Here is a 57281-nt window from a genome sequence, read left to right as displayed (position 1 = left end):
CGGTCACGCCCAAAAGGGCCTGCTCTTTATATCCCGCGAGCACGCCCTGCGTCAGTTTTTCGATTGCCTGCGGCTGGTCTCCGGTCGGCTTATAGGGTGCATTCAGTATAAATTCATTTGACATTATTTGTTCATCCTCGACAATCGGATCTATTCGTTAATCTATTACCTGCATTTAATTGAACGCTGATATTTCAACGTTTTTATCATATCATAAATAAAGCGCAACTTCACTATGCATATTGTAACAGAAAACGGATATTTAGAGCCAATTTATTTATCTCCCAAAAACCCCTTAAATTTGTGTAAAACACCGAATTTTTTATGTAAATACTGAAAATAGAGCAAAATTGTTTAAATTCTCTAGCCTCATAATCCGATTTTAGATACAGAACATTTGTTCACCTTGTACATGGTGTTCAAAACAAATCTTCTGGTGAGCAGTATCTATTTTTTCCAGAATGATTTATACTATAAGGTTGCGTACCAAATGAGATCTCATTATAGGTGAGCTGGAAGAATAGGGATATCGTTTCTTTCGGATCGCAACCTATAGCCCGAGAAAGCGCGGCGGCAAAACGAAAGTTTTGCCGCCGCGCTTTCTCAAGTGATTCGACTATTTTAAGAAAAACCCCTCAATTCTCAATCCTGCGCGCCATATTCATGGGTGCGCATATATTCTTCGACCTGTACGAGATTTGGCATCGCTTCCGAACAGCTCTGTCCGGAAATGGTGATCGAAGAGGAAGCCGCCGCGTATTTGAGTGCTTCCGGAACCGAAATCCCGTGGATCATGCAATAGTTGAAGGCCCCGGAATAAGAATCGCCCGCGCCAAAGGTGTTTTCGATTTTGGCGGGATAGGTGCTTCCTTCATATACCTGTCCATCCGACGTATAAACGTCCGAACCTTTTTTCCCTTTCTTAATCGAGACGATCGAAACGCCCGCTTTCAGCAGACGGTTGGCCGAAGCACGGTTGTCATGGCTGTCCGGCATATAACAGTATTCCATCACGTCGAATTCCTCTCGGGTGCCAAGCACCATATCGGCCTTTTCACAGGCCATCATATAATAGATGCTCGCCTCCTGCACACTATCCCAGGTTCCCTCACGGTAGTCAAGGTCGAGTGCAATTTTTGTACCGTTCCTGCGCGCGAACTCCATGGCGAGGAAAACTGCTTCACGTACCGGAGAATGAGAAAGCGAGGTGCCGGAAATCAGGATCATTTTGTGGGAAGCAATGTACTTCTCGTCAAGCTGCGCGCAGTCGATCTGCAAATCCGCGCAGTCGTTGCGGTAAACATAATAGTTGCTTTTACGCGGTGCGATAAATTCCCCGATCGTCAGTCCGGAACGCACACCTGGCGCGGCGAACGCGATGTGGGAAATGTCAATTCCCTTGCCTTCTAGATATCGGATGACAAACCGGCCGAGGCCATCGTCCGAAACCTTGCCGATATAACCGGTCCTGAGGCCGAGATTTGCCATTGCGACCGCCGTGTTTGCAGGAGATCCGCCGACAAATTTGGAGAAGGTCGCGATCTCTTCAATTGGCCCAAAGCCGTTTGCGTATAAATCCACCGTCGCGCGTCCAAAGGCAACGACATCGCGCGGTTTTGTGCTGTCAAACTGGATCATGCGGTTCCTCCTTATTTGCTTTCCAGCTCTGCGAGATATTCTTTGGCCTGCCTGACCGAATAGCCCTCATGCACAATCTTGCGCAGGGTTTTCACCAGCGCGGTCGGATTCTGATACTGGAATACAAACCGCCCGTAGGTAACTCCCTTTCCGCCCGCGTCGATCACGTCACGGGTCATCTGCAGATAGCTGTCGATCGTACCGCCCGGAGCGCCGCCCGCGACCAGGACCCGGGTAGGCGTCCCGCGCACCACTTTTTCAAAGTCTTCCGGACTGCCCGGATAGTTGGTCTTGATGAGATCCACGCCGAGCTCTGCCGCGACGCGGGCTGCATAGAGCACATTCTGCCACGCCATACGGTCCTCTTGGGCAATCAGGTTGCCGCGCGGATAAATATGGGTGACCAGCGGCATACCGGCCGAAGCTGCCGCCTTGCTGAACTCGCTGAGCGTGCGAATCTGTTCGGGCTGGTTGTCACCGCCAACGATACAGCCAACCGACACAGCGTCCGCGCCCATGCGCACCGCTTCTTCTATATCCGCAACGATCACATCGGCGCCCGGCTGATAAGGCGAGAATGTGCTGCATTTGAGCACCAGCGGAACTCTGCCGGCATATTGCTCAAAACAGTGTTCGGCAATCCCTTTGTGCATCGTGATCGCATTGGGGTCTCCCGCCAGGAGCTTCTCAAGGGTATCTGCAATCGTATCAAGCCCGGGCAGCACGCCGCGCGCCATCGCATGGTCCACAGTGAGCCCGAGATAGAGTCCGTCTCCCTGTGGCATCAGGCGGTTGAGCCGCACGCTTTTTCCTAGAAAGGCCATAGTATGTTACTCCTTTATCATATGATATCGCTAAATAATCTTTTTACGCGCCGCATCATTCGGAGATGATCTTTTCGATGTTGTTGGTGAATTCATAACCGATCAGCGCCTGGTATTCCCTCTGCGGCATAAAGCGGCCATTTTTCAAGTATTCGTCAGTCGAACCGCACTCCTTATAGCAGCGGTAAAGCGCGCCGAGCGCAGCCGCCTCATGCAGTATCGACATCATTGGGTGGACCACCACCTTGACCCCCAGGGTTTCGAGTTCCCTGTCGCTGAAATTGTGCATCTCCTGGGAGAACTCGTTGACATCAATAAAGAACGGCGTATCTGGAATCGCTTGCGTAAAGGCGCGCATATCCTCCGCAGAAGCTACACAGGTCGGCATCAAAAGATCAGCGCCCGCTTCTGCAAAGAGTCTGCAGCGGCGGATGGCTTCCTCGAGCCCCACCTGCAGGTAGCTGTCGGTGCGTGCGATAATCACAAAATTGGGATCACGGCGCGCTTTGACGGCTGTTTTGATCTTTTTGCACATCTCTTCCGCGGGGATGAGTTCGACACCGTCCATGGCGCCGCATTTTTTAGGCGTGACCTGATCCTCGATATGGATGCCGCTGACGCCGGCAGCCTCATAATCACGTACCGTGCGCCAGACATTATTCAGCCCACCATATCCGGTATCCGAATCGCAGATGAGCGGCAAATCGATGCATTCCGCGATCAAATGCGCCCGGCCAATCATCTCACTGGCTGTCGCCAGCCCAATATCCGGCATTCCGAGCAGGCTGGCCATCGAACCGTTCCCACCCATGTAGCAGGCCGAAAAACCCGTCTGCTGGATCAACCTCGCGCCGAGCGCATCGTGGCACCCCGGAATCACAAGGATTCCGGGCTTTTTAAGAAGTTCGCGCAGCCGCGCGTTCTTTTTTATATCCACAGAATCATCCCCCCATCAGGTGAACAGGTGAACGAAGAAGTCGACAAAGCCCGGACAAGCTGTGGTCACAATGATTGCGACCAGACCGACGGCCATAAAAGGCAAGGCTTCCCGCACTGTGCCGCCAAAACTCGCATTTGCAATTTTTGAGGAAACAAAGATCCCAACCGCAAAGGGAGGTGTCAGGAACCCGACGCACATGTTGACAATCAGGATGGTGCCGAAATGCACCGGTGTGATGCCATAGGTCTGCGCAACCGGGAGAAGCAGAGGGGTCATGATCAGGATGGTGGCATTGATATCCATAAAGGTTCCCATAAAGAGGAACAGGATATTGATCATGATGAGAAACCAGAGCTTGGAGGTGATATTGCTGGTAATCGCATCGGAAAGGAAGTTTGAGATGCCGGTCAAGGTCATCGCTTTTCCTGCGACAGTTGAGAAGGCGTTCAGCAGCCCGATTGTGGCGGTGGACACCCCCGCCACCGCACAGCATTTCCAGAGCGAAATCGGGATCTGATTTTTCTTCATCCGCTTGATCATCACAAAATAGACGATGCCGTAAACCGCGCTGAGCGCACCAGCTTCGGTGACTGTGCAGATGCCGCCGTAGATGCAGCCGTAAATGATGATCGGCATGAGCAGGGCCGGAAAGGCGTAAACGGTGTTTTTGCCGATATCGATGAGTTTCTGTCCCATTGCGGTCTTTTCGGACGCCTGTTTAACTTCAAACTTACCGACACGGAAATAGTTGATGATGATATAGCCGATCGCAAAGATAAACGCGGGTCCGATGGTCGCCATCCAGACCTCGGAAATCTTCGTGCCGGAAACCAGCGCGTACATGATCCCCGGGACACTCGGCGGAATCAGGATGCCGAGGAAGCAGGTCGCCGCCAGGAGCGCCGAGGTATATGCGGCTGGATAGTGATCCTTTTCGAGCTCAGGCACCATGATCTTGCCGATCGCGCTGATGGTTGCCATCGCCGAGCCGGTGAGCACGCCGAATGCCATGCAGGCCACAATCGTAATGATGCCCGTCGCGCCGCGGATGCGTCCTACAAAAGATTTGATCCAGTCGATCAGCATTTTGGAGATGCCGCTGTATTCCATCAGAACACCCGCGAAAATGTAAAACGGAATCGCAAGCAGGGCGAAACTGTCGAGCCCCGAGAATGCATACTGCGCAATGGTCACGGTATTTTTGCCGCTAAACGCCAGTACAAGCAGGGACGAAAAACCCAGCGCGTAGGAAACCGGCATTTTAAACAGCATTGCGACGACCATAAACGAAACAATGAACAGCACAAGCGCTGTCAACGCTGACATATAATCACTCCATTTCTATCGGATACGGGCGTCGCGGTTCAGCGGGCCGCGGGGATTTTGCGTGCATGGCGGTAGAGATGATACAGGCAGTGGTAAATCCCCATAACAGTTCCGATGAATACCGGCAGATAGACGTAGCCCATCGGGATGCGCATGGTCGGGGAGGTCTGTGTGGTCGTCCAGATTTTCATCATATATGCCCAAAAGATCTTTCCAAAGACGATCAAAAAGGCGCAGGTCGTCAGCAGGGCTGCAACCTCAAGCGCGGACAGCGCTTTTTCCCGGAATTTTTTATTCTGAAGCTTTTCGAGCACCTGCTTGCAGACATCGATCTCGATATGTCCGCCTTCATCAATCGCATATGCCGATCCGATATAGGTCAGCCAGATAAACAGGTAACGGGAAAGCTCCTCCGCCCAGGCGGTTGATATAAAGAGCACATATCGGCACACCACCTCGATAAAGATGACCGCCACGAGCGTCAAGGTACAGGAGGCCATCAGAAACGTTTCAGCCCGTTTCATCAGGTCGTTTGTCCCTGTGAGCGCCGCAAAAAATTTCTGGTTTGATTTCATAATCGTTATCCCCTCCAAATCAGTCTGCCTTCCGTGTCCGGCCGGCGTGCGGAAAGAAGGAGACCAAGGACGGACGATCCGTCCGCCCCCGGTCTTTTTCATTCGCATCACTTTTATTCCCAACCGGATAAAACAGCTTCAGCAGGCTTAAGAAAGCGTCTTATATTCGCCGCTGATAATGGGGTCCATGATGTCCGCGCCGTATTTATCGTAAGATTCGTCCCAGATTTCCTGGTAGATCTTCTCGAGCTCGGCTTGCATCTCGGCGGAAGGCTCGGTAATTTCCCACTGGCCGCCCTCAACACCCTTGTTCTGGATGTTTTCGGTTTCAGCACGGAAGTACTCTGTGAATTCATCCGATGCGATCTGGGCGCACTCCCTGAAGATTTCCTTGTCCTCGTCGCTCAGTTTGTTCCAGAAGTCCGGTCCCGCGATGAAACAGCCGCCGGAATAGCAGTAATTGATGGTGCAGATCTGGGTGATTACGTCGGTGATACCCTGGTTGACGTAGTTAAACACCGCGTTATCCAGACCGTCGACAGTGCCGGTCTGCAATGCGGAAAGCACCTCGGAACCCGCGATCATAACCGGCAGAGCGCCGCATTTCTCGTAGAACGAGACGATCGATTCAACCGATGGTGTGCGGATTTTCAAGCCTTTGAGGTCGTTCATCTCAGTAATCGGGCGTTTGATGTTTCCAACCTGGCGGAATCCATTGCAGTAGGAGGAGATACGGATCAGGTTATTCTGTTCCATAATCTCAGCCAGTTTGTCCGCAATCCAGCCGTTGTTATAATATTTATCAGCCTCTTCATAGTCCTTCACCAGGCCAGGCAGCCAGGCAAAGCCGAGCGCGCCGTCGAGTACGCCGTCCATCGACATATCGTCGCTCATCAGCACGTCGAGCGTTCCCATCTGGAGCATTTGCGCCATATCGGACGCATTGCCCAGCGAAGCAGCCGCAATCACGTCGGCCTTATAACGGCCTTCGGTTTTTTCTGCAATCAGTTCTGCAAAACGGTCGACATACGGCGCGCGCGCACCTGTGACGTCAGCGGTAACGGTGAAGGTCACCGCATCAGCCGGTGCAGGGTCGGACTGTGCCGGCGCGGCGTCCCCAGCCGAAGCGGCTGGGGCGGGAGCTGCGGAGGATGCGCTTTCCGAACCTCCACAGGCAGCCAGAGAACCAACCAGCATGGTCATTGAAAGTAACACCGCGAGTATTTTCTTACTGTTCATCAAATTTTTCTCCTTTTCTTTTTTATGTCAGACGGCGGGATTTTCCGCCGCCACATATACAGACTTTTACAGACTTTAATTACGGCGGGCAGCCTCCACCCAAAGCGCGATTTTTGACGTGTCCTCCAAGAGCTCCAGCAGACAAAAACATTCTTCCGCTTCCCTGCCCAGAACCAGTACGCCATGCGATTTCATCAAAAAGGCAAAGGTGTCCGGATTTTCGCGAACCGCTTTTTCGACGTTTGCAGCCAGCTCCGGGGTCCCTGGCCAGGCTTCCGGAATGGTCGGAACCCGCACAAGCTTCATCTGTGACGAATCGGTGAGCATCGGCAGTTCCTTATTGAGCAGGGTAAATGCGACACTGCTGCTTGGATGGGCATGGATAATAAAGTTGACCTCCGGTCGATAACGGTAGACACTTTTGTGAAACGGGGTCTCTTTTGAGGGCCGCAGCCCTTCCCGACCCGCGAGTGGGCTGCCGTCCGGCCCACAAAACACCACCCCTTCCCGATCGGCCGACCGAAGCGCGACATTGGTGCCGGTGATCAAAAAGTTTTCGCCGCACCGGGCGCTGATATTGCCGCCTTCGGCAGAAACAAGTCCGCGCTCATAAACCAGCCTGGAATATTCGCACACTTCTTTCAATTGTCTGGGATAGTCCAATTCAAACTCCCACATAAGCAAACCTCTCCTATTCCTGCGGCTCCCAATTGCAAAGCATCTTTTCAAGTGAATCGATACTTCCGACGCTGCCGCCCTTTATTGCAAATTCTTTCCCTGCGAGTGTCCCATCAAGGATTTCCCCCTCGGCAACGCCCGGTTCCAGCTTTCCAGTCAGCCGCATCCGGCCGACCTTGAGACGCGCAAAGATCGACTGCGCGGTTTCGCCGCCGATGACCGCGACGCGGTCAAACACAGCGTTCGCACAGATCCTTTCCGCGCATTCGCCCATGTATTCCATAATCTTTTTGCTGACGCCGGGTTTGTAGGAATACTGTTCCACACGCGGTATGAAGATGACGCTGCCCTGCCGGTTTTTTGCAAGACAATCGGCAACTGCCCGGTCCTTAGCCGTTTCGTCCCCGTCGAGCAGGGCATCTATGTTCAGTTCGGAAATAAGCAGCCCATTCTCGTGGGATTTGGTCACCTGTTTTTGGGCCATATCGTATGCCGAGGCACAAAAGCAGAGGCTTTTTACCCGCCGTTTTTGAAAAACATGCGGCTGGGGAGCGCCGTACAGATAGGTTGCAAGCCCATCCGCCAGCCCCAGTGAGCCGGTCCAGAACACCTGCGGATAAAGCGGCACCAGCGTTTGCAGGATATTTAAAGTATCCTCCCGGGTGACCGCGTCAAAAACAATGATGCGATGATCCGCCGCAACCTGTTCCGCGGTCTTTTGCGCGAGCATGCCTCCCTTGAGCGCGTCGATATCCACCAGCCCGACCGAAAAGCGCGTGTGCTCTTCGAGGATTTCGGGAATATAGGATTTGGTGGGCGGCATCACAGGATCTTTTGCGTAGAGGGATTTGTGCAGGATCTCGCCTTCGCAGTACTGGTTGCCGTACAGCGTGAATGTACCGAGATCCGGGGCATTGTCCACAATGAAGCAGCGGTAATCGGGCATCGCCTCCAAAAGCCCTTCCAGCTCGTAGGCATCGTTCCCGCGGAATCCGGTTCCAATCTTTTTCATGAACATCTGTGGACCAAGCCTCTGGATTTTCTCACAGACAGAATAGTGCCGTTCTTTGGCGACCGCGCCGTCTGTGTTTCGCGAAGAAAGGTTGACCGCGACGATTTCCCCACCCCTCCGCGCAATCTCTTCCTCTGCGTTTGTGAAGATCGTGAGCTCCTGACCGCGTTCCGTATAGTAACTGCCGGAGTCAGCAGCACCGCTCAGATCGTCGGTTATCATTGTCAGGTAAACCATATTCGTCTTTCCCCCAAGTGTCCTGAAAAATATGAAAAAATGTTCGAATAAACATATTTTTATAATCACTGTTCATTGTTTGATTTAATAATAACATTAACACTGCTTTTGGTCAATAAAAAAACGGCCGAATTGGCCGTTTTCACAATTATCAATCTTTAATTTTATTGCTTCCCTATATTTTCAACACGTTTATAGTTCGATCAAACATTTATATAAAGACAAATTACCGTGCGATATGCAATTCAATTCCTTTTTCTTCCAGCATTCGCCGCCATTCCTGTGGAATGCCTGCATCGGTGACAATTGCATCGATTTCATCAAGCGATGCAATGAACGACGCCTGCACCTTGCCGAACTTACTCGAATCCATCAGCAGGATGCACACCGCCGAAGATGCAATTGCGGCGCGCTTGTTGTCCACCTCGTGTGAATGGATACAGGTGACCCCCAGCGTTTCATGAAATCCGGATGCGGACAAAAACATCTTATTTGCGCGGATACTACGGATGAACTCGACATTTTCCTTGGAGGTAAACATCTGGTCCTCCGGATGGTAATACCCTCCCGCAAAGATCAAATTTATATCGCTGGCGCGGCGCAGCTCATTAAGAATATTAAAATTATAGCAAAGAACCGTGATCTTTTCCTTGTCGACCAGATGCTTTGCGAGCTGTGTGTTTGTTGTGCCGCTGTCCACAATCAGAATATCGTGCGGATCGACAAGCGATGCGGCATACCGCGCGATACTTTCCTTCTCCTTCAAGTTGCGGATCTGTTCATAAGCGATGTCGTAAAATCCGCCGCTTTCAATCTGAACCTTCTTATAGTTTTGCAGCGTCGCGCGGCCATAGCTGCGCTCAACCGCATTGTTTTTTCGAAGCTGTTCCAGATCGCGCCGAATCGTCATCTCCGAAACCTCAAAGGTCTCGGCCAGTTCTTTCACCGACATTGTTTTATTCTCGTCGAGCAGCTCGATGATCTTTTGCATCCGGATATTCTTGTTGTTCATTTTTGCGCCTTCATCCCACTATTTATTGTTTGATTGATATTATAACGGAAAATGAATACAGAAACAACATCTTTTTTGAATAACTTCTTTTGTTTTAAATGCTCATTTCTCACCGCCAAGCTTCGCAACTATTATACCCCATTATGTCCACATCCGCAAATGTGAAATCGGTTGGAAAAAGAGATGGAAAAAATCCTCCGCGTGTCAAACGCGGAGGACCTTCATCCTTCAAAGGAAAAATATCCGGAATCTCGCAGGGAAACATAATCCGAACCTGCAAAAATAAAGTGGTCGAGCAACCGGATTTTTGCCACTGCCAGCGCATCATATACCGCCTTGGTCGAGGCCATATCCGCATTTGACGGAACAGCAATCCCATTTGGATGGTTGTGCGCCAGAATCACCGAAACCGCCTGGGTACGCATCGCAATCTCCAGAATGTTGCGGGTATACATCGGCGCGGAATTGATGCTGCCCTCAATCACAAAGTCGGCATAAACCACGCTTCCCTTGCTATCGAGGCAAAGCAAAAAAATCTGCTCCTTCGTGCGGCCGACAAATTTTGGCTGTAAAAACGTCCCGATCGCTTCTATACTGGTGAGCACAAGACCTTTCTGATCGAAATCGTCAAGATATCTTCTGGAAAGATCCGGAATCAACTTGAGAAGCGTCGCGGTGTTGGCGCTGATCCCCTTCACTTTGCAAAGATCGCCAAAGTCCGCATTGAACACACCGGAAAGCGAACCGAATTCACGGATCAACCGGTGTGCCAGTTCATTTGTATCCCGCTGCGGGATCGCATAAAAAAGCAGAAGCTCCAGCACGTTATGCGGCTCAAAATTATCCAAACTGTCCCGCAGGAACCGGTCTTTTAGCCGTTGTCTGTGTCCGTCATGCAAGCCAGGCATCCGCTCACCACCGTTGTCCGTTCATTTTGTCAGGCTGTTTATTTCGCCCCCGGGGCTTTCCTGCTGCCGGGTTTCACAGCCGGAAGCTTTCCTTCCCTGCAAAGCGGGCATTCGTCCGCCTCCCAGGAAACGACTTCAGTCGGATAGACCGCTTTGAACGGTACGCCAAAATCGACCTGCCCGTTGCTGCGGTCCACGATTGAACCAACGCCAACCACAACGCCGCCCGCCGCCTTGACCAGCTCGATCACCTCTTTGACCGAACCGCCCGTGGTGACAACGTCCTCCACAATCAGGCAGCGCATGCCAGGCGTGATTGCAAAGCCGCGGCGCAGCTCCATTTTGCCGTCAACACGCTCGGTAAAGAAGTTTTCACAGCCAACGTGGCGGCTGACTTCATAAGCCATCTGGACGGCGCCCATTGCAGGCCCAATGACCACGTCGATCTTTTCATCTTTGTACAGTTCAGCCAGCGCCGCACAGAGTTCCTCACTGTATTTTGTGTGTCGGAAAATCTTCGCACACTGCATATATTTGTTGGAATGCCGTCCTGAGGTCAGCAAAAAATGTCCCTCCAAAAGTACGCCGGATTCCTTCAGAATTGCTTCTACCCGTTCCCGTGTGATCACGCTTTCAACTTCCTCTCTGTTGCAATAATCGATGGATTCCAAATTATTATACCAAAATCCGCCTTATTTGCAAATAGTCTCTATTGAAATATCCACTCCTGTGTTATAATTATTTTCAGCCAAGATGCCGATGGAGGATATTATGAAAGAATTTCTAATCAAGCAAAATGACGCTGGGCAGCGTTTGGACAAGTTTCTCACCAAGGCCGTCCCCCTGCTCCCGCAGGCGCTGCTCTATAAATACATCCGCCTGAAGCGAATCAAGCTCAATGGCAAACGCTGTGAAATCTCCACCCGTCTTGCCGCCGGGGATACATTGCAACTTTACATCAACGATGAGTTTTTCGTCCCACAGAAAGAGGATCGGCTCTTCCTGTTCGCACCCACTTCCTTGACGGTGATCTATGAGGACGAAAACATCCTGCTCGCAGACAAAAAGCCCGGTCTGATTGTCCATGAGGACGATCAGCACCAAATCGATACGCTGATCAACCGCATCCTGCATTATCTTTATGAGAAGGGCGAATACGATCCTGATCTGGAACAGAGCTTCGTTCCTTCCCTGTGCAATCGGATTGACCGTAATACCGGCGGGATTGTGATCGCGGCCAAAAACGCCGCCGCGCTTCGCATCTTGAATGAGAAGATCAAGGAGCGGGAGATTGAAAAGCAATATCTTTGCATTGTGCATGGGCAGATGCAAAAGCCGGCTGACACGCTCAAGGGCTTCCTGGTCAAGGACGAAAAGACCAACATGGTCACTGTCTACGACCACCCCATGCCGAACGGACGCACGATCCTGACACGTTACCGGGTGCTGGGGGTGAACGGCCGTTTCTCGCTGCTGGAGGTCGATTTACTGACCGGGCGCACCCATCAGATCCGGGCACATCTGGCGTCAATCGGACATCCGCTGCTGGGCGACACGAAATACGGCCACAGCCGCGACAACAAGGGCACCGGCTACCGGTTTCAGGCGCTCTATTCCTATAAGCTCACCTTCCGTTTCAAGACGGACGCGGGAATTCTCGCCTATCTGGACGGAAAAACCTTTGAAGCGCAGCAGGTCTGGTTCCGGGACGATTTTGACGCCGGAAAAATCCAATAATAGTTTTTCTTGATTTAAAAAGATTTATAATTGGATTTAAAGTTTTACTAGATTTTTTTCAAAAAATCGCAGGGGTCATGGGGGCGGCGCCCCCGTGGCTTGGGCCCGCAGGCCCTGCTCAAAGCGTTTTTTTGATTCTTTTTTCAAGAAAAAAAGAATGAGGCCGGATGCATTTGCATCCGGCCTTCATTTGATCTCCTGTTCCAACCCCTCAAAAAGCGGGCTGTCGAAAAAGTCGTTGATCGAAATTTCCAGGCCGTCGCAAACCTTCTTGATGGTTGAGACTGTCGTACTTTTGTTTCTCCCATTTACGATGTTGTTCAAGGTTGACTGTGTAACCCCACAAATGGTGCCCAGCTTATTTACGGTTATATTCCGCTCTTTGCAAAGCTCCAAAATCCTGTCCTTTACGGCTGTTCCAATATCCATCTTCATCACCAATTCAATTGAGTTAATTCAACCTTATCGTTTCCAAATGAAAAAGTTTAACTCTTTTAAGTTGACTTTCAAATTTCAATAATTTCCAGATCCTCGACCAACGGGCGCGCACCGCGCTGCTCGCCGGAATCCGGCTCGGCGGCCAGCTGCAAGCCTCCAATGCTGCCTTCTGGGAGGAATTCTGCGAGGATCAGTTGGCAGTGCGTGAAACCTGACCGAACACGCCAAAAAACGCCACGGCAAAATGCCGTGGCGTTTTTGATTCACGCTTTGGGAGTTATGCTTCCTTTGCGATCGCTTCACATCTGGAAACACAGGTGACGATCGCGCCGGTCGGACAGGCGGAAACACAGTTTCCGCAGTTGGTGCACTTTGCCGGATCAATCGACGCAAGATTGTCGGTGACGGTGATCGCGCCGCTTTCACAGGTCTTTTCGCACTTTTTGCAGCCAATGCAGCCTGTCTTGCAGACCTTGCGGGTGAAGGCGCCCTTGTCGTGGGAAGAGCAACCCACATACACCGTGCTGGTCGCCGGGATGATCGCAATCAGGTGGTTCGGGCAGGCTTTTGCGCACATACCGCAGCCCACGCAGACCGCTTTGTCAACCACCGCGATGCCGTCGACGATCGAGATCGCGCCGTATTTGCACGCTTCAATACAATCTCCGTAGCCCAGGCAACCGTGCGAGCAGCTTCCCTTGCCCTGGTAGAAGTAGTTGCAGGCCGCGCAGGACTGTTTTCCTTCATAGTCCATAATGCTGTCGGTTTTATAGCAGTTACCGGAGCAACGTACCACCGCGTACTGTGGAACAACCTCTTCGCAGGCAACGCCCATCGCGGCGCTGACCTTCTGCGCGCACTCTTCGCCGCCCACCGGGCAAAGATTCGTTTTCACGCCGTCATGGACAATCGCTTTCGCATAATCATCACAACCGGCATAGCCGCAGCCGCCGCAGTTTGCGCCAGGAAGTTCCGCACGGACCGCTTCAAACAATTCGTCGACGGGAACCGCCATGACTTTAGCCGCGATGACCAGAAGCACCGAAGCTGCCAGGCCGATTCCGCCCACAATAATAATTGGCATCATTCTCTCTCACCCCCATTATTTGAACAGGCCGTCAACGATTCCGCTGAAGCCCATGAAGCTGACCGATACGATTGAAGCCGCGACCAGCGTGACCGGAATTCCCTGGAATGCCTTCGGGATGCTCTTGGAAGCATCCACGCGGGAACGCACGCCGGAGAAGAGCACCATCGCCAGCATGAAGCCAAGACCGGAACCCACCGCGTTGACCAGCGACTGTGAGAAGTTGTAGCCTTCGTCCAGGTTCAGGATGGTAACGCCAAGCACGGCGCAGTTGGTGGTGATCAGCGGCAGATAGATGCCGAGCGCGCGATGCAGAGCCGGGATGTACTTTTTGAGCACGATCTCGATGAACTGAACCAGCGCCGCGATGATCAGGATAAAGACGATTGTCTGCAGATAATCGAGATTATTCGGGACCAGGACATAGGTGTAAATCGGCCAGGTGGCGGCGGTCGCCATCGCCATGACAAAGGTGACCGCGACGCTCATGCCGAATGCGGAATCCAGCTTTTTGCTGACGCCCAGGAACGGGCAGATTCCGAGGAACCGTGACAGAACATAGTTGTTCAGCAGGACTGCGCTGACAATGATGATAGCAAACTCTTTCACTTGTCACAGCCCCCTTTCTGAGCAGCACCGCATGCGGCGGCAGCCGGGCAGCCGGCACAGCCGAAGTCCTTCTTCTTGATCGCCTTGCCCTTGGTCGTGTAGTTGACCAGCGCAATCAGCGAACCAAAGACCAGGAAACCGCCAGGCGCAAGCAAAAATACGATGATCGGGTCGCTCCAGTTGAGGGTGATCCCGTTCTGGATGCCGAGCCACGCGGCGCCGGACATCCAGGTGCCACTGCCGAGGATCTCACGGACCGAACCCATGACGAACAGGGCCAGCGTGAAGCCAATGCCCATGCCGATACCGTCGCAGGCGGAGGCGAGCACGGTGTTTTTGTTCGCGAACATCTCGGCGCGGCCGAGGATGATGCAGTTTACCACAATCAATGGCAGGAATACGCCGAGCGCGCTGTCGAGCGCGGGCGCATAGGCCTTGACCAAAAACTGCACGATGGTGACGAAGGTCGCAATGACCACGATGTAGCACGGAATGCGGACCTTATCCGGGATGATGTTCTTGAGCAGCGAAATGACGATGTTCGAACCGACCAGCACCACGGTTGCCGCAACGCCCATGCCGATGCCGTTGATCGCCATCGTGGTGACCGCCAGCGTCGGGCAGGTTCCGAGAATCAGGACCAGAACCGGGTTTTCCTTGATGATGCCGTTTAAGAGAACGGCCAGATTGCTTTTCTTATTCATTATGCACCCTCCCCAACTGCCGCATAGGCTTCATAGGCGATGCCGACCGCGGAGATAAACGCCTTTGAGGAAATTGTGGCGCCGGTGATTGTCTCGACGCCGGAAAGCGAACTGTCTTTGCCGATAAATTGGCCGGTGAAGGACTCGTTCCCTGTTTTGGAACCGAGTCCCGGCGTTTCCGAGTTGCCTTCGAGCAGCTTTGCGCCGGTGATTTTGCCATCGGCGCCGATGCCGACCATGACCGGATACGCGCCGCCGAAGCCCTTCGATTCGACTTTAAAGACATATCCGGCGCCGCCGTCGTCCTTCGAGGCCTGCACCAGGCCCGTGACATCCGGCAGATCAGTGATCGCGGTGAAATTGGTCGCGCTCGGCATAACCTCACGCATCGCCGCGTTGGTTGCGTCGAGCTCCGCCTTGTCAATCAGCGGTTTTGTAACATTGTAGGTCGCGCCGAGCAGCCCTGCCGTTACAATGCAGATGACAGTCAGCACGATAATTGGTTTCAGTAAATCTTTCATGCTTTCACCCTCCCCTTACTTCGCCTTCGGCGCAAAGATCGCGCCGAACGGTTTGGTGATTGTGAGCCGGTCGATATGCGGGACCAGGATGTTCATGAGCAGGATCGCGAAGGACATGCCTTCCGGATACGAGCAGAAGGTCCGGATCACCATTGTGATGAAACCGATCCCAATGCCGAAAATGACCTTGCCCTTGGTGGTAACCGGGCTGGTGGAATAGTCGGTCGCCATGAAGAAGGCGCCGATCATCACGCCGCCCGAGAGGACCGCATAGACCGGGTCCGCGCCAAACAGCAGCGCAAAAACAAAGACGCTGGCGATGACCGAAACCGGAATCTCATAGCTGATGATGCCCTTATAGATGAGGAACACGCCGCCCAGGATGAGCGCGATTGCACAGGTCTCGCCAAGCGATCCGCCGCGCTGGCCAATGAGCATCTGCATGATACTCGGCAGTTTGTCGGTCTCACCACTTGCAATCAGGCCGAGCGGGGTCGCGGTTGCCATCGAATCCACGCCGCGCGGTGCGGTCCAATCGGTCATCCGCGTTGCAAAGGACACAAGCAAAAAGATACGAGCGGTCGCGGCCGGGTTTGCAAAGTTGCAGCCGATGCCGCCGAACAGGCATTTCACCACGACGATCGCGATGAACGACCCGAACATCGCCATCCAGAGCGGCAGGGTCACCGGGACATTGAACGCCAGGATCATGCCGGTGACGACCGCGCTGCAGTCCTCAATGGTGCTTTCCCGCTTGGTGATCATCGTAAAGAGCAGCTCAAACAGCATGCAGGAAAGCACACAAACCGCCGTCATAATGAGCGCCCGGAAACCGAAGAAATAGATTGCCGCGATGAGCGAGGGCACCAGAGCCGCCGCTACAGTCAGCATAATTTTACGGGTGTTGATTGAATCTTTGATATGAGGCGATGGGGTTACCATCAATTTGGAATTTTCCACCGTCTGGGTTTCTTTCTCCGTTACATTTGTTGTAGCCAACTGGTTTTCCTCCTATCCTACTTTTTTGCCGCAGCGCGCAGCTTCTGTTTTGCCATCTTGTTCGAGAAGGTAAGCCCTCTCTTCGCAGGGCAAACATAGGAGCAGCTTCCGCATTCCATGCAAAGCATGACCTTCAGCTTGTTCAGCATGTCAAGATCGTCCCGCTCATACGCAAGCTCGATCTGGCGCGGCATCAGATGATACGGGCAGGCCTGCACACATCTGCCGCAGCGGATGCACGGATGCTCGGGTTCGACGACCGTCTGGGATTCGTCGAAAACCAGCAGGGCATTGTTGTTTTTTAAGACGGGATAGGCGTCGTCAAAGATCGCGATGCCCATCATCGGGCCGCCCATCAGCATCTTCTTAGGCGTTCCTTTATAGCCACCGCAGAAGGCTACCACATCGGCGAAATGTGCGCCGATGGGAGCGATAACGTTCTTCGCTTCCATAATTGCGCCGCCGTCGACTGTCAGGCATTTGGTGACAAGCGGCATGCCGGTGCGCAGGTACTGGCCGATGAAAGCGGTGGAGGTGATGTTGTGGACGATGACGCCCGCGTCGCTCGGAAGCTGGCCTTCTTTGACCACACGGCCGGTCGTCTCAAAGATCGCAACCTTTTCAGCGCCCTTCGGATAGATCGACCGCAGGCTCGCCACTTCGATGCTGGGGTCGTCCGCGGTCATGCGGCGCAGCATCTCGATCGCCTGGGGCTTGTTGTTCTCCACCGCGATCTTCACCTGGGTGATGCCCACATATTTTTTGATAGCCGCGATTCCGGCCATCACATCATCCGCACGTTCCATGATCGTGCGGTAGTCGCTGGTTATGTACGGCTCGCACTCGGCGGCATTGACCACCAGCGTATCGACCTCGGACAGATTTTTCGGATTCAGCTTGATGTGCGACGGGAATCCCGCGCCGCCAAGCCCCACCAATCCGGAAGCCCGGATTGCCTTGACGAAATCCGCATGGTTCTCAATGACTGGGGGCTTTACATTTTCGTCGACGGTCTGTTCCCCATCGCTTTCGATGATGACAACCTGGGTACGCGCTCCCATATTTGTGACGATCTCCTCAATCGACTTGACGGTACCCGATACGCTCGAATGGACCGGCGCGCTCAAAAACGCGTCCGAATCCCCAATCAGCGTTCCCACCTTTACGGTATCGCCTTTTGCGACGACGGGCTTACACGGAGGGCCCATGTGCTGCGACATCGATATGCAGACTTCCTGCGGTATCGGCATCGCGGCGCTCGGGCAGTTTTCCGTATTCTTGAAGTGTCCGATTTTCGCACCCTTCATGGTCTTCTGCAAAAAACTCATTTCCCATTTCCTCCTCTGAGAATATTGACCTTCCAGGACACCCTAATTCCGACGCCCAAAACGGGAATCAGAAGAAGAATCTGTTTAAATGCGGCATCAGATACCGCAGCAGCATTCCGGTGATCACACCCATTGCAACCCCCGAAATCATCAGCACCGGCAGATAGTATACCACAGCCGTGCTCCCAAGGACAAGCATTGCCATCAAAATTTGCCCCACATTGTGGGATACACCTCCGCAGACGCTCAGGAAGGTATCGCTGAACTTTTTCTCCCCAAACAGCAGGAGAATCAGCATCACCGACACCGAAAGCAATCCGCCGGCAAGACTCATTGCGGCGCCGACCGCGCCGCGCGTCAAAAACACAAAAAACGACTTGAGCAGGGCGAGGGTGTAAGCCTCCCGCCTGCCAAGACAGAATAAGCAGTACATTGTCACGATGTTAGAAAGCCCAGGCTTAATGCCGGGGATCGGGATAAGCCCGGCAAAACCGGATTCCACAAAGCTCAGCACCATCGAAAGTGCGAAAAGCAAGCCGAGGAGCGCAACCCGTGAAGCCCGGTATTTCATGACGCCACCTCAAAGTGGTATCCGCCGGTACTGTCCGCGGGCTGAAATTGTGCCCGCAGACTTTCGGAAACATAGATGTTTTTATCCCGGTCAACCGCGATGATACCACATTCAAGCGTATCCAGGTTTTCCAATACGAAATCCCGTCCACTGATGAACAGGTATGTGGACATAAAGTCGGCGTAGGCGCCGTCCGGAGACACCACCGAAACCGACATGAGGTCGCTCTCAGCAGGATAACCGGTGCGCGGGTCGAGTATGTGGTGGTAACGAACGCCGTCCTGCTCGAAAAAACGCTCGTAGTCGCCAGAGGTTGCCATCGTGCTGTCAGGCAGGCTCACCACCGCGAGAAACTGGTTCTCCGGGCCGCGCGGATCGCGCACGCCAAACCGGAACGGTTCGCCGTCCGGCTTTTCCCCGATGACCATGAGGTTCCCGCCAATCGAGATGTAGCCGGAGGTAATCCCATAATCCTGCGCGACCCTGCGCGCTACGTCGCAGGCATAGCCTTTCGCAACGCCGCCCACGTCAACCGCCTGCCCTTCGCGGGAAAGCATCGCGGTGTAGCCGCCCTTTCCATCCGCGCCGAGCTGGATTTCACTGTAGCCGACCAGCTTCAGCAGTTCTTCAATCTTCCCGGCGGCGGGCACCTTCGGATGCAGGCCGGTGATGCCCCATTCGGCCGCAAGCGGGGCGACCGTCACATCAAAAAGGCCGCCCGAAAGCTCCCCGAAACCTTTACACCGCGCCAGCAGCGCATAGGTGTCCTCCGAGACCGCCACCGGTTCTTTCCCGGCATTTTCATTGAGACGGCTGATTTCGGAATCTTTTATGTACATCGACATGGTGTCCTCGATCCCCCGCAGCGCTGCTTCGATCGCGTCCTTTGCTTCCTGCGCCTTCTCGCCGTATAATTTATATTCCACAAAGGTATCCATCAAGAACGAGGTTCCGACCACCGGCGTATCCCGCCGGACGCGGTACCCGTTCCAGACCCCGGTCGCCGCAAGCAGAAGCAGCAAAGCAGCGGCAAGGATCACAAATGTTCTTTTTTGAGCCAACGAATTGTTCCTTTCCTACAGGGATTGACAGTATTTTTTGAACATTTTGACAAAATTCTAACGATACGGAAAACACCCCGCTTAGTGCGGGGTGTCCCAGAACTGATTCAGTTTTGAATCAATTACTCTTCGCATTTGTCGTTTCCCTCTTCGTCAGCATCTTCTTCGAGATCGAACTCCAGAAGCTCCCCGCAGTTCGGGCAGGTGGTCTGTCCTTCCTCAAGCATATCGGAATCGATGCAGACAATATCCCCGCAGGTCGGGCAGCAGACTTCATAGATGTCCCCGTCGAGGTAATCCCCGTCGTCCTCATCGTCACAGCTGCACTCGTCGCAGTCACACTCGTCATCCGAAAGCTCATAGAACTCCTCTTCCAGGGTTCCGAGATCCTCGTCGATGGTGTCGACCTGCTCCGAAAGTTCGTCAACTTCCGCTTCCAGGTCCGCGATGGTCAGCGCCATATCGTCGATCGCGCCGATCAGCGCGTTGATGATCTTGCCTTCCTTGGTGGAATCGTCGATTCCGAGGCCCTCTGCCAGTCCTTTGATATATGCTGCTCTTTCGGTAATGGTCATCCTGATAGCCTCCCTTATCTTTCCATTTCTATTCAATCCAATGTGGTTATGCGCGCTCCATGTATTCGCCGGTACGGGTGTCGACCTTGATGCGGTCGCCTTCCTCGATAAACAGCGGAACCTTGATCTCAGCGCCGGTTTCGAGGATCGCGGGCTTGGTTGCATTGGTCGCGGTGTCGCCCTTGAAGCCCGGATCGGTCTTGGTGACTTCCAGCTCCACAAAGAACGGCGGCTCAACGCCAAACACATTTCCCTTGTAGGAGAGAACCTTGCAGTCCATGTTCTCCTTGACAAACTTAAAGTTGTCCCCGAGCACGCTTGCATTGATGGGGATGTTCTCGTAGGTCTCGTTGTCCATGAAATAGTAAAGGTCGCCGTCCTGATAAAGGTACTGCATGTCCTTGCGCTCGACATAAGCGGTCGGGTATTTGTCGGTCGGGCTGAAGGTTTTCTCAGTCACCGCGCCGGAGATCACGTTGCGGATCTTGGTGCGCACGAATGCAGCGCCTTTGCCGGGTTTCACGTGCTGGAACTCAATAATCTGGACAACGTTGCCGTCCATCTCAAAAGTTACGCCATTTCTGAAATCCCCTGCTGAAATCATATATTTACCTCCAAAAGTTCTGATACATCTTTGCTTCCAACGTTATTACGCAGGTTAAAATTGTACCGTTCAGATTAACACTCTAATTCTATATTAAAACCACAAATATTGCAAGCCCTTTTCGTAGATAATTGGCAGTTTCCAGCCGTTTTTCCATTTTCAGAGAACCACCAGTTCGCTTCCGGACGCGGTCAGATCCATATAGCCATCCTCCGTGACCAGCACTATGTTCTCGGTGCGCACGCCGAACCGCCCTTCCAGATAGATGCCCGGTTCGACGGTGATCACCATACCAGGCGCGCAAAACGCCTGCGAACGCGGCGCAAAGGCAGGCTGCTCGTGGATTTCAAGCCCCAGCGAATGACCGGTGCTGTGTCCGAAGCATGCCCCATAGCCCGCCCCGGCAATCAGGTCGCGCGCAGCGGCATCCACAGCGGCGCAGGAGGCGCCCGGCTTCACCGCGGACATCGCGGCCTTCTGCGCAGCCCCAACGATCTCGTAAATCCTGCGCTGCTCATCGCTCACCTGTCCCACGGCCACCGTCCGGGTCATATCCGAGCAATAACCGTTCACCACGCACCCGAAGTCCATCGTGATAAAATCCCCCGGTTCCACCACCTTACCGGTCGGCACGCCGTGAGGCATCGAGGAATGCGCGCCTGACACAACTATGAAGTCAAAAGCAGGGCGTTCGGAACCATTCCGGTAGCAGAAATCGAGCAGCTCGCCCGCGATCTGCCGGTCGGTCATCCCGGGCTGGATGTATTCGCAGATGTGGGAAAACGCCGCGTCCGTGATCGCCTGCGCCGCCCTGATATGCTTGATTTCCTCCGGCGATTTGGTCATCCGCAGTTCGCGGATGATCCGGCTCAGGCTGTCATTCATAACAAAGCCGATATCCGGCAGCTTTTCATTATAACCGAGATAGTCGGATACCGTAAGGTATTCGCTTTCAATGCCGAGGCTTTTGACATTGTGCTTTTTGCAGAGTTCCAAAAGCTGCTCATAGAGCCGTTCCTGCAAAATCACTTCGCAGCCCTTCACGACCTGCCGCGCCTTCTCGACATACCGGAAATCGATCACCAGATAGGCCGCCTCCCGCGTCACAAGCAGCGTCCCCGCCGAGGACTGCATACCGGTGAAATAAAGCCGGTCGACGTCCGACGTGATGAGGACCGCGTCAAATTCTTCCGTCATCCGGGATACCAGCGACGCGATCCGTACGTTTTGTTCCATTCTCCCCGCCTCATTTCATCCGGGCAAGCGCGTCGAGCGCCACCAGGTAGCTGTGTTTCCCGAATCCGAAAATCCCGCCCGCGCAGACCGGCGCGATAACCGAAGTATGCCGGAATTCCTCCCGCGCGTGCACGTTCGAAAGGTGAACCTCGATCACCGGGATTTTGATCGCGGCGATCGCGTCACGGATAGCAATGCTGTAATGGGTGTAAGCGCCCGCGTTGAGCACCACCCCGTCAAAAGCGGTACGCGCCTCGTGGAGCTTATCGATGATCGCGCCCTCGTGGTTCGACTGGAAGATTTCGCAGTCGAGGCCAAGCTCCTCTGCGTGCACAAGGATTTCCGCATTGATGTCGGCGATGCCTTCGGTCCCGTAATGGTCCGGTTCACGGATTCCCACCAGATTGAGGTTTGGCCCATGGATGACCAGCACCTTTTTCATAATTTCCTGCCCCCTGCCAAAATATACATTTCCTTCATTTTTGCGGCATCCTCCGCCTGGGTCCCGGCCGACTCACAGATGATGGTCGGCGTGCAGTCTTTTTTAACCAACAGCTCCGCAAGCGGCTCAAAATCCGGCCCGAAAATCGTGTCCGCAAAAGTCAAGTGCATTTTCTCACCGCCCGGGTTGGTGTATTGGATTTTGCTGAAATGAGCATGAAAGGTCCGCATCCGGTCAGCTCCGATCGCGTTTTCCATCTTTTCAAAGACCGCAGAAAACGCCTCCGGGGAGTTCATCCCGCCGAAGGTGCGGGCGTTCAGGTGCCCGAAATCGATGCAGGGCAGCATCCGGTCGTCGAGCCGGCAGAGCGTGAGCACCTCTTCGAGCGTACCGAGCTGGTTTGCCTTGCCCATCGTCTCCGGGCACATATGGATGTGCGAAAGCCCCTCCGCGTCGAGCGCCGCGATACATTTGCGAAAGGTGTCAGAGGCGAGCACGAGCGCTTCCTCCCGGCTGATTTTGCCGCAGGAACCGGTGTGAATCACGATCCGGTCACCGCCCAGCGCGTTCACCGCGCGCGCCGACTGCAGGACGTAGTCGATACTCTTCTCCCGTTTTTCCGGCTCAACACTCGACATCGAAATATAATACGGCGCGTGCACCGAAAGCTGGATATCCTTTTCGGCCGCCACCACGCCAAACTCCCGCGCCGCCTCCTGCGAGATGCGCACACCGCGGCCGCACTGGTATTCGAACGCCGAAAGCCCCATACCCACGAGATAATCCGGCACCTGTATATTCTTTTTAAAGCCCTGCGCCGTAAAGCTGTCAGACGTCCCGGCCGGGCCGAACCTTATTTTTTTCATAAAACCTCCTGACGCGGGCCGCTTTTGCCCCTGCGTCATCACCATGATAATCTTTCAGCACGACCCGTTCCAACGCACGCTTTACTTTGAAAAATGGGAAGGATTCCAATTCCATCGGTTCCACCAGAACCGACCACACGCCCGCCAGATTCGCACAGAGCACGTCGGTGAAGATCTGGTCGCCAACGATGGCGATCTCCCCATTGGATACGCCGAGCGCTTCGCGCGTCCTACGCACGCCGTCCCCAAGCGGCTTTTTGGCGTTGGCGATGCAGCCGATCCCCAGCTTTTGGGCGAACGGCTCCACCCGTTCTTGATTGTTGTTTGAGAGGATCATCAGCCGGATTTTCGCGGCCCGCATCCTTTCAATCCAGCTGCGCACTTCATTCGGGACATCCGGGTTATCGTGCGTGGTCAGCGTATTGTCCACATCAAGCAGCAGCACCGAAATACCGTATTCCCGCAGCCACTCCGGCTGGATCTCATAAATCCTGTGAAACCTGAAAATGGGATGAAAAACAGACATACGTCCTCCCTTTTTCTCTACAAAACAGGCGGAGCATCGCTGCCCCGCCTGTTCCACATACGTCATTCAATTATTATTTGAATTTGCGTTTCCGAGCAGCCTCAGACTTCTTTTTGCGCTTGACAGAAGGCTTCTCATAGTGTTCTCTTTTGCGAACCTCAGCGAGAACGCCGGAGCGTGCGCAAGAACGTTTAAACCTACGCAGAGCGCTGTCCAAAGACTCGTTGTCCTTGATTCTGATTTCTGACATTTACCTATTCCCTCCCCACGCCGCTAGGCCGGAGTTATATCCAAAGTAAATGGATAACAGCATTCATTATACAATGCGGATCAGCAACTTGTCAAGCCATTTACTGGAAGGATACCGAAATGTAACTATTTCGCCACAATGTTAACTAATTTTCCCTTGACCACAATCTCTTTCACGATATTTTTTCCTTCGATTGCAGCCTGGATTTCCGGGCAGGCTTTCGCCGCCGCAAGAAGCGCGGATTCATCCGCGTCAGCGTCCACCATGATGCGCGCTTTGATCTTGCCGCAGACCTGCACCACGATCTCCACCTGCGCGTCCCTGCATTTTGCCGGGTCATAGGCCGGCCATCTCTGCCCGTTCAGCATGCCGCCAAAGCCCGCTTCTTCCCACATTTCCTCAGTGAGGTGCGGTGCGAACGGATTTAAGAGCAGCAGCAGCGTTTTCAGCTCCGCGTGATTGACCGAGCCATGATCGCAGATTTCGTTGAGCAGGCTCATCATCGCGGCGATTGCCGTGTTGAATTTGAGCGCTTCAATGTCCTCCGAGACCTTCTTGATCGTCTTATGGAAGCTGCTTTCGAGCTCCGGCGAATAGCTGTCGCCGCCCTTCAGGATCTCAAGCAGCCCGTAGATGCGCTCCAGGAAACGCTTGCAGCCCTTGATCGAATTCTGGGACCACGGCGCGCTTTTCTCAAAATCGCCGATGAACATCTCGTAAAGCCGCAGGGTGTCCGCGCCAAACTCCTTAATGATGTCGTCCGGGTTCACCACGTTGCCGCGGGATTTACTCATCTTCTCCCCGTTCTCACCAAGGATCATACCATGGCTGGTGCGCTTCTGATAGGGTTCCGGCGTGCTGACTACGCCGATATCATAGAGGAACTTGTGCCAGAAGCGGGAATACAGCAGGTGCAGGGTTGTATGCTCCATGCCGCCGTTATACCAATCAACGGGCATCCAGTAATCGAGCGCTTCCTTTGAAGCGATCGCCTTGTCGTTATGCGGGTCGCAGTAGCGCAGGAAATACCAGGAGGAACCCGCCCACTGGGGCATGGTATCGGTCTCGCGCTTGGCTGGAGCGCCGCACTTCGGGCATTTCACATTGACCCAGCTGTCCATCGCGGCAAGCGGAGAATCACCGTCGCCGGTCGGCTCGTAGCTTTCTACCTCCGGCAGCCGCAGCGGCAGCTCGCTCTCGTCGAGCGGGATATAGCCGCAGTGATCGCAGTGGATAATCGGGATCGGCTCGCCCCAGTAACGCTGACGGGAGAACACCCAGTCGCGCAGTTTGTAGTTGACCTTCGGTTCGCCTTTGCCGTTTTCCGCAAGCCATTCGGTAATTTTTTTCTTCGCGTCTTCCACGGAAAGGCCGTCCAGCATGCCGGAATTGACCATCACACCGGTTTCACAATCTGTAAAGGCTTCTTCCTGTACATTTCCGCCTTTGACGACTTCGATGATCGGCAGGTCAAATTTCTTGGCGAAATCCCAGTCGCGGGTGTCGTGCGCCGGGACCGCCATGATGGCTCCGGTGCCATAGCTCATCAGGACATAGTCCGAAATAAAGATCGGGATTTCAGTATTATTTACCGGATTGATCCCATTTACTCCCTCTAGCTTGACGCCGGTCTTGTCCTTTGCAAGCTCGGTGCGTTCAAAATCGGATTTGCGGGCGGCTTCCTGCTGGTAAGCGCGCACCGCGTCCATATTTTTGATCCTGTCCGCCCACTTTTCAATGTACGGGTGCTCCGGGGAGATGACCATGTAGGTCGCGCCGAACAAGGTATCCGGACGCGTGGTAAAGACGGTGAGCAGATCCCCAGCGGTGGTGCCGAAGTCGACCTGCGCGCCGGTTGACCGGCCGATCCAGTTTTTCTGGGAGATCTTGACACGGTCGATATAATCGACCGTGTCAAGATCGTCGATCAGCCGCTGGGCGTATTCGGTGATTTTGAGCATCCACTGGCTCTTTACTTTATGGACGACTTCGCTGCCGCAGCGTTCGCAGACGCCGCCGACCACCTCTTCGTTTGCGAGAACGACCTTGCAGCCGGTGCACCAGTTGACCGACATCTCCTTTTTATACGCAAGCCCATGTTTAAAAAGCTGCAGGAAGATCCACTGGGTCCACTTGTAGTAATTTGGGTCGGTGGTATTGATCTCCCGGTTCCAGTCGAACGAAAGACCCAGGCTTTTAAGCTGGCTTTTGAACCGCTGGACATTATCATGGGTGACCTTTTCCGGATGGATGTGGTTTTTGATGGCGTAGTTCTCGGTGGGCAGGCCAAACGCGTCCCAGCCCATTGGGTAAAGGACGTTGTAGCCTTCAAAACGGCGTTTACGCGCGACGATGTCCAGCGCCGTATAAGAACGGGGATGGCCGACATGCAGGCCCTGGCCCGACGGATACGGGAACTCGACAAGCGCGTAATACTTCGGCTTGGAGTAGTCGTCGGTGGCCGCAAAGGTATCGAGCTCGTCCCATTTGTCCTGCCATTTCTTTTCAATTGCTGCAAAATCGTACTTCAATTTGTACACTCCCTGATGCAAACGCCTCGCGGCGTGCAAAATTAGTCAGTCTTTCAGTTCGAGCGCGACTTTCGGCGCGTCCGCCCACAGGCGCTCCAGCGCATAGAACTCACGGGTCTTTTCATAGAATATATGAACAATCACGTCGTAGTAATCCAGTACGATCCACATCGCGGACTGGTAGCCTTCGATCTTGCGCGGCTCGAACCCAAGCGCGCTCAGCCCTTCCTCCACCGCGTCGGAAAGCGCCTTGACCTGGGCATTCGATCCGCCCGACGCAATGACAAAGTAGTCCCCGATCGTGGTAAGTTCCCTGATTTCTATCGCTGTGATATCCTTTGCCTTTTTGCTGTTCAGGATTTCTGCAATTTTTTCGACCATCCCGATCGATGTCATTCACTTCACCCCCATATTTTACAGGATTTCTCAATACCTGAGATAATAATTATACGCTTCAAAGCTGTCGCGGCTGATCCCCTGTTCCCGGATGACCAGATCACCCAGCGCATAGCACATCGCATATTTCATTGCCGGACCGGTGGCGGTGTCGGCAAGCTTGCGCATCGTGTCGATGTCAGGATAATCCCGTTCCGCGCTGGTGAGGTCGGCCAGATAGATCACCTCGTCGAAGACGGTCATTTCTCCGCATGCGGTCGTGTGGTAGCGCACGGCGTGAAGAATCTCCGGGTCGTCGATCCCAAGCTCCAGTTTCATATAGCCGCACGCAGCCATCCCGTGCCAGGTCTTTGGCTGTCCCAGCTGCACACTGTCTAGGATTATACCAAACTTTGTAAGCCATTGCAACTGCTCGCCGCGCGGGAGCTCCTTGCAGATATCGTGCAGCCAGCCCGCAACACGCGCTTTCCCAATGTCGCAGCCGTACCGCTCCGCAAGCTCTTCCGCCCGCCGGACGACGCACTGGGTATGATAAAACCGTTTCGCCGAGAGGTTCTTTCTTGCTAGGCTTTCCAACTTTTCCAAATCATATTCCAAAACTGCCACCCCATTTTGTCATATTTCTTTGTCCTGTTATTGCTCAGCCCTGGTACAGCCGGTTTTCCGCAATATAACCGGCGACAGCGGGCGGCACCACCGCATCGAGCGGCTCGCCGCGCTTTGCCATCGCGCGCACCTCGGTGGAGGAGATAGGCATCGGATCAAGATCGATGATCCGGCACCGCACGCCGTACCCGCAAAGCAGGCGCGACTGCCCCTCCAGCGCCGGACGCAGGTTCTTTTCCCGCGCGCCCACGCAGACAACCGCCAGTTCGGAAATCCGCTGCCAGCGCCGCCATTCGGTGAAGGTCAGAAACATATCGCTTCCCATAATGAGGTAAAATTCGTCGTTGGGGAAATCCCGGTGCAATTTTTCGAGCGTGTCGACCGTGTAGCTTTTGTCCGGCCGCCGCAGCTCGATATCGCTCACCTCGCAGACCGGGTTTTGCATAAAGGCAAGCCTGCACATTTCGAGCCGGTTTTCCCCGGGAATAAGGCTTTCGCCGGTTTTGTGCGGCGGGATGCGTGTTGGGATGACGAGCATCCGTTCAAGCGAAAGCGCGGCAATGTAGGTCTGCGCCAAAAGGACGTGCCCGCTGTGCACCGGGTTGAAGGTCCCGCCGAAGATCCCGGTGCGCATCAGTCAAGCTCGATGACCGGTTTCTTCTGGTTCCTGCGAAAGAGCACGAATTTTGTGCCGATCACCTGTACCACTTCGGAGCTGGTCGCCTCGGCAAGCCGTGTTGCAATCTCCCGCACCGGTTCGGGAGAAGTTTCGAGCACCCGCATCTTGATGAGTTCCCGCGCGGTGAGCGCGTCGTCCACCTGTTTTACGAGCGCGTCGGCCACGCCGCCTTTTCCCACCTGCAAGATGGTATCGATCGGGTTTGCGAGGCCGCGCAGCTTCGCGCGCTGTTTACTGCTTAACATAGATTCATTCTCCTAATATTGTCATTTGGTCATTTCAGATGTTCTTTCAGTCTTTCCGCCAGCTCCCGCAATGCTTTGCCGCGATGGGAAATCCGATCCTTTTCACTGTCGGAAAGTTCTGCGAAGCTACGGTCCCCCACCATAAAGATCGGGTCGAATCCGAAACCGTTCTCCCCTTTCGGTTCCGCGCCGATGTAGCCCGGGCAGATCCCCTCCACATCGATGCGGGTCCCGTCAGCATCGATAAAACAGATGTGCGCCACAAACTTCGCGGTGCGGTAATCGACCGGCAGGCAGCCGAGTTCTTCGACCAGTTTCTCCATTTTTTCAGGATAAGGCATCTCTTCGCCCCCATATCGCGCCGAATAAACGCCTGGGCGCCCGTCGAGTGCATCGACACAGAGTCCGGAATCATCCGCCACGGCTGCCTTCCCGGTGCGCTCATGCACCGCCTGCGCCTTAAGAAAGGCGTTTTCCGCAAAGGTTGTCCCGGTTTCCTCCACCTGAAGGCCCGGACAGACCTCCCCCTGTGCAACCACAGAAATCCCAAGCGGCGCGAAGATCCGCTCGAATTCACACAATTTGCCTTTGTTGCCGGTCGCAACGATCACCTGCATCAGCTTTCCTCCTCCGGTTCATCCTGTTCGCCCGAAAAGAGGGCGTCGACAAAATCCTTTGCGTCAAACGGGCGCAGATCGTCGATCTGTTCGCCCACGCCGATATATTTGATCGGAACCTGCAATTCCTGTTTAATGCCGATGACCACGCCTCCGCGCGCGGTACCGTCAAGCTTGGTGAGGATGATACCGGTGATCCCGGCAGCTTCCTTGAACTGGCGCGCCTGGTTGAGCGCGTTTTGCCCGGTGGTCGCATCGAGCACGAGCAGCACTTCGGTGTCGCAGCCGGGTGCTTCACGCTGGATCACGCGGGAGATTTTCGAGAGCTCATCCATGAGGTTTTTTTTGTTATGAAGCCTTCCGGCCGTGTCGCAGATAACCACGTCCGCGCCGCGCGCCTTGCCCGCCGTGATCGCGTCGAACACGACCGCCGCTGGGTCGGAGCCCTCCGCCTGTTTGACAAGATCAACGCCGGAACGTTCGGCCCAGATTTCAAGCTGTTCGATCGCCGCCGCGCGGAAGGTATCCGCCGCGCCGAGCAGCACCTTCTTTCCGTCCGCCTTGAGGTTCGCCGCGAGCTTTCCGATGGTGGTGGTCTTGCCCACGCCGTTCACGCCGATCACCAGGATGACCGACGGCCGGGTTGAGATCCGAAGCTCCTGCCCGCCTTCGAGCATGCCGGTCACAATCTCCTTGATAAGCCCCTTCACTTCGGAGGCGTCCGAAACGCCGCGCTTTTTCACCTCTTCACGCAGCTGCCCGACGATCGCCTGCGCGGTGCGGATTCCAACGTCCGACATGATCAGCGTTTCCTCCAGCTCCTCATAGAGCTCCTCATCGATCTTGCCAAACGAACTGAGCAGGTCGTCCATCGCTTTGGTCATCGAGTCCCGCGTTTTTTTTAAGCCTTCGGCCAGTTTCCCGAAAAATCCCATTGTGTTCCTCCAGTAGTATTGGTTTACTTGATGCCCAGTTTCTGCTCAACCTCGCTGACATTGAGTTCCAGAAGCTTCGAAACGCCCTCCTCCTGCATGGTCACGCCGTAAAGGACATCCGCTTCCTCCATGGTGCCGCGGCGGTGTGTGATGGTGATGAACTGGGTTTTATGGCACATCGTTCGCAGATACTGCGCATATTTGACGACGTTGACGTCATCGAGCGCCGCTTCGATCTCATCGAGCAGGCAGAACGGCGACGGGCGAACCTTGAGGATCGCAAAGTAGATTGCGATCGCGACGAACGCCTGCTCGCCGCCCGAAAGCGCCGCGAGATTTTTGATGATCTTGCCCGGCGGCTGCACATAGATTTCAATACCGGAATCGAGAATGTTCGCGGGGTCGGTGAGCGCGAGCTCCGCCCTGCCGCCGCCGAACAGCTCGGTGAAGATCTTTGCGAAATGCCCTGCGATCTTCTGGAAGTTTTCCGCAAAGATATTCTGCATATCCCGGGTGAGATCGTTGATGAGCTTTCCAAGCTCGGCGCGGGATTTTTCCACGTCCTCGACCTGGGCCTTTAGGAAAGTATACCGCTCGGACACCTCTTTATATTCCTCGACCGCCGCAATGTTGACGCTGCCGAGCGCCTTGATTTTACTTTTGAGCTCCCCAAGCCGGCGCTGCGCCTTCGCTGGGTCCTCCACCGGCTGCGCGGCCTCGGAGGCCTGCGAACGGGTGATTTCGTATTCGTCCCACAGCCGTGATATGATCCCGTCATACTCGCTCTGCAGGGCGGTCTTTTTCTCTTCGAGCCGCGCCAGTTCCCGCGCTGCCGTTTCGCGCCTGGCAAGGATTTCCTTCTCACCCGCGCGCAGCCGGGAGGACTGCGCTTCGCTCTCGTTTCGCCGCGCGGCCATCTCTCGGATTTCGGCGTTCAGCGCCTCGGCCTGCCGCGCGTAGGTCTCCCGTTGCGCCTCGGCCCCGGCGATCCTTTCGCCAATCGCCTCGATTTCGGCGGCATGTTCCGCTTTCTGGCGTTCGAGTTCGGCGGTGTGCGCCGCCTGATTTTCTTTCTGGCTGACAAGCTGCGCGATCATCTGCCGGATGCCGGCGATTTCATTTTCAAGCGCGGCCTCCCGCACCTTCCCTTCGGAAAAGCGGTTCGCGGCTTCCTCCACGCGGGACTGGCAGTCGTCGCGCTGGCTTCCCAGCCGCGCGAGATTGCCCGCGACCTCCTCCATCTGGTGGGTGAGGTCGCCGAGCAATTCGGAGTTCGAGACATTCTGGCCTTTGAGCTCCTCGAGCCGCGCGGTCAGCTGGTCATATTCGAGCGCGGCCTGTTCTTTGACCCGGACCGCTTCCTCATAGGCAAGGTCGAGCCGCTTTTTCTCTGACTCGTATCGGATTTTGTCCTCCTGCGCGGTTTTCAGCTCACCGTCAATACCAGCCGCGACCGCGCGCAGTTCAGCGGCTTCCGCCTGCAGCGCCTTGAGTTCCCCGTCGAGCCTGGCCATCTGTTCCTGCAGGCCCTTCGCCTCGGCTTTCAGCGCGTCGATCTCCTTCGCACGGCTCAGGATGCCCGCGCTTTTTGCCGCGTAACCGCCGGTCATCGAACCGCCCGCGTTGACAACCTGCCCGTCAAGCGTGACAATGCGGAACTTGTAGCCCGCGCGTTTGGCAATCGCGGTCGCGCAGTCGAGATCCCGCACAATTACAATTCTTCCCAAAAGCTGGTTGATAATGCCTGCGAAACGTTCTTCATACCGGACCAGTCCGGCGGCCACACCGACAAAACCGTCCGCCGTGTCAAGCCAGCCCTCTGTAAGTCTGTTTCCCTTTACAGTGGAAACGGGCAGGAAAGTGGCCCGTCCGGAACGGGATTCCTTCAACATGCCGATTGCACGTTTGGCAACCGCTTCGTCCTTAACGGCAATATTCTGCATCGCGGCGCCGAGCGCGATCTCAATGGCGAGCGCATGCTCGTCCGCCACCGTGATGAGCCGGGAAACCGGTCCGTAGATGTCGTGCAGCGCCCCTTTTCCGGCCTGCGCCATGATGTATTTGACGCTCTGCGAAAAACCTTCCATACTGTTTTCCATGTTGAACAGCAGCTGTGCTTTTTGCAGGCGCTCCCGCGCTTTGTCCTCGTACTCACGGCGGTTGGCCGCAAGAGAATCCATCTTTTTCTGCCGACTTTCCAGCTTGAGCTGGTAACCTTTCTGGGCGTTTTGCAGCGACTGGATATTGTCCGCTATCTCCGCGAGCAGCTCGGTACAGTCCGCCTGTTCTTTCTGAACGCGGATGAGATTTTCGTCGCGCACCAGCGCGTTATCTTTAATTGAGGCAAGCCGCTCAATCGTTTCGTCGATAAGCGAACCGCTCGACGCGGAAGAGAGCTTCACCTCGTTAATGCTCTGGGAAAGCGCGTATCGCCGCTCTTTGAGCGCATCGATCCGCCCCGCGCATTCGGTGCGGCGGGCGCTAAACGCGTCGATCTCCTCCCGTGTCTTTTGCTGCCCGGCGTGAAGGTCGTTCAACGCATCCTCTTTCTGCGCGATCCCGTCCTCATATGTACGAATTTTTTCATCGAGGTCACTGTCCGACGCGCCCGACTGCGTGAGCTCCGCTTCAATGCGCTGGATCGAGGACTCGTTATGGGCGATGTCATTACGCATGACCGCGATATCGGCGCCGCTTTTCGCGGACAGATCTTCGATTTCGCGGGTTTTCTGGCGGCGTTCATCAATCTGTACGGCGAGCTCCTGCATCTGCGCAAAAAGGTGGTTGATCGATTTCTCAATCCCATCGATCTCCGCCTGGATTTCATCGTGTTCAGTTTTGCAGAGCAGAATTTTGTCCTCCTGCTCGCGCAGAACCTGCTTCGAGCGCTCCAGCGTAAGCACCCACAGCGAAATTTCAAGCGTCTTTTTCTCAGCAGCATATTCAAGAAACTGCGCAGCCTTCTCCGACTGGACGCGCAGCGGTTCGACCCGGCTTTCGAGTTCCAAAAGAATATCCCGAAGCCGCAAAAGATTTTCTTCCGCACCTTCGAGTCTGCGCTGCGCCTCCGCCTTGCGGTAACGGTATTTTGAGATGCCCGCGGCCTCCTCAAAAATTTCCCGGCGCTGGGTGCTTTTGGCAGAGACGATTTCGGCAATCTTGCCCTGCCCGATAATCGAATAGCCGTCCCGGCCAAGGCCGGTATCCATAAAAAGTTCGTAAATGTCCTTGAGACGAACGCTGTTCTGGTTGATGCGGTATTCGCTCTCGCCCGAACGGTAGAGTTTCCGTGAAATCGTAACCAGATCGTTTTCATAGGGAAGCGCCCGGTCGGAGTTGTCGATGGTGATCTGCACATGCGCGTAGCCCTGTGGCTTGCGTGCCTGGGTACCCCCGAAGATCACATCCTCCATTTTGCCGCCGCGCAGCGTCTTTGAGGACTGTTCGCCCAGAACCCAGCGGACCGCGTCGGCAATATTGCTTTTTCCGCTTCCATTCGGCCCAACAACAGCGGTGATCCCATCGTTGAAGGTAAGCTTTGTTTTATCGGGAAAGGACTTGAAGCCCTGAATTTCCAATGAGCGAAAACGCAAATTCACACATCCTCTATCTCTAACGTTAAACCTGTCATTGCCGCGTCTTGTCTTAGTCTTATATTATACCCCAATTCCCGCAGTTGCACAATGCCGCACGCGCCATGTCCCATAATTTTTGAAACGTTCCGCGGCGCGGTACGCAAAATGAAATTTCCCGGCGCTTTTCCCTCAAGCAGACCTCTGATCCGATTCTGGAGAAGCCTTCCCTCACAAAGTTCGCGGAAGGCCGGATGATACGGCCCGGCGAGCAGCCCCGCTTCAAGCGTACCTTCCGCATGCAGGCCCATGCGGATCACACGGATTCCCCGTTCCGTAAAATATTCCAGCAGACGCGCTCCGAGCACAACCGCTCCTTCAAACGTCTGCGGGCGATAATATCCGTTCCGGTAAAGACGCGCGAGCCGCGTCCCCTCCATCACAAGCGTCGGATATACCCGCACCGTCTGCGGACCAAGCGCCGCGAGCCGCTGCGCCGTCGTGAGATCGCTCTCATCGTCCGCACCCCAAAGGCCGGTCATCATCTGCAGCCCAAGCGCAAATCCGCCTTCCAAAATAAGCCGCGCGGCATGTTCCACATCCCACGCGGTGTGCCCGCGCCCGTTTTCACGCAGTACCTTGTCGTCCATACTCTGCGCGCCAAGCTCAATGGCGGTCACGCCATAGGACTTCAAAACCACGAGGGTTTCCGGATCGATGCAGTCCGGCCGGGTCGAAATACGGATTCCCCGGAACATCCCGTTATGTACAAACGGAGCCGCCGCTTCGAGCAGTTCCGTCCTGTATTCCCGGTCGATCGCAGTGAAGCTCCCGCCGAAAAAAGCGATCTCGCCTTCGCGGTTCTGCATCCGCGCCGCCTGGGCTTCACAAAGCGCGATTACATCGCCGCCGGATGGACAATCCGCAGCGCCGGAGATGCTTTTCTGGTTGCAGAAGCTGCACCGGTGCGGACAGCCCGCATGCGGCACAAAAATTGAAAGGTTCGCATGCTTCATTGGCCCATCAGTTTGAGCGCTTCCTTCGCAGCCGCCTGTTCAGCGCTCTTTTTACTGCCGCCGGAGCCTTTGCCGATCACGTTGCTGTTGAGGTGCACTTCGACCACAAACTTCTTGTTGTGATCCGGGCCGGACTCCTCCACCAGCATATAGGAAAGCTTTTCTTCCGGATTCTTCTGGATGATCTCCTGCAGCATCGTCTTGTAGTCGTTGAAGGCGAACTGATTTTTGTTCTCAAGCAAATCGACCACAAACCCAAGCACGAACTTGCGGGCGGGCTCGATTCCTCCATCGAGGTAAACCGCGGCAAGCAACGCCTCAAACGCGTCGGCCAGAATCGATGGCCGGGTGCGTCCGCCCATCATCTCCTCGCCGCGGCCGAGTTTGAGGTAATCTCCAAGCTGGATCTCCTCCGCGAATTCGCAGAGGGATTTTTCGCAGACCATCGCCGCGCGCAGTTTGGTGAGATCGCCTTCCGCAAGATGGAAGGTATTGAAAAGGTATTCTGACACGATGATTGAAAGCACCGCATCCCCCAAAAACTCCTGCCGCTCATTGCTCGAAAGGTTCTTCTTGACCTCGTTCGCGTAGGAGGAATGGGTCAGCGCGATGTCCAAATATTTTTTCGCCTGGAAGGTGTAGCCGATCCGCTCCTCGAGCGCGGCAATCTTCAAGTTGTTTTCCATCTGTATCCCCTCTCACTGCCCATCCCGCGGCATCCGGTTTTTCAGCTCGGCCAGTGAATGCTCGATCTGCGTAACCACGCCGCGTTCGGTGTAGTTCATCGCCTGGTGGATCGCGTTTTTGAACGCGCGCGCATCCGAACTGCCGTGCGCCTTGATCACCGGCTTTGTGATACCCATGAGCGGCGCGCCGCCGTATTCTTTGTAATCCATTTTGTTTTTGAAGCCGTTTACACCGTCCTTCACAAGCAGATATCCCATCTTGGTCTTTCCGCTGGCCATGAAGATCCCCTTGAGTTCGTTCGAGAACCACTTCGCAAGCCCTTCTGTCAGTTTCAGGATGACATTTCCGGTGAAGCCGTCGCAGATTGCCACGTCGCAGCAGCCCTGCGGCAGGTAACGCGGTTCAACGTTGCCGATGAAGTTAATCGGCGCATGCTGGAGCTGCTCATTCGCCTCCTTCTGCAGGTCAAGGCCTTTGGAATCCTCCGAACCGATGTTCACGGTGCCGACCCTTGGGTGTTTCACCCCGATGATGTTTTCCATGTAGATGCTGCCCATGATGCCGAACTGGGTGAGCATTTCCGGGCGGCATTCTTTGTTTGCGCCAATGTCGATCAGCATGTAACAGCCGTTTGCGTTTGGGATGACTGTCGCGAGCGCCGCGCGTTTGATCCCTTTGATCCGCTTGACAAGCACCGAGGCGCCCACGACAACCGCACCGGTGCTTCCGGCACTCACAAATGCGTCTCCTTCTCCGCTCGCAAGCATCTTGAGCCCGACCGCCATCGTGCAGTCGTCGTAAGACTTGACCACCTCGGCCGGGTCCACCTCGACCGGGATGACCTTCTCGACGTTCGTGATCGAAATCCGGTCAAGCGAAATGCCGTTCTTAGCCGCTTCGTCCCGGATCACCCGCTCATTGCCGACAGCAAGGATATCCACGCCGTATTCCTGCACCGCCATGGCGCAGCCTTTGAGAATTTCGATCGGCGCATGGTCGCCTCCAAACACATCCACAATAATCCGCATGTCATTTTCCTCCCTTATTCCGATTCCAATACCGTTTTCAGATGTAAAAGCCCCCGTTCAGCCACGGTCAGGTACCGCTGCTGCTTGTCCTTGATGCGTGTTTCCGCGGGCGGCAGGATTCCCATATTGCAGCCCATCGGCTGGAAATCCACGACGCTTTCGTCGCTGATGTAGTGCGAAAGCGCACCGCACATGCAGTCGCGCGGCAAAATAAGCTCTGGTTTCCCCAGAAGTATCCTGGCAAGGTGCTTCCCTGCAAGTATGCCCGACATTGCGGACTCAATATACCCTTCCACGCCGGTTATCTGCCCGGCAAAATAGATTTTCCCATTTTTCCGCAGCCGGAACGTCCTGTCGAGCAGACGCGGCGAATCGATGAAGGTGTTGCGGTGCATCACCCCATACCGCACAAATTCAGCGTTCTCAAGCCCCGGGATCATCGAAAAGACCCGCTTCTGCTCCCCAAATTTGAGATTTGTCTGGAAGCCTACCAGATTGTAGAGCGTCCCGTCACGGTTTTCCCGCCGCAGCTGCACCACCGCCCATGGACGGTGGCCGGTGCGCGGGTCGCGCAGCCCCACCGGCTTGAGCGGGCCGTAACGGATGGTGTCCGCGCCGCGCTTCGCCATGATTTCGATCGGCATGCAGCCTTCATAGACATGTTTTTCCGGCCGGTCAAAGGCATGCAGCTCGGCGCTTTCAGCCGTACGCAGCGCCTCATAAAAAGTTTCATATTCCTCTTTGCTGAACGGACAATTGATATAGTCGTCGTCCCCGCGCTCATAGCGCGCGGCAAAAAACGCCTTCTCCATATCGACCGACTGAAAGGTCACAATCGGAGCGGCGGCATCGAAGAAGCTGAGCGAACCGCCGCAGAGTGCCTCAATCTGTTTTGCGAGCGTGTCGGAGGTAAGCGGGCCGGTCGCGACAATTGTATAACCGTCGTCCGGGATTTCGGTCACTTCCCCATGCACGACCTCAATCTTTTCGTGCGCCAGGATTTTTTCGGTCACCAAGGCCGAAAACGCATCCCTGTCAACGGCAAGCGCGCCGCCCGCCGCCACGCTTGTTTTCAGAGCGCAGTCGACGACCAGCGAGCCTAATAAACGCATTTCCTCTTTCAGCATCCCGGCGGCAGAACCGATCCGCTGCGCCTTGAGTGAGTTCGAGCAGACCAGTTCAGCGAAGCTGGGATTATGGTGCGCCGGGGAATATTTCTGCGGCTTCATCTCATAAAGCCGCACCTCGATGCCTTCATTTGCGAGCGCCCACGCCGCTTCACATCCCGCGAGCCCCGCGCCGACCACCCGGACGGTCATTCTTCCGCGTCCTTTGCGGTTTTTTCTTCACCTTCACCTTTGCCCTTGACAGGCCGCGCATAATCGCAGTCTTCCTTCAGGCAGTGGATCATTGCGCCGCGTCCGGTTTTTTGGAACAGGGTCGCGCCGCATTTCGGGCATTTCTCCTCGAGCGGCTTATCCCAGGTCATGAACTGACATTGGGGATTGTGTTCACAGCCGTAATAGCCCTTGCCGTTTTTGGATTTCTTCGCAAGCACCTTTCCGCCACAGACCGGGCAGAGCCCCCCGGTTTCCTTGACAATTTTCTTGGTGTTGCGGCATTCCGGGAAGCCCGGACATGCCAAAAATTTTCCAAAGCGGCCGATCTTAATGACCATTTTGCGGCCGCAAAGCTCACAAACCACGTCGGTTTCCTCATCCGGCACCTTGACGCGGGTTCCATCCATATTCTTTTCAGCCGTTTCCAGCGTTTCAATAAAAGGTCCGTAAAACTTGGAAAGCATCCCGACATAGTCGGCCTTGCCTTCCTCCACCTCGTCAAGCTCCTTCTCCATATTTGCGGTGAAGGTCACGTCGACGATATTGGAAAACTGCTCCTCCATCAACTTGGTCGTCACCTCGCCCAGTGCGGTCGGCTTAAGCGCTTTTCCTTCCCGTTCAACATAGTTGCGCGCCAGGATGGTTGTGATGGTCGGGGCATAGGTACTCGGACGGCCGATCCCATTTTCCTCAAGCGCCTTGATAAGCGACGCCTCGGTGTAGCGGGCGGGAGGCTGGGTGAAGTGCTGATTCGGGGAGAGCTCCTTGAGATTCAGAATATCCCCAACCGCGAGCGGCGGGAGCGCCGCGGAGCCTTCCTCATCGTCGTCCTTGCTGTCCTCGTAAAGGACGGTAAAGCCGTCGAATTTCACAGTGAAGCCGGAAGCCTTGAAGAGGTATTCGCCCGCGCTAATGTCGACCGCTACCGTGTCAAGCAGGGAATTTGCCATCTGACTTGCGATGAAGCGCTCCCAGATGAGCTTGTAGAGCTTATACTGCTCGGCGGTCAGGCTCTTTTTGATGCTGTCCGGGGTGATCGCGGGATCGGACGGGCGGATCGCCTCATGCGCGTCCTGGGCGTTCTTTTTGGTCTTGAATACGCGGCGGGTACCCGGCAGGTATTCCTTGCCGTATTTGCCGACGATATAGTTTTCAGCGGCCTCGGCGGCCTCGTTCGAGATGCGCAGGCTGTCGGTACGCATGTAGGTAATGAGGCCAACCGGGCCGAGATCTTCAATTTCAACGCCTTCGTAAAGTTCCTGCGCGATCTTCATCGTGCGGCGGGACTGGTAACCAAGGCGGCGGGAAGCCTCCTGCTGAAGGGTCGAAGTGATAAACGGCGGCGACGGGGATTTCTTGCGCACACCTTTTTTGACGCCGGCGACAGTATATTCCGCGCCTTCGAGCGCCGCTACGATTTTCCTCGCGGCTTCTTCATCAGGGATGGCGGTCAGATCGAGTTTTTTGCCCCCGATTGAGTAGAGCTTCGATGGAAACGGCTTCTTTGCATAACCCTTCGCGGCAAGCTTCGCGTCGATACTCCAGTATTCCTGCTGTTTGAAAGCGCGGATCTCCTCTTCTCGGTCGACGATAATGCGTACCGCCACCGACTGAACGCGTCCAGCCGAAAGCCCCTTTCGCACTTTGCGCCAAAGGAACGGGCTGAGCTTATAGCCAACGATCCGGTCCAGGATACGGCGGGCCTGCTGCGCATCGACCAGTTTTTCATCGATCTCGCGCGGATGATCCATGCCGTATCTCACGCCGGTTTTGGTGATCTCGTTAAAGGTCACGCGGTTCGGCTCGTGCAGATCCACACCGAGCATCTGCGCCAGGTGCCAGGAAATCGCCTCCCCTTCGCGGTCAGGGTCGGTCGCGAGGTAGATGGTTTCGCTCTTTTTAGCTTTCTTTTTGAGATCCTTGATGAGGTCCTCCTTGCCTTTGATATCGACATAGATCGGCGAGAACTCATGCTCGACATCCACGCCGAGCTTGCTTTTGGGCAGGTCGCGCACATGTCCCATTGAGGCAACGACATCGAAATCCTTGCCCAGATATTTTTTGATTGTCTTGGCCTTTGCAGGCGACTCGACAATTACGAGGTTTGACAAACAAAACCATTCCTTTCTGGAGAATCATTCTCTTTATCCGCATGCGTTAATTCGCAGTTGCTTTCAATCTGATTCCGGCTCCCGGATCACATACCGTTTGCCGGGCAGGACTTTTACAAGATCCTGCAGTTCAAGCTCGGTGAGCGCCACCATGCACTCCATCGCGGAAAATCCCGTCCGGCCGACGATCCAGTCGCCATCCGCCGGCTCCCGCCCAAGCAGCTCATAGATCCGCTGCGCCGGCATGGACACCGCACGCGCGTCGAGCTCCGCTTTTACAATCCGTTTTACCGGCGCGGCAGCTTCCTGCGCCACCATCAGGAATTCCTCCCGGCCGCTCCCGGCCGGACGCGCAATTTTGCGTGGAAAATTTACCTGCTGGGTCTGCATCGGCGCTGAAACAGCGCGCAGCCGCCGCACAATCGATTTGGGGTCCATCTTCTCAGGGAATTTGTTTATATATTCCTCTAAAATGCTGTAAACATTCACGACAATCTTCGCGCCATCCTTGATCAGCCGGTTACAGCCGGTCATCTTCGCATCGAAGATCCCGCCCGGCACGGCGAACACGTCCCGGTTCTGCCGCAGCGCATGATTCGCGGTGATGAGCGCTCCGCTCTGTTCGGGTGCCTGCACAACCACCACACCGGATGCGATCCCGGAGAGCAGGCGGTTGCGGATGTGGAAATTATATCTGCGCGGCGCTTCCCCAAACGGGAATTCGGAGATCAATACCCCGCCATTCTCTAGGATGCTTCGTTTCAGTCCGTGGCTCGCCTGCGGATAATCGATATCCATCCCGCAGGCAAGCAGCCCGATCGTCCTGCCCTGTGCGCGAAGCGCCCCTTCATGGCATGCACAGTCGATTCCGACCGCCAGACCGCTTGCGATCGTGCATCCGGCGACCGCAAGGTCGTAGGAAAGCTTTGCGGCACAGGTTTCGCCGTATTGGTCGCTTTCCCGTGTACCGACCATCGTAATGACAAGTTCCCCGTCGATTCCCGAAAGGTCGCCGCGTACATATAATACACACGGCATGCAGTCGATATTTGTCAGATTGGAGGGATAGTCCGGATGATCCGGTGTAATGACGGCACACTGGTGCTTTTTCGCCCGCAGCAGGTTCTCTTTCGCATGCTCCAGCGTAGTCGCTTTGATCTTTTCGATCTCCTTTGGCGCGAAAATTCCAGTCGCGGAAAGCTCGCGCGCGCTCATGCGGTATAGGGCTTCGGGCGAACCGATTTCGCGGATCACACGATCCGCTTTGACATTGCCGATCCCCAGCGCTTCCTGCAGCCAGATCCAGTAAATGCGGTCAGCCATGCTCGGCCCCTCCTGTCATATCTTTTCCCTGTTGTCCTGATCGCTAGATCAAAGCCGGTCCCGGGTCATCTCCCAGACCAGAATTCCCGCGGCCATTGCCGCATTGAGCGATTCGCTGTCCGGCCGCATCGGAATGATCACCGCCCCGTCGCACTGATCGATCATCTCTTTGGCCAGTCCATTGCCCTCATTTCCGATGACGACGGCACAGCCGCCGGCTAGCTTTGCCTTTGAAACCGGCGCCGCCCCTTCACACAGCGCGGCGGCCCAAACCGGCACCTTCTCCTGCCGCAGCGCCGCGATAATACCGTCAAGATCGCCGCACACCGCAGACGGTACCTTGAACACGCCGCCCATCGACGCGCGCAGCACCTTGAGGCTGTACAGATCCGGGCAGTCGTCCGAAAGAAATACCCCGTCCACCCCAAAGGCGGCGGCGGTACGCAGGATCGTGCCGAGGTTTCCGGGATCCTGCAGGGATGAAAGCAGGAGAAATTTACCGTTACTGCCTATTTTAACAGGTTGCGTTTGGTTGTCAAGCATCGAAAATACGCCGAATACCCCCTGCGGGCTCGGTGACTGAGCCAGCTTCGCAGCCACCGAAGATGAAATTCCAACCAGCTCCAGGCCTTTTTCCGCAAGCTTCGTCAACACATCATATCGCTTGAACGCCTCTTCGGTGACATACGCCGCCCGCGGCGTACAGCCCGCATTGAACGCCTCCGCTGTGAGCTTGACCCCTTCGGTGACGAAACGCCCGGTTTCCCGGCGCGCCTTGCGCGAACCGGCCAGCCGCACATATTCCTTGACCGCGGGATTCTCCCGCGAAGTGATTTCCCGCAGCACCATGTGGCAAAATCCTCCTTTTATCAGAAAGGGATAAAATTACAAATACGCCCGCAGTCAATGACGCGGGCGTATACTGCAAGATTATTAAAGGGCTGCTTTCGCCTTTTCGCACAGGGCAGTGAACGCGGCCGCATCGTTGATGGCGATCTCGGAGAGCATCTTTCTGTTGAGATCGACACCGGCCTTGTTAAGGCCGTTCATCAGCGTGCTGTAGTTCATGCCGTTGATGCGAGCGGCGGCGGAAATGCGGGTGATCCACAGGCGGCGGAAATCACGCTTTTTCTGTTTTCTGCCGATGAAAGCGTAGTTTCCGGATTTCATGACCTGCTGTTTGGCCATTTTAAAGAGCTTGCTCTTAGCGCCAAAATAACCTTTGGCAAGCTTCAGAGTCTTTTTTCTTCTTTTGCGCGTCATCATTGCGCCCTTAACACGAGCCATATCTATTTACCTCCGTTATTTTTCCGATTATTTGTAAGGAATGAGCAGTTTAATGGTCGGAGCATTGGTCTTGTCCGCGTAGGTGCCCTGGCGCAGACGGCGGCCTCTCTTGGTGTCCTTCTTGGTCAGGATATGGGACTTGTAAGCACGGGCGCGCTTTACTTTACCATTTTTGGTGAGTCCGAAGCGCTTTTTTGCGCCGGTATGAGTCTTCAGCTTAGGCATTTTTGTTTCCTCCCTTAATATTGGTGGCCGGCTTTGGCGAAATAAACATAACCATGCTGCGGCCTTCCATCTTGGGCTGTTTTTCCACGTTGCCCACGGCAGCCACGGCGTCGGTAAACCGCTGCATAATGTTCGTGCCCAGCTCGGGATGCGCCATCTCACGGCCTCTGAAACGCAAAGCAGCTTTCACCTTGTCCCCGCCCTCAAGGAACTTGATGGCACGGTTGACTTTTGTGTTAAAATCGTTGGTATCGATGTTCAACGAGAGCCTGATCTCCTTGATTTCAATGACCTTCTGATTTTTTCTTGCTTCTTTTTCGCGTTTGGCCTGCTCGAATTTATACTTGCCGTAGTCCATGATCTTGCAGACCGGCGGGGCCGCCTGAGGAGCAATTTTCACCAGGTCAAGGTTCTTTTCAATCGCCATGTTCTGCGCCACCGCTAGGGAAACGATTCCCAGCTGCTCGCCCTCCGTGCCGACCAGACGAACTTCTTTGTCCCTAATCTCCTCATTGATGAGCAAATCCTTAGTGCTAATGCGAAACACCTCCAAAGCCTTTCTTACAAAATAAAACTGAGCGCAGGCAAAATCCACCCACGCTCATTGTCACACAATTACCCTCATCGGGAAAACCGTATTGACCAGCCGGCACATCACCGGCGAGGTGAGAACAGAATCTGCTCTGCTTTGTTTACTAAAGGATTGTATCATAGAATTTCTTCGCTGTCAACACCCTGTTTTTTGAAATCGAGCCGGATCTCCCGTCCGAGCGCGAACGAATAGAGCACGCATTCCTTCACTGGCATGCCCAGGCTTTCCCCGAGCACCCTGCGGTAAAGGTCCAGCTGCCCATAATACCGGTCGATGAGTTCCTGTGGCTCCTTCACATAATCGCTCTTATAGTCGACGATCACCGCCTGCCCGCCCTCAATAAAAACACAGTCGGCCACGCCCTGGATGGCGGTCCTGCTGTCACCGTCGAAAAGGCCGGTGTAGTCCCCAAGTGTCTCCTCGCCGACTTCCGCCAGAAAGCGCAGCTCACGGTAGACCTTCTCCGCCGTGAAAATCCGCCCGGCCAGCGTCCCGGAAAAGAACCGGTTCAGCTTGCCCGCATCGACCGCATCGGCTTCCTGCCGGGTGAGATATCCATTCTCCACCATCCGTTCAATCTCCGCAGGCGCGTCCTTCGCAGCTGCGGCGTAATCGGCGAACTGCATAAACTTATGCAGCGCATTTCCCATCTGCGCGCCGGTAAGTCCCGACGCCGACAAAAAGGCCGGGCGCCGGGCGAAGCGGTAAGCTTTGGCCATTTCGCCTTTGGAAATCTGTGAAACCGCCATCTTGGTCGGGATTCTCGTCTGCGCCTCAAACGGATACCGGTACGCAATCCGCTCCTTCAGCAGGGTAAGCAGCCGCGGGTCAGGGGCGGCCTGCCCCGCCTCATCCGCTTTTGCTTCCTGATCCGGGTCGTCCAGCACCGGCACGATCCGCAGGTTCAGCTGGCTTTCATCCGGCGCTGTCTGCACGTCCACGCCGATTTCAGCAAGCGCGGGCAAAAGGTCCTGATGGTGTACCGCCGCCATCAGGAGCCAGTCGAGATAGCTCGACGCGGCCCGCACCTGATAAGGCGAAAGCCTGCCGTCCGCTTCGAGCGGCGCGCAGTACCCCGCAAGCTTTTCCTCTGCCTTCGTAACCGTCCCGGTGATGTACAGCCGTTCCTTCGCCCGGGTGAGCGCCACATAGAGCACCCGAAGCTCCTCCGAAAGGGATGAACGTTCAATCTCAAGCCGCAGCGCCTGCATCGGTACCGTGGTAAACTGCTTCATCAGCTCGAAGTCACGGCGTACACAGGCAAAACCCAGCCGCGAATGCAGCAGGGTATTCCCATAGAGATCCTCCTTATTAAAACGTTTTGCACTGTCGCAGAGGAATACCACCGGAAATTCCAGCCCTTTCGAACGATGGATGCTCATAATCCGCACCACATCCGCCTGCTCGGAAAGGCTCGCGGCCGGAGCAAGGTCGCTTTTCCGCTCGAGCAGCTGGTCAAGGAACCGCACAAAGCCCGGAAGGCCCTTATAGCCGCTCGCGTGGTAATCGCAGGCGTACTGCACAAGCAGCAGCAGGTTCGCGCGGCGGGTTTCGCCCAAACGCATCACCTGTACCTTGCCAAGGTAATCGGTCAGCTCATAAATCTTGCGGATCACCTGGTCGGCGGTCGCGCCAGCGGCAAATTGCCGCAGGCGGGCAAGCGTTTCAAGAAACGCCACGCAGTGCAGGTCTCCTTCGCCGGCGCGCGCGGCAAGCGCCGGATAGAGCGGCCCGCGCCTTTTCGCAAGGCGCAGAGCGGCCATTTCGTCCGCTGTAAAACCGAACAGCGCCGACATCATTACAGCGGCCAGGTCAATATCCAAAAGCGGATTGTCAATCACCCGCAAAAGCGAAATCACCGGTGCAATTTCCTTTGTGGTCAGGTAACCGCTCTTTGGTTCCGACCAGACCGGAACACCAAGCTTCGTAAGCGCGTCAAAATAGGACTGCGCCTTGCCGGACGGCGAACGCATCAGGATACAGATGTCTCCGGGCCGGACTTTCCGCAGCCCGCCGCCGTCCGAGACAAGCGTCCCGGCCTCCAAAAGCCCTGCGATCCGTTCGGCCACGTAGCCCGCCTCTACCGCCGATTTATCGCGCTCCCCAGCATATTCGCCGACATCGAGCAGCTCGAGTGACACGCCTTCCTGGACGCCCGGCGGAAATACCGCACCCGGGACAAGCGCTTCTTCATCAGTATAATCAAGTTCACCGATTTTTTCGCTCATCAGCAGCCGGAAAAAGAAGTTGATCCCGCCAATGACCTCCGGCGCGCTGCGGAAATTCTTTCCAAGGGTGATCCGTGCCGGGAAATGCGCGCCGTCAAAAGGCGCATAGCGCTTTTTCTTTTCAAGAAACAGCTCCGGCATCGCCTGCCGGAAACGGTAAATGCTCTGCTTGACGTCGCCCACCATGAAAAGGTTCGTTTCATCACGTGAGACGGCACGGAAAATGATTTCCTGCGCCTCGTTGGTATCCTGAAACTCATCGACCAGCACCTCGTCATAAAGCGCCGAAATGTTCTCAGCGAGCGGTGTTTTGGCGTATCCCGCTCCGACCGTGCGCACGAGCAAAGCGATCGCGTACTGTTCCATATCTGAAAAGTCCATCAGGTTGCGCTGGAGCTTTTGCCGTGTGAAATCGTCGTCAAACTCCTTCACGAGATCGAACAGCATTTCCACCATCGGCTTTAGAAATGCGATGTCCTCCGCGAACTCAGCGGCGGTTGCGCAGAACTGCCCCTTCGAAAGCCCGTCGACGATTCCCTTCACCGCCCTGCGCAGGCCTTGGACACTCCCCTTCTGCGGGCTGTCCCCTTTGAGCGGCCGCAGCTTATCAAAGGTAAAGGCGGCGAGTTTTTCGCAGACGCCGTCCCAGTCCCGCCTTGCCGCGATGGCGGCGGCCTGTTCCAGCTGAAGCAGATCGTGGGAAAATGCATCCAGATAGGCAGCGGCCATCGCTTCGTCTGTGGTGATGATGCCAAGCGCCTGCCGGGTCAGCTGTATCGCGTAATCGAACGCCTCCGCCGTGTAGGAAAGGATCGCCTGACCCCAGATTGAATCAGCCACCCGAACCGACGGGCTGTAATAGCCGAGCTTCTCGTCAAGCCAGCTGCGGTAAAACGGATGCGCCCGCACAAAGTCGTAGAGTGAAAATAAAGTCGAGAAGAGCCTGCTGTCGTCGCGTCCGCTGCTCAACAGCTCGACCAGCTCGGCAAACGCCGCTCCGCGTTCGCTGTGGAACCGTTCGACCGTGCCGCTTGCGCAATCGCGCCGCAGGATTTCAAGCTCCTTTTCGTCCGCTACCCGCAAATTGGGCGAGATACCGAGCAGCTGGAAGTTTTCGCGGATGAGGCTGATACAGAAGGAATGGACCGTCCCAATCTGCGCGCGTCCCAAAAGCAGCTGCTGCCGCAGCAGCTGTTCGTCGTCCGGATGAACGGCAAGCATGTCCGAAACGCGCGCCATGATCCGCTGTTTCATCTCGAGCGCGGCGGCATTCGAAAAGGTCATGACCAGCAGGCGGTCGGCATCGACGGGATGATCTTCGTCGAGCAGCAGCCCCACAACCCGTTCCACCAGCACAGCGGTCTTGCCGCTGCCGGCGGCCGCCGATACCAATACTGTCCCGCCGCGCGCCGAAATTGCATTCTGCTGTTCGGGCGTCCAGCGTTTTTCAGCCATCGGAGTCCTCCTTCCCCATCAGTTCATAGATGCGCTCCTTGTCAATCTCGCAGAGCTTTCGTACCGGGTCCCCCTCCTCATGCCCGCAGACCGCATGATAATCGCACCAGAGGCAGGGCGAATAATCCGACAGTCCGTCGGCTGGTTTGGCGCCGATCCTCCCGCCGTACAGGTCGCTGGAGATTTCAGTGAGCAGCTTTTCAACCTGCCTGCGGATCTGTGCCATCTGCGTGAGGTTCGCAAGTGAGCTGTGTACATCGAAGCTGCCGTCTTTCTTGGCCTTTGCTGGGATGAACACCCCGGCAAGGTCCGGCTCCATCGCGGAGAGGACCTCCCTGTCCTCAATCAGGATGCCGTTCATCTTGAGCCGCTTGAGCTGCTCGGCGCGTATTTCCTCGTCGGAAGCATGCCGCCCGGCCGAAATCACGCTGTCCCGCGCGGGCATGTAGAGCACACCCGCGGGGACCGGTTCCGTCCCGTCCGGCGAAGGATTCTCACAGATTGAAAAAAGGTAGATCAGCATCTGCAGGTTGAGTCCGTAATAGACGTCGGACAGATTGAAGGTCTTGCGGCCGGACTTGTAGTCCACCACCCGCACATATCGTTTCTGCCCGCGCCGCAGAACGTCCACGCGGTCGACGATCCCTTCGACGATCACCTTGGTGCCATCCGCCGCGATCAGGTCGAGCGGCTTTATCTGCGCATCCAGGTTGATCGGCAGCTCGAACGCTTCCGGCTCAAATTCGCTCTGCGAAAACTCCAGCCCCAGCCGCCGGAGCAGCCGGACAAGCGTGTTCACCAGCCGCCGGAAGAGATATTTGAAGCGCGCGGGCATCTCTTCGAGATTTTGGATCTTCGCGCCGAGGTCCGCTTCAATGAGTTCGGAAACCTCCGCACGCAGCTGCGCGTCCGGAAGGACGAAAAGTCCCCTGCCGCCATGTTTTTTCACCATCTTTTCGAGCACCAAGTGGATGAGCGAGCCCGATTCGATCGGATTAAATTCCGCTTTGCGGCGGGTGTTGAGCCGCAGCCCCACCTGGCAGAAATACGAAAACGGGCAGCTGTAGTACCGCTCGACCTTGGACGGCGAAATGCGCATTTCACGTCCAAAGAGCCTCCGCGCCGCCGCGCGGTCGTACAGGGCGAACTCCCGCGCGCCGCTGCAGCTTTCGAGCTGCGCCATCCGCCGCGGTGCGTTCTCCGCAAAATACGCCTTCAGCGTCGCCTCCCGGACGGAATCCCCCCGCCAGCACCGGGTCATCGCGTCAAACGCGGTTTTTTCGTTTACGGCGCGCCCAAGCGCGTCGTAAAAAGAAGGCGCGCCGAAGATTTTGTCCCCCAGGATTCCGCGCAGCTGTGCGAGCGCGCCGGACGGCGCGAGCGCGCCCCCCGCGGTGTCCCGCATCGGCCAGGTCATATAAAGGCGTTCAGACGCCTGGGTCAAGGCGAAATAGACGAAGTAACGCTCAAAGAGGGCGTACTGCTCCGGCGTACGCAGAAGATCCACGCCGCGCTCTTTGAGAAGGTTGCGCTCCGCCGGGGAAAAGATGCCCCCAGGCGCGTCCCACAGCGGGAACACGCCCTCGTTGAGCCCAATTATAAAGGCCGCGCGCGGACCATTCGGCCGGATGCGGTCCGCTGTGCCGACAATCACCTGATCAAGCGTCTGCGGCAGCGAGCCAATGTCCGAAGCGGCGAGGCTCATGCGCAAAAGATCGATATAACGCGAAAGCTTGAAGCTTGTCCCGCCCAACGCGCCTCCGAACACATCCAGAATCCCGACCAACAGATCCCAGACCTGCGCGCCGGTTTCCAAAAAGCGCTTCTGCTCCTCCAGATCCATCTCCTGTGCGCTCTCCTGGAGGTGCTCCGCCGCTTTGCAGTCGGCAAGATATTGGAATACCGCGCCCGCAAATCCACGTCCATCACAATTTTCCAGCCGGTTCATCAATTTGCGCAGCGGTCCCGCCAATTTTTCACGCGCCGCGTTGATCCGGGAAAGCGCGGCAGTCTGTTCCTCTGTAAAGCCTTCCACCATGCCGTCCGGATTATTGACAAAATCCGCAACCCAGGTAAATCCGCTGATTCCCCAGGTGAAGCAGTAATTTTCCAAAAGTCCCGCGTCCACCTGATCCACTCCGGTGATGCAGTTTTTTGCAAGTGAAAGCACCGCGTCGGTGGAGAAGTTCCCGCGCACCGCTTCGAGCGCGCCAAGCACGCCGCTCACCAGGGGATACACCTGGATATCCTCCCGCTGGTCGGCAAAAAACGGGATATCATACCGCGAAAAGACCGTTTCAAGCGGTACAAGATACCGCTCAAGGCTCCTTCCAATCACCACAATATCCCGGTAACGGTATCCTTTTTCCCGCACAAGCAGAGCGATCTGCGCTGCAATATACTCCAACTCATCGTAAAGGTCCTCGCATGATATGGCAAAAACATCCCGCGTATCCGCAGATATCTCCGGCCGCAGTTTCGGATATTCCCTCGCCACGGCAGCCAACGCGGGGTTTTGAAACCGGTGCGGCTCCCGCATCACGACCGGCGGACTAACCCGGGCGCCGCACCGTTTGGCCATTTCGGTCAAACGGTGCGCGGTACGCGCGGGCGCACTGAGTGCGCCCGTGGCGCCCGGCGCCTGCGGCCCCTCGCAGGTGAGCGTCACGGTCACACGCGGGCAGAACTCGAGCAGCAGCGCAAGCATCCTCCATTCCGCGCCCATAAAGGCCATAAACCCATCGATAAAGACTTCGTAATCCTCCAGGAAGTCCGGATGTTCCTCCAGTTTTTTGCAGGCGCGCCGCAGGTTGTCGTCCGGGTCGGTGTAACCCTGTTCAATGAGCGCCTGATAGGTCTCAAAAATCAGCGCGATGTCTCCGAGCTTGTCCGAAAGTCCCCCGGAAGCATCCCGCGCAACCGCACGCAAAATTTCCGGTTCCACGCCGGCGGTTTTCAGTTCACTGACGGTTTCGCACATCGAAGCGACCAGCGCCGCGTCTTCCGCGTTCCTTCGGTAAACCGACAGCCCGTCCCGCAGTTCCCCCAGCGCCACGCTCATGAGCAGATATTTTGCCGTTTCATCCAGATGAACGCCCGCAAGTCCTCCAAACTCCCGGAAAATGCGGTCGCAAAGACGTGTAAAGCTAAGCACCTCCACAGACAGGGCATCCTTCGCGCCGAGTCTGCGATAGAGCATCTTTTCGCTTTCAAACGAATACTGTTCCGGCACGATCAGGATCGCTTTCCTGCCATTTTTCACAGCCTGCCCGATCCGCTCATGCAGCAGCGTCGTCTTGCCCGTCCCGGCAATTCCAAGAATCAGATCCAGCATTCGTTCACCAGCTTTCGATTTTTCAAGTACGAGATCTATTCTACCACAAACGGAAAAAAAGTGCACACCGTTTTCACAGTGCGCACCTTCTCATTATAAGCTCATGCCGAGTTTGACCGCTCTTGCATTCGGCTCCGCAAGATGCTGTTTCTTCGGCGGGACGCATTTGAGGATCGCCTGTTCCACCGTTTCCAGGGAAGCGAAACCGCTCTCCTTGAGCGCTTTACCCAGAATAATCATGTTTGCAAGTCCCTTGAGTCCCTCCGAATCGGCCAGCGAAGTGGCCGGGACATAGAAACATTTGATATCGTCACGCTCACATTTTTTATCGATGAGCGCGCTGTCAATCACAGCGATGCCGCCGGGGGCAACCTTGTCGATAAATTTATCATAGGAAGGCAGGTTCATCGCGACGAGCAGGTCCGGGGTCAGCACCAGCGGAGAACCGATCGGGTCGTCCGAAAGGCACACCGAACAGTTCGCGGTGCCGCCGCGCATCTCCGGGCCGTAAGAAGGCAGCCAGGAGACATATTTTTCCTCGATCAGGCCGGAATAAGCGATGATCTTACCGGCAAACAGGACACCCTGTCCACCGAAACCGGCCAGCAGCATATTTTGAGTCATGCTCTTACCCCCTTATCCGTCCTGTCCGCATAGACGCCCAGCGGATAGTAAGGCATCATGTTGTCACGCAGCCACTGGAGCGCTTCGCTCGGGGTGAGGCCCCAGTTGGTCGGACAGGTCGAAAGGATTTCGACAATTGAGAAACCTTTTTTCTCCACCTGGCAGGTAAACGCTTTTTTGATCGCGGCTTTCGCCTTGCGGATATTCGGGACGCTGTCCACCGCCACACGTTCGGCATATGCCACGCCGCTCAGGGTGGAGAGCATCTCACAGACACGCACCGGGAAGCCCGCCATCGACACATCACGTCCGTACGGCGTAGTCTGGGTGACCTGGCCCGGCAGGGTGGTCGGCGCCATCTGACCGCCGGTCATGCCGTAGATCGCGTTATTGACGAAGATGATGGTGATGTTCTCGCCGCGGGTTGCCGAATGGACCGTCTCCGCAGTGCCGATTGCGGCAAGGTCGCCGTCGCCCTGGTAGGTAAACACCACATTGTCCGGCAGCGAACGCTTCACACCGGTCGCAACAGCCGGGGCGCGGCCATGCGCGGCTTCGATCATGTCACAGCCAAAATAATTATATGCAAGCACCGAACAGCCAACCGGCGCGACGCCAATGGCTTTGCCCTCCACATCCAGTTCGTCCAGCACCTCGGCGACCAGTTTATGGATTACGCCGTGGGTGCAGCCGGGACAATAATGGGTCGAAACGTCCAGAAGGGCGTGCGGCCTCTCGTAAACAATTGCCATTACCGGTCACCTCCTGCCATTTTTTCAAGAACCTCAAGCACTTCTGCCGGGGTCGGGATGATGCCGCCGGTGCGTCCGAAGAACTCTACCGGGGCTTTTCCGTTCACGGCAAGGCGCACGTCGTCCACCATCTGGCCCATGCTCATTTCAACGCAGAGGAATGCCTTTGCGTGCTCCGCCGCTTTCGCGATCGGCGCGACGGGATATGGCCAAAGGGTCAGCGGGCGGATCATGCCGGCCCTGATCCCCTTTTCACGGGCGGAATTGACCGCGCTGCGCACAATACGCGCGGTCGCACCGTATGCGACGACAACGAACTGCGCGTCGTCCACAAGATATTCCTCCGCCTTCGCATGATTCGCCTTCACGATCTCGTAGCGTTTGAACCGCTCTACGATGTTGTGCTCCAGCTCATCCGGCTGCAGGTAAAGCGAATTGGTGATGTGGTGCGGGCGTTTGTGCTGATGTCCATCGGTGGCCCAGCCGCTCTTATCGATCTTCTTGATCTCCTTTTCCGGAAAAACGACCGGCTCCATCATCTGTCCGAGCATACCGTCCGCAAGGATCATCGCAGGCATCCGGTAGGTGTCGGCCAGCTCATAGGCATCGAACACCATGTCGACCATCTCCTGGATGGTGGACGGTGCAAAAACCAGCACATGCAGGTCGCCGTGGCCGGGGGCGCGTGTTGCCTGCCAGTAGTCTGCCTGGGAGGGCTGAATGCCGCCAAGGCCCGGGCCGCCGCGCTGCACGTTGATGATGAGGCAGGGCAGGTCGGAACCGGCCAGATACGAAATACCCTCGGTTTTGAGCGAGATGCCCGGCGAAGAGGACGAGGTCATCGCCCGCACGCCCGCGGACGCCGCGCCGTAGATCATATTGATTGCGGCAACTTCGGATTCCGCCTGCAGATATGTACCGCCGATTTTGGGCATGCGTTTGGCCATATACGCCGCGACTTCGGTCTGCGGCGTGATCGGATAGCCGAAGAAATGACGGCAGCCGGCCTGGATTGCGGCCTCAGCGAGCGCCTCATTTCCTTTCATAAGGACCTTCTGATTAGAAGCCATGATTTCAATACCTTCTTTCCCACACGTCTATTTCTCTACAGTAATTGCGCAGTCCGGGCACATAATCGCGCACATCGCGCATCCGATACATTTTTCCATATCGGAAACGGTCGCGGGATGATAGCCTTTTGCATTCAGGACCGCTTTGTCCAGAAAAATAATCTTCTTCGGGCAGACGTCCACACAAAGTCCGCAGCCTTTGCAGGTGTTGTTATTTACTGTCATCTTCGCCATTCTTTCTAGCACCTCCTTAATTTCGGAGTCGTCAGGAGTTTTATGCCTCCCACGGCTTTTTTACATAGATTTTAACCGGATACACCATCCCGGCGGGCATCAGGCCCTCCAGCTCCGGGGCGATCCTTTCGTCAGCGGCGGTGAAAAGTACCGGCACGCCGTACTTTTGGGCTGTACGCGCAGCAAAATCCGCCGTATCCGCCACATCCCGCGCGGTGGTCTCATCCGCTAGGTTCGAGCAGTTCACCACGCCGGTCACCGAAAGCCGCGACACCGCCTGGATATCGTCGAGCACCTCGGATGCATCTTCGGCGGTCCGGGTCAGATACCGGTAGCCGTTTACGACATAGAGCATGTCACAGCCGCCAGAAGCTTTGATTTTGCCGCTGTAGCGTCCAAGAGCGGCGGCGCCCGCATCGTCGCCGCCGACGTCGATAATGAGCTGACGCTCGGTTTCGATCGCCACGTCGAGATGCGCCGTCAGCGCGGGGATGTCAAGGTTTGATCCCGCGTAAACAGGCGCGATCATCCCTATCCCCTGTTCCTCCATGAGCCCTGCGAAATCTGCGCTGCGGAAGTAAGGGTTCACGATGTCCAGATCCACAAGCGTCACATTTTGACCCATTTTTTTATAGTCCAGCGCGAGGTTTACCGCCAGGTTGGTTTTCCCGCTGCCGTAGTGCCCCACGACAACGACAATCCGCTTCAATTGTTCCAGCAAACGGCCGCCTCCCTTCCAAAATCCTTTTCGATCACAGCCAGTGCGAACAGGCCGCTGCCCATTTTGCTTCTGGCTATTCGTTTATTATAACATCTGTCAAGGAAACGCACAACAGGTTGGGCAAAATTCCAGTTTTTCCACAAGCACGCTTTTCGTTATTGCACCGATAAAGTGCAAATCCAACAAAAAACCTCTCCCGTTACCGGCAGAGGCTCTTTTATCCTTCGGTAACGCCTAACGGCCCCTTTTTTTGGAGAGGATCACATATACGATCACCAGCACCACCGCAAGAATCAGCAGCCCGCCGATCAGCACCATTGTCGAACCGGAGCCGTCTCCTGTTTCGGGCAGCAGCGCAAAAGATGGAACCGATACCAGCACAAAGGTGGCAACCGCCAGCAGAAGCGCGGCAAAACGTTTGAAAAAAAGCTGCATCAATAGATCCCCCTGTAAAATATCAGAACATTTCTTTATATTATAGCGGTTTCCCGCGAACTGTCAACACAGGTGCGCACGAACGCACTGAAAAGCTTATACTGATTTTCATCCCCACGCAGCAGGTATTCCGGATGCCACTGTACCCCCAGCACAAACTCCCGGCCAGGCATGTAAGCGGCCTCAACGAGCCCATCTTCCGAGAGCGCCGCCGCGCTCAGCGCCGGGGCCAGCTCCTGTACCGCCTGATGGTGGATGCTGTTGACCATGATCCGATCGCGGCCATAGATTTCAAAAAGCGGTGTATCCGGCAGGATCTGCACTGCATGAGATGGTTTCTCGTAAGGTTTCTGCTGCTTATGACGGATGATCGACAGGTGCTGCTCCTCCAGATCCTGGTAGAGATTCCCGCCGAGCGCGACGTTTAAAAACTGCAGCCCACGGCAGATGCCGAGCACCGGTTTATCCGCCTCCAATACCCTCTGAAACAAAAGTGTTTCCATCCTGTCGCGGACAGCGTGGCAGTTGCCGCAGTAGGGCCGCGGCTGTTCCCCGTAAAGGATCGGGTCAATGTCATGCCCGCCGGTGAACAGAAATCCGTCGCATTCCCCCGCCAGCTGGGAAATTGTCTGCGGATCACCTTCGAGCGGCAGAATAACAGGAATCCCTCCCGCCTCCGTCACGCCGTCAAGATATTCCGGCAGCATCCAGACGCTTGCCATCGCGTCGTCATAAAGCGGCGTCACTCCAATTACAGGTTTACGCATCAGATCAACCCCCAGTTTGCACAGTATTTTTATCAAACAGTTTTGTGTTGAGCGTAATGACCGAAAAAATGATGAGCAGGTCACCCACGAGCTTCCCCCAAGTGAAGGAATCCCCCAAGATAAGCAGTCCAACCAGAGACGCGAAGACCAGTTCCATTGCCGCAATGATCGAAGCGGTTCCGGAATCGATCCGGGTGAGCCCTTTCGTAAAAAGCAAAAACGGCAGCAGCGTCACCAGCGCGCCGATTGCCAGCGCCGCGAGCAAAGTTTTTCCATGCAGCAGTGGGAAAAGTTTCGCGGGCGAACAAAGCGGCAGCGAACCGAGCGCCGCAAACAGGAACGTATAGGCAGTGATTGTGATGCTGCTGTAACCTTTCCGCACGGCGAGGCTTCCAAAGACGCTGTAAAGCCCATAACAAAAACCGGACGCCACTCCGTATAGGATTCCCGCTGGAGAGAAGGCCGCCGGGTCCGCGCTCAGTACGCCCGTCACCAAAATACAGCCGGTGATGGTGATGACCAGCGCCACCAGTTTTTTGCGGGTGATCCGGTCATGAAAGCAGATTGCGGAGATGATCATGATGAAGATCGGCGCGGTATTGAGCAACACAACCGATACCGATACGGAAACCAGATCGATCGACATAAAGTAGCAGTAGTTGAAAAGCACAAAACTGAGCATCCCGGTCCCGGCAAAGATCCAGCAGTCCTTCCAGTTGATCCGAAGCGCTCCACGGTCAAAAATCGCCAGATAGCCCGTAAGCAGTACGCCAGAAACCAGCGCGCGCACCGCAACCACCTGCATCTGGCTGAGCCCACCGGCGGCAAGCTCATTGTATAGCAGGGCGATCATTCCCCATAGAAATGCCGCCGTGACAATGTAAAGGTAGTATCGCGCTTTCAAATCATCCATCCCTTTTATTTTCTGCGTATAGAAAGAAAAGGAGCCTGTACCGGCCGTTTTCCCGGCCGGTACAGCTCCGGCATCGCCTTCGCTCAGAAGCCCAGCTCTTCGCCGACGAGGATCACCTTGATCCTCCCTTTGAACTGCTGCTGCGCAAGCACCACAAAACCGCAGCAGAGACGTTCATCGCTGCGGCAGTCCCGGCAGTTGCCCAGCACCTTACAGGGAACTTTGCGGTCAAGCCGCACGGCGTTCGCGGGCGCGGCAATGCTGCGCACGCGGTCGCGCGCGGCATCGAGATCGGTGACAATCTTATTGTAACCCGCGACAACGATCACGCTTTTCGGGCCGTAGAGCATTGCCGCTGTACGGTTTCCGACCCCGTCCACATTGTAAAGCTCCCCATTTTCGGTCACGGCGTTCGTACTGGTAAAATAGGTGTCGCACGAAAAAGCCTGGTGCATGATCTGCGCCGGGTCCGCCCCCTTTGCCTCCCGGTCGAGGAACTGATATTTTCCAGAGCGCAGAAGCGCCTTTATCCCGGACTGATCCAGCGTCGCGGAACCGCCGCAGGAAACCGTTTGGCCTTCCGGGCAGAGCTCTTCACAAAGCTTTACCGCTTCGGCACAGGTCTTTACATAGTAGGCGTCCATTTTATTGTTCTGCAGGTTCCCGATTGTCCGGTTGATCCGCTTTTCGATGATGGTATGTAAATTGGCGTCCATGTCTCTTCCCTCCGTTTGCAGTCATTTTCTTTATTTTACAATGTTTCTTTTCGTTTTACAATGTATCCGCCAACAAAATCTGTTCCAGTTCAGCGACGCTGCCTGCGGCCGGAAGGCCTGCCGGAAGCTTTTCTCCGGCAAACCGAAACCCATAGCCGTACGCCGCGCTGATGAAGTCCACACCTGCCTTGCACGCGCCGGAGGCGTCATGGCCGGTGTCCCCGATCATAACCACCTTCGCAAGGTCCGTATAACCCATCCGGTCAAGCGTGCGTGAAATAATTTCCGACTTGTCAATGTTCTCCGACCGGCTTTCCACCGTCCCACAGCAGGTTTCCAGCGCATCCAGCATGCCGTATTTCTCCAGGAGCTGGCGCGCCATCCGTTCCGGCTTCAGAGTGGAAACCGCGTTGCGGACTCCGGCTGCCTTTAATTTCAGAACCAGCTCATGAATCCCGCCATAGACCTTTGCAACAAAAATCCCACGCTCCCGGTAATCTTCCCGGAAAAAGCGGACCGCATCCGCGGCCTGCCGGTCATCCAGGCCGACACATTCCCGAAAGATCCTGGTCAGCGGCGGACCGATAAACTTGCTGAGGATTTCGCCTGACGGCGCCGGTAAGCGCATCTTGTCAAACGCGTATCGCAGCGACTGAAAAATCCCTTCGGAAGTATCCACCATCGTTCCGTCGAAATCCCAAAGCACCACTTCATACTTCATCTGGTATTCCCTCTTTTCAAATTGTGCAAAACAGATTATAACACGGCGCAGGGCCGCGCTCAACTAAAAACAGCCGCTTTGCGGCTATTTTTTGCACAAGCGGCCTCTGGCGGTGCATCAAAATAATAATCCCCCGGCATAGCCGGGGGTATTTCATATGCGGGCAAAGCCCTATGAT

At 55.5% G+C, this 57281-nt stretch carries 59 protein-coding genes (1 of these 59 running past the window's edge); 1 reads left to right on the top strand and 58 read right to left on the bottom strand.

From position 1 onward, the window contains the following. From uvrB to pyrE, 12 genes are all read right to left on the bottom strand, one after another. Positions 1-124, bottom strand: the 5' portion of a protein-coding gene (gene uvrB, locus DWV16_RS02330; protein WP_066459591.1) for an excinuclease ABC subunit UvrB. Its footprint begins 1886 nt before the window's first position; 124 of the gene's 2010 nt are visible here — the first part of the coding sequence; its start codon is at positions 122-124; its stop codon lies beyond the left edge, outside the window. Between the two features lie 518 nt (positions 125-642). Further along, positions 643-1638 (bottom strand): 5-dehydro-2-deoxygluconokinase, encoded by a 996-nt coding sequence (gene iolC / locus DWV16_RS02325; RefSeq protein ID WP_118477699.1) that lies wholly within the window; start codon positions 1636-1638, stop codon positions 643-645. Between the two features lie 11 nt (positions 1639-1649). Further along, a complete protein-coding gene (locus DWV16_RS02320; RefSeq protein WP_066459596.1) occupies positions 1650-2462 on the bottom strand; it encodes a class I fructose-bisphosphate aldolase in 813 nt (270 codons plus the stop codon). A 55-nt stretch (positions 2463-2517) separates the two neighbouring features. Next, positions 2518-3399: an oxaloacetate decarboxylase gene (locus DWV16_RS02315; RefSeq protein WP_199719755.1), complete on the bottom strand. Its 882-nt coding sequence runs from the start codon at positions 3397-3399 to the stop codon at positions 2518-2520. A gap of 15 nt (positions 3400-3414) precedes the next feature. Further along, positions 3415-4728 carry a TRAP transporter large permease gene (locus tag DWV16_RS02310; RefSeq protein WP_066459598.1) on the bottom strand — a complete coding sequence of 438 codons (1314 nt, stop codon included), beginning with the start codon at positions 4726-4728 and terminating at the stop codon, positions 3415-3417. A 38-nt stretch (positions 4729-4766) separates the two neighbouring features. Further along, the gene (locus DWV16_RS02305; protein WP_158572756.1) at positions 4767-5303 is read right to left on the bottom strand and encodes a TRAP transporter small permease; all 537 of its coding nucleotides are present in this window, start codon (positions 5301-5303) and stop codon (positions 4767-4769) included. A 147-nt stretch (positions 5304-5450) separates the two neighbouring features. Next, entirely contained in the window at positions 5451-6542 is a 1092-nt protein-coding gene (locus DWV16_RS02300; protein WP_066459601.1) for a TRAP transporter substrate-binding protein, read from the bottom strand. A gap of 75 nt (positions 6543-6617) precedes the next feature. Next, positions 6618-7220: a class II aldolase/adducin family protein gene (locus DWV16_RS02295; protein ID WP_118477697.1), complete on the bottom strand. Its 603-nt coding sequence runs from the start codon at positions 7218-7220 to the stop codon at positions 6618-6620. Between the two features lie 13 nt (positions 7221-7233). Further along, positions 7234-8469, bottom strand: a complete 1236-nt coding sequence (locus DWV16_RS02290; RefSeq protein ID WP_066459605.1) for a four-carbon acid sugar kinase family protein — start codon at positions 8467-8469, stop codon at positions 7234-7236. Between the two features lie 226 nt (positions 8470-8695). Then, complete coding sequence (locus tag DWV16_RS02285; protein WP_066459607.1) at positions 8696-9481, bottom strand: DeoR/GlpR family DNA-binding transcription regulator; 786 nt, start codon at positions 9479-9481, stop codon at positions 8696-8698. A 221-nt stretch (positions 9482-9702) separates the two neighbouring features. After that, positions 9703-10389, bottom strand: a complete 687-nt coding sequence (locus tag DWV16_RS02280) for a RadC family protein (protein WP_066459609.1) — start codon at positions 10387-10389, stop codon at positions 9703-9705. Positions 10390-10427: 38 nt separating this feature from the next. Further along, the gene (gene pyrE / locus DWV16_RS02275; protein ID WP_066459610.1) at positions 10428-11018 is read right to left on the bottom strand and encodes an orotate phosphoribosyltransferase; all 591 of its coding nucleotides are present in this window, start codon (positions 11016-11018) and stop codon (positions 10428-10430) included. 142 nt (positions 11019-11160) lie between these two features. Here pyrE and DWV16_RS02270 point away from each other — a divergent pair, with 142 nt between their 5' ends. Next, entirely contained in the window at positions 11161-12126 is a 966-nt protein-coding gene (locus DWV16_RS02270) for an RluA family pseudouridine synthase (RefSeq protein ID WP_118477696.1), read from the top strand. A gap of 186 nt (positions 12127-12312) precedes the next feature. On the opposite strand, the gene DWV16_RS02265 is transcribed toward DWV16_RS02270, so the two are convergent. The 46 genes from DWV16_RS02265 to DWV16_RS02040 form a co-directional block, all read right to left on the bottom strand. Further along, positions 12313-12555 (bottom strand): helix-turn-helix domain-containing protein, encoded by a 243-nt coding sequence (locus DWV16_RS02265; RefSeq protein WP_066460490.1) that lies wholly within the window; start codon positions 12553-12555, stop codon positions 12313-12315. A gap of 286 nt (positions 12556-12841) precedes the next feature. After that, the gene (locus DWV16_RS02260; RefSeq protein ID WP_066459615.1) at positions 12842-13651 is read right to left on the bottom strand and encodes an RnfABCDGE type electron transport complex subunit B; all 810 of its coding nucleotides are present in this window, start codon (positions 13649-13651) and stop codon (positions 12842-12844) included. Positions 13652-13666: 15 nt separating this feature from the next. Further along, positions 13667-14260 carry an electron transport complex subunit RsxA gene (rsxA, locus tag DWV16_RS02255; RefSeq protein ID WP_066459616.1) on the bottom strand — a complete coding sequence of 198 codons (594 nt, stop codon included), beginning with the start codon at positions 14258-14260 and terminating at the stop codon, positions 13667-13669. Continuing rightward, the gene (gene rsxE, locus DWV16_RS02250) at positions 14257-14964 is read right to left on the bottom strand and encodes an electron transport complex subunit RsxE (RefSeq protein WP_066459620.1); all 708 of its coding nucleotides are present in this window, start codon (positions 14962-14964) and stop codon (positions 14257-14259) included. The genes rsxA and rsxE overlap by 4 nt, the downstream gene beginning before the upstream one ends. After that, complete coding sequence (locus DWV16_RS02245; RefSeq protein ID WP_066459624.1) at positions 14964-15485, bottom strand: FMN-binding protein; 522 nt, start codon at positions 15483-15485, stop codon at positions 14964-14966. The genes rsxE and DWV16_RS02245 overlap by 1 nt, the downstream gene beginning before the upstream one ends. Before the next feature lie 15 nt (positions 15486-15500). After that, positions 15501-16427: an RnfABCDGE type electron transport complex subunit D gene (locus DWV16_RS02240; protein WP_066460493.1), complete on the bottom strand. Its 927-nt coding sequence runs from the start codon at positions 16425-16427 to the stop codon at positions 15501-15503. Between the two features lie 74 nt (positions 16428-16501). After that, entirely contained in the window at positions 16502-17812 is a 1311-nt protein-coding gene (gene rsxC, locus DWV16_RS02235) for an electron transport complex subunit RsxC (RefSeq protein ID WP_066459626.1), read from the bottom strand. Between the two features lie 67 nt (positions 17813-17879). Continuing rightward, complete coding sequence (locus DWV16_RS02230; protein ID WP_066459627.1) at positions 17880-18383, bottom strand: Gx transporter family protein; 504 nt, start codon at positions 18381-18383, stop codon at positions 17880-17882. Next, positions 18380-19444 (bottom strand): FAD:protein FMN transferase, encoded by a 1065-nt coding sequence (locus tag DWV16_RS02225; RefSeq protein WP_118477695.1) that lies wholly within the window; start codon positions 19442-19444, stop codon positions 18380-18382. Before DWV16_RS02225 ends, DWV16_RS02230 begins: the two co-directional genes overlap by 4 nt. A 122-nt stretch (positions 19445-19566) precedes the next feature. Further along, positions 19567-20019, bottom strand: a complete 453-nt coding sequence (locus DWV16_RS02220; RefSeq protein ID WP_066459629.1) for a CD1247 N-terminal domain-containing protein — start codon at positions 20017-20019, stop codon at positions 19567-19569. Positions 20020-20065: 46 nt separating this feature from the next. Further along, the gene (gene efp / locus DWV16_RS02215) at positions 20066-20623 is read right to left on the bottom strand and encodes an elongation factor P (RefSeq protein WP_066459631.1); all 558 of its coding nucleotides are present in this window, start codon (positions 20621-20623) and stop codon (positions 20066-20068) included. Positions 20624-20782: 159 nt separating this feature from the next. After that, positions 20783-21859 carry a Xaa-Pro peptidase family protein gene (locus DWV16_RS02210; protein ID WP_118477694.1) on the bottom strand — a complete coding sequence of 359 codons (1077 nt, stop codon included), beginning with the start codon at positions 21857-21859 and terminating at the stop codon, positions 20783-20785. Positions 21860-21869: 10 nt separating this feature from the next. Then, entirely contained in the window at positions 21870-22301 is a 432-nt protein-coding gene (gene aroQ / locus DWV16_RS02205; RefSeq protein WP_066459635.1) for a type II 3-dehydroquinate dehydratase, read from the bottom strand. After that, a complete protein-coding gene (locus DWV16_RS02200; RefSeq protein WP_118477693.1) occupies positions 22298-23167 on the bottom strand; it encodes a TIM barrel protein in 870 nt (289 codons plus the stop codon). Before DWV16_RS02200 ends, aroQ begins: the two co-directional genes overlap by 4 nt. Further along, a complete protein-coding gene (locus tag DWV16_RS02195; RefSeq protein WP_066459639.1) occupies positions 23130-23693 on the bottom strand; it encodes a YqeG family HAD IIIA-type phosphatase in 564 nt (187 codons plus the stop codon). Before DWV16_RS02195 ends, DWV16_RS02200 begins: the two co-directional genes overlap by 38 nt. Positions 23694-23766: 73 nt before the next feature. Continuing rightward, on the bottom strand, positions 23767-23943 hold the full coding sequence (rpsU, locus tag DWV16_RS02190; protein ID WP_006875892.1) for a 30S ribosomal protein S21: 177 nt from the start codon (positions 23941-23943) through the stop codon (positions 23767-23769). Positions 23944-24068: 125 nt separating this feature from the next. Further along, entirely contained in the window at positions 24069-26474 is a 2406-nt protein-coding gene (leuS, locus tag DWV16_RS02185) for a leucine--tRNA ligase (RefSeq protein WP_118477692.1), read from the bottom strand. A 45-nt stretch (positions 26475-26519) separates the two neighbouring features. Beyond that, positions 26520-26870, bottom strand: coding sequence for a ribosome silencing factor (gene rsfS, locus DWV16_RS02180; protein WP_066459642.1), 351 nt, complete (start codon positions 26868-26870; stop codon positions 26520-26522). A gap of 30 nt (positions 26871-26900) precedes the next feature. Further along, positions 26901-27467 (bottom strand): bis(5'-nucleosyl)-tetraphosphatase (symmetrical) YqeK, encoded by a 567-nt coding sequence (yqeK, locus tag DWV16_RS02175; protein WP_066459645.1) that lies wholly within the window; start codon positions 27465-27467, stop codon positions 26901-26903. A gap of 43 nt (positions 27468-27510) precedes the next feature. Next, complete coding sequence (gene nadD / locus DWV16_RS02170; protein ID WP_066459647.1) at positions 27511-28110, bottom strand: nicotinate (nicotinamide) nucleotide adenylyltransferase; 600 nt, start codon at positions 28108-28110, stop codon at positions 27511-27513. After that, positions 28110-28400, bottom strand: coding sequence for a ribosome assembly RNA-binding protein YhbY (gene yhbY / locus DWV16_RS02165; RefSeq protein WP_066459649.1), 291 nt, complete (start codon positions 28398-28400; stop codon positions 28110-28112). Before yhbY ends, nadD begins: the two co-directional genes overlap by 1 nt. Before the next feature lie 29 nt (positions 28401-28429). After that, on the bottom strand, positions 28430-29017 hold the full coding sequence (rdgB, locus tag DWV16_RS02160) for an RdgB/HAM1 family non-canonical purine NTP pyrophosphatase (protein WP_118477691.1): 588 nt from the start codon (positions 29015-29017) through the stop codon (positions 28430-28432). Continuing rightward, entirely contained in the window at positions 29017-29952 is a 936-nt protein-coding gene (gene ftsY / locus DWV16_RS02155) for a signal recognition particle-docking protein FtsY (RefSeq protein ID WP_066459653.1), read from the bottom strand. Before ftsY ends, rdgB begins: the two co-directional genes overlap by 1 nt. A gap of 23 nt (positions 29953-29975) precedes the next feature. Beyond that, positions 29976-33545 (bottom strand): chromosome segregation protein SMC, encoded by a 3570-nt coding sequence (smc, locus tag DWV16_RS02150; protein WP_118477690.1) that lies wholly within the window; start codon positions 33543-33545, stop codon positions 29976-29978. Positions 33546-33547: 2 nt separating this feature from the next. Continuing rightward, on the bottom strand, positions 33548-34540 hold the full coding sequence (locus DWV16_RS02145; protein WP_118477689.1) for an elongator complex protein 3: 993 nt from the start codon (positions 34538-34540) through the stop codon (positions 33548-33550). Beyond that, the gene (rnc, locus tag DWV16_RS02140) at positions 34537-35226 is read right to left on the bottom strand and encodes a ribonuclease III (RefSeq protein WP_066459658.1); all 690 of its coding nucleotides are present in this window, start codon (positions 35224-35226) and stop codon (positions 34537-34539) included. The genes DWV16_RS02145 and rnc overlap by 4 nt, the downstream gene beginning before the upstream one ends. 12 nt (positions 35227-35238) lie before the next feature. Continuing rightward, the gene (gene plsX, locus DWV16_RS02135; RefSeq protein WP_066459659.1) at positions 35239-36255 is read right to left on the bottom strand and encodes a phosphate acyltransferase PlsX; all 1017 of its coding nucleotides are present in this window, start codon (positions 36253-36255) and stop codon (positions 35239-35241) included. A 14-nt stretch (positions 36256-36269) separates the two neighbouring features. Further along, positions 36270-37574, bottom strand: a complete 1305-nt coding sequence (gene trmFO, locus DWV16_RS02130) for a methylenetetrahydrofolate--tRNA-(uracil(54)-C(5))-methyltransferase (FADH(2)-oxidizing) TrmFO (RefSeq protein WP_118477688.1) — start codon at positions 37572-37574, stop codon at positions 36270-36272. Beyond that, complete coding sequence (gene topA, locus DWV16_RS02125) at positions 37571-39706, bottom strand: type I DNA topoisomerase (protein WP_066459662.1); 2136 nt, start codon at positions 39704-39706, stop codon at positions 37571-37573. Before topA ends, trmFO begins: the two co-directional genes overlap by 4 nt. Before the next feature lie 63 nt (positions 39707-39769). Then, positions 39770-41029, bottom strand: a complete 1260-nt coding sequence (gene dprA, locus DWV16_RS02120) for a DNA-processing protein DprA (RefSeq protein ID WP_066459664.1) — start codon at positions 41027-41029, stop codon at positions 39770-39772. A 48-nt stretch (positions 41030-41077) separates the two neighbouring features. Next, positions 41078-41878 (bottom strand): RNA methyltransferase, encoded by an 801-nt coding sequence (locus DWV16_RS02115; protein ID WP_066459666.1) that lies wholly within the window; start codon positions 41876-41878, stop codon positions 41078-41080. Between the two features lie 84 nt (positions 41879-41962). After that, positions 41963-42316, bottom strand: a complete 354-nt coding sequence (rplT, locus tag DWV16_RS02110; protein ID WP_066459668.1) for a 50S ribosomal protein L20 — start codon at positions 42314-42316, stop codon at positions 41963-41965. Between the two features lie 27 nt (positions 42317-42343). Further along, positions 42344-42541 (bottom strand): 50S ribosomal protein L35, encoded by a 198-nt coding sequence (gene rpmI / locus DWV16_RS02105; protein WP_066459672.1) that lies wholly within the window; start codon positions 42539-42541, stop codon positions 42344-42346. Continuing rightward, the gene (gene infC / locus DWV16_RS02100; RefSeq protein WP_066460495.1) at positions 42534-43088 is read right to left on the bottom strand and encodes a translation initiation factor IF-3; all 555 of its coding nucleotides are present in this window, start codon (positions 43086-43088) and stop codon (positions 42534-42536) included. The genes rpmI and infC overlap by 8 nt, the downstream gene beginning before the upstream one ends. 161 nt (positions 43089-43249) lie before the next feature. Then, on the bottom strand, positions 43250-46816 hold the full coding sequence (gene addA / locus DWV16_RS02095; protein WP_118477687.1) for a helicase-exonuclease AddAB subunit AddA: 3567 nt from the start codon (positions 46814-46816) through the stop codon (positions 43250-43252). Further along, the gene (locus DWV16_RS02090; protein WP_118477686.1) at positions 46809-50150 is read right to left on the bottom strand and encodes a PD-(D/E)XK nuclease family protein; all 3342 of its coding nucleotides are present in this window, start codon (positions 50148-50150) and stop codon (positions 46809-46811) included. Before DWV16_RS02090 ends, addA begins: the two co-directional genes overlap by 8 nt. A 93-nt stretch (positions 50151-50243) precedes the next feature. Further along, positions 50244-50774 (bottom strand): 2-oxoacid:acceptor oxidoreductase family protein, encoded by a 531-nt coding sequence (locus DWV16_RS02085; protein WP_066459678.1) that lies wholly within the window; start codon positions 50772-50774, stop codon positions 50244-50246. Then, positions 50771-51526: a thiamine pyrophosphate-dependent enzyme gene (locus tag DWV16_RS02080; RefSeq protein ID WP_066459680.1), complete on the bottom strand. Its 756-nt coding sequence runs from the start codon at positions 51524-51526 to the stop codon at positions 50771-50773. The genes DWV16_RS02085 and DWV16_RS02080 overlap by 4 nt, the downstream gene beginning before the upstream one ends. Next, a complete protein-coding gene (locus DWV16_RS02075) occupies positions 51526-52572 on the bottom strand; it encodes a 3-methyl-2-oxobutanoate dehydrogenase subunit VorB (RefSeq protein WP_243007258.1) in 1047 nt (348 codons plus the stop codon). The genes DWV16_RS02080 and DWV16_RS02075 overlap by 1 nt, the downstream gene beginning before the upstream one ends. A 51-nt stretch (positions 52573-52623) precedes the next feature. Beyond that, entirely contained in the window at positions 52624-52830 is a 207-nt protein-coding gene (locus tag DWV16_RS02070) for a ferredoxin family protein (protein WP_066459687.1), read from the bottom strand. Between the two features lie 40 nt (positions 52831-52870). Then, positions 52871-53551, bottom strand: coding sequence for a cobalamin biosynthesis protein CobQ (locus tag DWV16_RS02065; RefSeq protein WP_243007257.1), 681 nt, complete (start codon positions 53549-53551; stop codon positions 52871-52873). A gap of 234 nt (positions 53552-53785) precedes the next feature. Continuing rightward, entirely contained in the window at positions 53786-53986 is a 201-nt protein-coding gene (locus DWV16_RS02060; protein WP_118477684.1) for an LPXTG cell wall anchor domain-containing protein, read from the bottom strand. A 35-nt stretch (positions 53987-54021) separates the two neighbouring features. Then, positions 54022-54753, bottom strand: a complete 732-nt coding sequence (locus DWV16_RS02055; protein ID WP_066459691.1) for a gamma-glutamyl-gamma-aminobutyrate hydrolase family protein — start codon at positions 54751-54753, stop codon at positions 54022-54024. A 4-nt stretch (positions 54754-54757) separates the two neighbouring features. After that, on the bottom strand, positions 54758-55666 hold the full coding sequence (locus DWV16_RS02050; RefSeq protein ID WP_118477683.1) for a DMT family transporter: 909 nt from the start codon (positions 55664-55666) through the stop codon (positions 54758-54760). An 83-nt stretch (positions 55667-55749) separates the two neighbouring features. Then, a complete protein-coding gene (locus DWV16_RS02045; RefSeq protein ID WP_066459695.1) occupies positions 55750-56382 on the bottom strand; it encodes a lactate utilization protein in 633 nt (210 codons plus the stop codon). Positions 56383-56437: 55 nt separating this feature from the next. Beyond that, the gene (locus DWV16_RS02040) at positions 56438-57103 is read right to left on the bottom strand and encodes an HAD hydrolase-like protein (RefSeq protein WP_066459697.1); all 666 of its coding nucleotides are present in this window, start codon (positions 57101-57103) and stop codon (positions 56438-56440) included. Positions 57104-57281 lie beyond the last annotated feature (178 nt).

The organism is Anaerotruncus sp. AF02-27 (assembly GCF_003465835.1).
In the GTDB taxonomy this organism is placed as follows: domain Bacteria; phylum Bacillota; class Clostridia; order Oscillospirales; family Ruminococcaceae; genus Anaerotruncus; species Anaerotruncus rubiinfantis.
The sequence above is the reverse complement of the archived record's forward strand: the minus strand, read 5'-3'. Positions and strand labels throughout refer to the sequence as shown.

Excerpts from the sequence above, each read along its gene's own strand:
- iolC (WP_118477699.1), bottom strand. The coding sequence starts at position 1,638 with ATGATCCAGTTTGACAGCACAAAACCGCGCGATGTCGTTGCCTTTGGA.
- DWV16_RS02320 (WP_066459596.1), bottom strand. The coding sequence starts at position 2,462 with ATGGCCTTTCTAGGAAAAAGCGTGCGGCTCAACCGCCTGATGCCACAG.
- DWV16_RS02310 (WP_066459598.1), bottom strand. The coding sequence starts at position 4,728 with ATGTCAGCGTTGACAGCGCTTGTGCTGTTCATTGTTTCGTTTATGGTC.
- DWV16_RS02305 (WP_158572756.1), bottom strand. The coding sequence starts at position 5,303 with ATGAAATCAAACCAGAAATTTTTTGCGGCGCTCACAGGGACAAACGAC.
- DWV16_RS02300 (WP_066459601.1), bottom strand. The coding sequence starts at position 6,542 with ATGAACAGTAAGAAAATACTCGCGGTGTTACTTTCAATGACCATGCTG.
- DWV16_RS02295 (WP_118477697.1), bottom strand. The coding sequence starts at position 7,220 with ATGTGGGAGTTTGAATTGGACTATCCCAGACAATTGAAAGAAGTGTGC.
- DWV16_RS02290 (WP_066459605.1), bottom strand. The coding sequence starts at position 8,469 with ATGGTTTACCTGACAATGATAACCGACGATCTGAGCGGTGCTGCTGAC.
- DWV16_RS02285 (WP_066459607.1), bottom strand. The coding sequence starts at position 9,481 with ATGAACAACAAGAATATCCGGATGCAAAAGATCATCGAGCTGCTCGAC.
- DWV16_RS02280 (WP_066459609.1), bottom strand. The coding sequence starts at position 10,389 with ATGCCTGGCTTGCATGACGGACACAGACAACGGCTAAAAGACCGGTTC.
- DWV16_RS02270 (WP_118477696.1), top strand. The coding sequence starts at position 11,161 with ATGAAAGAATTTCTAATCAAGCAAAATGACGCTGGGCAGCGTTTGGAC.
- DWV16_RS02265 (WP_066460490.1), bottom strand. The coding sequence starts at position 12,555 with ATGGATATTGGAACAGCCGTAAAGGACAGGATTTTGGAGCTTTGCAAA.
- DWV16_RS02260 (WP_066459615.1), bottom strand. The coding sequence starts at position 13,651 with ATGATGCCAATTATTATTGTGGGCGGAATCGGCCTGGCAGCTTCGGTG.
- rsxE (WP_066459620.1), bottom strand. The coding sequence starts at position 14,964 with ATGAATAAGAAAAGCAATCTGGCCGTTCTCTTAAACGGCATCATCAAG.
- DWV16_RS02245 (WP_066459624.1), bottom strand. The coding sequence starts at position 15,485 with ATGAAAGATTTACTGAAACCAATTATCGTGCTGACTGTCATCTGCATT.
- DWV16_RS02240 (WP_066460493.1), bottom strand. The coding sequence starts at position 16,427 with ATGGTAACCCCATCGCCTCATATCAAAGATTCAATCAACACCCGTAAA.
- rsxC (WP_066459626.1), bottom strand. The coding sequence starts at position 17,812 with ATGAGTTTTTTGCAGAAGACCATGAAGGGTGCGAAAATCGGACACTTC.
- DWV16_RS02230 (WP_066459627.1), bottom strand. The coding sequence starts at position 18,383 with ATGAAATACCGGGCTTCACGGGTTGCGCTCCTCGGCTTGCTTTTCGCA.
- DWV16_RS02220 (WP_066459629.1), bottom strand. The coding sequence starts at position 20,019 with ATGACCATTACCGAAAGAGCAGCATATATCAAAGGACTGGCAGAGGGC.
- efp (WP_066459631.1), bottom strand. The coding sequence starts at position 20,623 with ATGATTTCAGCAGGGGATTTCAGAAATGGCGTAACTTTTGAGATGGAC.
- DWV16_RS02210 (WP_118477694.1), bottom strand. The coding sequence starts at position 21,859 with ATGGAACAAAACGTACGGATCGCGTCGCTGGTATCCCGGATGACGGAA.
- aroQ (WP_066459635.1), bottom strand. The coding sequence starts at position 22,301 with ATGAAAAAGGTGCTGGTCATCCATGGGCCAAACCTCAATCTGGTGGGA.
- DWV16_RS02200 (WP_118477693.1), bottom strand. The coding sequence starts at position 23,167 with ATGAAAAAAATAAGGTTCGGCCCGGCCGGGACGTCTGACAGCTTTACG.
- DWV16_RS02195 (WP_066459639.1), bottom strand. The coding sequence starts at position 23,693 with ATGTCTGTTTTTCATCCCATTTTCAGGTTTCACAGGATTTATGAGATC.
- rpsU (WP_006875892.1), bottom strand. The coding sequence starts at position 23,943 with ATGTCAGAAATCAGAATCAAGGACAACGAGTCTTTGGACAGCGCTCTG.
- rsfS (WP_066459642.1), bottom strand. The coding sequence starts at position 26,870 with ATGACATCGATCGGGATGGTCGAAAAAATTGCAGAAATCCTGAACAGC.
- nadD (WP_066459647.1), bottom strand. The coding sequence starts at position 28,110 with ATGCGCACCGGGATCTTCGGCGGGACCTTCAACCCGGTGCACAGCGGG.
- yhbY (WP_066459649.1), bottom strand. The coding sequence starts at position 28,400 with ATGTTAAGCAGTAAACAGCGCGCGAAGCTGCGCGGCCTCGCAAACCCG.
- rdgB (WP_118477691.1), bottom strand. The coding sequence starts at position 29,017 with ATGCAGGTGATCGTTGCGACCGGCAACAAAGGCAAATTGTGTGAATTC.
- ftsY (WP_066459653.1), bottom strand. The coding sequence starts at position 29,952 with ATGGGATTTTTCGGGAAACTGGCCGAAGGCTTAAAAAAAACGCGGGAC.
- DWV16_RS02145 (WP_118477689.1), bottom strand. The coding sequence starts at position 34,540 with ATGAAGCATGCGAACCTTTCAATTTTTGTGCCGCATGCGGGCTGTCCG.
- rnc (WP_066459658.1), bottom strand. The coding sequence starts at position 35,226 with ATGGAAAACAACTTGAAGATTGCCGCGCTCGAGGAGCGGATCGGCTAC.
- plsX (WP_066459659.1), bottom strand. The coding sequence starts at position 36,255 with ATGCGGATTATTGTGGATGTGTTTGGAGGCGACCATGCGCCGATCGAA.
- trmFO (WP_118477688.1), bottom strand. The coding sequence starts at position 37,574 with ATGACCGTCCGGGTGGTCGGCGCGGGGCTCGCGGGATGTGAAGCGGCG.
- dprA (WP_066459664.1), bottom strand. The coding sequence starts at position 41,029 with ATGGCTGACCGCATTTACTGGATCTGGCTGCAGGAAGCGCTGGGGATC.
- DWV16_RS02115 (WP_066459666.1), bottom strand. The coding sequence starts at position 41,878 with ATGGTGCTGCGGGAAATCACTTCGCGGGAGAATCCCGCGGTCAAGGAA.
- rplT (WP_066459668.1), bottom strand. The coding sequence starts at position 42,316 with ATGGCTCGTGTTAAGGGCGCAATGATGACGCGCAAAAGAAGAAAAAAG.
- rpmI (WP_066459672.1), bottom strand. The coding sequence starts at position 42,541 with ATGCCTAAGCTGAAGACTCATACCGGCGCAAAAAAGCGCTTCGGACTC.
- addA (WP_118477687.1), bottom strand. The coding sequence starts at position 46,816 with ATGGCTGAAAAACGCTGGACGCCCGAACAGCAGAATGCAATTTCGGCG.
- DWV16_RS02090 (WP_118477686.1), bottom strand. The coding sequence starts at position 50,150 with ATGCTGGATCTGATTCTTGGAATTGCCGGGACGGGCAAGACGACGCTG.
- DWV16_RS02085 (WP_066459678.1), bottom strand. The coding sequence starts at position 50,774 with ATGACTCAAAATATGCTGCTGGCCGGTTTCGGTGGACAGGGTGTCCTG.
- DWV16_RS02080 (WP_066459680.1), bottom strand. The coding sequence starts at position 51,526 with ATGGCAATTGTTTACGAGAGGCCGCACGCCCTTCTGGACGTTTCGACC.
- DWV16_RS02075 (WP_243007258.1), bottom strand. The coding sequence starts at position 52,572 with ATGAAAGGAAATGAGGCGCTCGCTGAGGCCGCAATCCAGGCCGGCTGC.
- DWV16_RS02070 (WP_066459687.1), bottom strand. The coding sequence starts at position 52,830 with ATGGCGAAGATGACAGTAAATAACAACACCTGCAAAGGCTGCGGACTT.
- DWV16_RS02060 (WP_118477684.1), bottom strand. The coding sequence starts at position 53,986 with ATGCAGCTTTTTTTCAAACGTTTTGCCGCGCTTCTGCTGGCGGTTGCC.
- DWV16_RS02055 (WP_066459691.1), bottom strand. The coding sequence starts at position 54,753 with ATGCGTAAACCTGTAATTGGAGTGACGCCGCTTTATGACGACGCGATG.
- DWV16_RS02050 (WP_118477683.1), bottom strand. The coding sequence starts at position 55,666 with ATGGATGATTTGAAAGCGCGATACTACCTTTACATTGTCACGGCGGCA.
- DWV16_RS02045 (WP_066459695.1), bottom strand. The coding sequence starts at position 56,382 with ATGGACGCCAATTTACATACCATCATCGAAAAGCGGATCAACCGGACA.
- DWV16_RS02040 (WP_066459697.1), bottom strand. The coding sequence starts at position 57,103 with ATGAAGTATGAAGTGGTGCTTTGGGATTTCGACGGAACGATGGTGGAT.